We start from the raw sequence: 55,803 nt of genomic DNA, 5'->3' as shown, positions 1-55,803 counted from the left end.
CGCTCTTCACGACGATGAGGTCTCGCTGGTTGATGGCCTGGAAGACGAGCCGCCCGATGCCCGGCAGGTAGAACACGTTCTCGATGACGATGGTGCCGGCGATCAGGAAGGAGAACTGCAGGCCGACGATGGTGAGCACCGGGATCAGCGCGTTGCGCAGGGCATGGCGCCGAAGGGCCTGCCCTTCGGAGAGGCCCTTGGCGCGGGCGGTGCGGACGTAGTCCTCCCCGAGCGTGTCCAGCAGCGAGGAGCGCATGACGCGCGCCAGGATCGAGGCCTGCGGCAGGGCGAGCGCCACGGCCGGCAGGATCAGGCCGCGCAGCGCAGGCCAGGGCCCGTTGCCCCAGCCCGGGAAGCCGCCGGCCGGGAGCCAGCGCAGGGTGATGGCGAAGAGGATCACCAACAGCATCGCGAACCAGAAATTCGGCACGGCGATGCCGACCTGGGTCACGCCCATGATGGAGAGGTCCGTCATCGAGTTGCGGCGCGCGGCGGCCAGGGCACCGACGGGGATGGCCACGAGGATGGTGAGCGACAGCGCCAGGAGGGCGAGCGGCAGGGAGACCTGCAGGCGCTCGCCGACCAGCTCGGAGACGGGGGTCGAGTAGGTGTAGCTGGTGCCGAGGTCGCCCCGGACCAGCCCGCCGACCCAGGCGACGTAGCGTTCCGGCGCGGGCTTATCGAGGCCCAGCTTCGTGCGCAGCGCGGCCAGCGTGTCGGGCTGCGCCTGCGTGCCCAGCATCACCTGCGCGGGATCGCCCGGCAGCACCTCCATGGCCGTGAACACGACCGCGCTCGCCACCACCAGCGTGGCGACGAGCGAGGCGAAGCGGCGCAGGACGAAGGACAGCATCAGGGCTGCCCGGCCGTTGGCACGCGGCGCGCGGCCCTCGCAGGGTCGGCCGCCAAACTCTCCGCCGTCCTGGCCGGGCTCGGCCCGGCCATCCACGACTTTGCTTGGACCACCCCGAAGTCGTGGGTGCCCGGGCCAAGCCCGGGCATGACGCGCGGAAGGATGGAGGCCTTCACCCGAGCACGGTCAGCGGCTGCAGCGCAGGCCGGCAACGCAGCTCACTCGTCCCAGCTGGCCTGGGTGACGTCGTTGACCGGGATCGGCATGTTCTCCCACAGGCCCTTGAGCTTGGCGTTCCACACGCCGAACTTCGGAAGCACGTAGAGCCAGACGTTGACGGCGTCCTCGGCCAGCATCTGCTGGGCCTTCCCGTAGAGCTCGATGCGCTTGGCGGTGTCGGTCGTGGCGGCGATCTCGGCGTAGAGCGCCTTGTAGGCCGGGCTCTTGTAGTCGAAGTAATAGTCGTCCCGCGCATAGATATCGAGGTCGAGAGGCTCGACATGCGAGATGATCGTCATGTCGAAGTTCTTGCCCTTGAACACGTCCGAGAGCCACTGGGCCCATTCCATGGGAACGATCTCGGCCTCCAGCCCCACCTTCTTGAGCTGCGAGGCGATGATCTCACCCGACTTGCGCGCGTATTCCGGCGGCGGCAGCACGAGACGCAACTTCGTGCCCGGCGCGACGCCCGCCTCCTTCAGGAGCGCCTGGGCCTTGGCGACGTCGAACGGATACTTGCCCGTGAGATCGACATAGCCTGCATCCTGCGGCGGAAAATGTGATCCGATGGGCTTGGCGAGCCCGTACATCGCCCCGTCGATGACGGACTTGCGGTCGACGGCCATCGACACTGCCCGGCGCACACGCACATCGTCCCACGGCTTGCGGCCATTGTTCATGGCGAGGATCGTCTCGCCTTCCGTGTTGCCGACCACGACCTTGAAACGCGGGTCGGCGCGGAACTGGTCCAGCTGTTCCGCGGCGGGAAAGTTCGGATAGGCGTCGATGTCGCCGGCCATCAGTGCCGCGAAGGCCGCGGAGGCATCGCCGATGATCTTGATGCTGACCTTGTCGAGCTTGGATGCCGGCCCCCAGTAGCCCGGATTGCGGACGAGATCGACGCTCGCGCCCTTCGACCACTTCTCGAACTTGAAGGGTCCCGTGCCCACCGGCTTCGTCTTGGCGTCCCCCACCGCGCCGGGCGTGAGCATGGCCGCGGCGGGTTGGCCCATGTTGAAGAGGAAGAGCCCCGTCGGACGCTTCAGGGTCACCTTCACGGTCGCAGGGTCGACGATCTCGACCGTGTCGATCGGCTCGAACAGAGGCTTCTGCGGATTGGTGCTGTCGGCCGCGCGGGCCCGATCCAGATTGAACTTCACCGTTTCGGCGGTGAAGGCCGACCCGTCGTGAAACTGCACGCCCTTGCGCAGCGCGAACGTATAGACCTTCCCGTCCGGCGAGATCGTCCAGCTCTCGGCGAGCGAAGGCTTCGGCTGGCCCGCGCCATCGATGCGGGTCAGGCTTTCGATGACGTTGGCGTAGACCACGCCGCCGATGGCAGCCGCTGCGCCCGCCGTCGGGTCCAGGTGCGGAGGCTCGAGCGGAATGGCCAACGTCAGGTCTTTCCTGGGGGCGGCCTGCGCCACGCCCATCAGGCCCGCCGTTGCAAGCGTGAGCGCGAGAAACACCCTGCGCGAAAAAGACATCCCAGATCCTCCCACAACGATCCCTGCGCATCGTAGACGCAAGCCGGGCCGTCTTGAAAGGGGACCATCGGTGAGAGCGCATGCGATCTGCGTCCCGGGCCTTGCCGAGCGGCACCGGTCCGGCCAGAGTGGCGCGCCTGAGTGGCGCACCTCAAGGCCAAGATCGACGCCAGCAAGACCGACGCCCGACCAGGGAGGATCCCGATGTTCACCGACAAGCCCGACGCTCCGCAGCCGGCCTATGCCGACGTCCACCCTGTTCCCAACGAGCAGCTCGATCCGCGCGCCAAGAAGCTCTTCAACGGCACCGCGAAGCTCGACCGGCTCTACACGGGCTGCCGCTGGGCCGAGGGCCCGGCCTATTTCCCCGCCGGCCGCTACCTCGTGTGGTCCGACATCCCCAACAACCGGATGATGCGCTACGACGAGACCGACGGCTCGGTCTCAGTGTTCCGGACGCCCGCCAACAACACCAACGGGCACACCGTGGACCGCCAGGGCCGGCTGGTGTCCTGCGAGCACCTGACGCGGCGCGTGACGCGCACGGAGTTCGACGGCACGATCACCGTCATCGCCGACCGGTACCAGGGCAAGCGGCTGAACTCGCCCAACGATGTCGTGGTGAAGTCCGACGGCTCGATCTGGTTCACCGACCCGGCCTACGGCATCGATTCCGACTACGAGGGCGAGCGGGCCGAAAGCGAGATCGGCGCCTGCCACGTCTACCGCGTCGACGGCCAGACGGGCGAGATCACCATCGCCTGCAACGACTTCGTGCGCCCGAACGGCATTGCCTTCTCGCCCGACGAATCGAAGCTCTACGTCGCCGACACCGGCGCCACCCACGTCGAGAACGGCCCGCGGCACATCCGCGTCTTCACCGTCGGCGCCGATGGCCGCTCGCTCTCCGGCGGCGAAGTCTTCGCGACCTGCACCAAGGGACTGTTCGACGGCTTCCGCTTCGACGAGGACGGCCGCCTGTGGACCTCGGCCGCGGACGGCGTGCACGTCTACCACCCGGACGGGACGCTCATCGCCAAGGTGCACGTGCCGGAGGTGGTCGCCAACGTCTGCTTCGGCGGCCGCCACCGCACGCGTCTCTACATCTGCGGGACGACGTCGATGTACGCCTACAGCGTGCTGGTGCGCGGGGCGAAGACGTTCTGAGAGGGTCTATCGCTCTCTCAGCCGTCCTGGCCGGGCTTGGCCCGGCCATCCACGACTGTGCCGGGGACGGATCGTCTGGCACAGGCAAAGTCGTGGGTGCCCGGGCCAAGCCCGGGCAGGACGCGCCGAGAGAGCGAGGCGAGGCAACAAGGTGCCGCGAAGTCCTCACCCCAGCATCTTCAGCGCCTTGGTGAAGAAGTCGCGGGTGCCGAAGTTGCCGGACTTGAGGGCCAGCGCCATCGGCTCGCCGCCGGCCGTGAGCGTCCACGGCACGCCCGGGTCGATCTCCGGTCCGATCTCCAGTGCGGCGGCGCCGAGTGCGCCCACGACGGCACCTGACGTCTCGCCACCGGCCACCACGAGCCGCTTCACGCCGGCTGCCGCGAGGCCCTTGGCGACCTCGCCCAGAAGGCGCTCGATCATGGCCCCGGCCTCGTCACGGCCGAAGCGCTCCTGGACGGCGCGCACGGCCTCGGGCTCGGCGGTCGAATAGACCAGGATCGGCGCCGCGCCGAGCTTGGGGCGGGCCCAGGCCAGCACGTCCGCGGCCGTCATGCGGCCGGCGGCGATCGCCACCGGATCGAGGGCGAAGGCCGGAACGCCCTTCTCCTGTGCGTCCTGCACCTGGCCTCGCGTGGCGGCCGAGCAGCTGCCCGCCAGGATGGCGGAATGTCCGGCGGGAGCGCCGAAGCTGCGGGCTTCGCCCGCGTCCCCGAGAAGCCCCGCGCGGCGGAAGTTCGCCGGCAGCCCCAGCGCGATGCCCGAGCCGCCGGTGAGCAGCGGCTGGCCGGCGAAGGCCTCGCCGAGGATGCGCAGGTGATCGTCCGAGATGGCGTCGCCGATGCCGATCGCCGGCCCATCCTTGGCCAGCGCCTCGAAGGCGCCGCGGACGGCAGCGGCGCCCTTGTTGACGGTCGAGGTCGGCGCCAGGCCGACGGGCAGCCTGGTCTGGCGCTGCAGGACGCGCACGAGGTTGGCGTCGCGCATGGGCGTCAGCGGATGGTCCTTCATCGGGCTGTCGGAGAGCAGCTGCTGCCCGACGAACAGGTGCCCCTGGTAGACCGAGCGCCCGTTCGCCGGGAAGGCCGGGCAGGCCACCGTCCAGGGCGCCTTCAGCCGCGCCACGAGCGCCTCGGTGACGGGGCCGATGTTGCCCTCGTCCGTGCTGTCGAAGGTGGAGCAGTACTTGAAGAGGATCTGGCGCGCGCCCGCGCCCAGCAGCGCCTCGCAGGAGGCGAGCGACCACGCCACCGCCTCGGCGGCCGGGTTGGTGCGAGACTTCAGCGAGACGACGACCGCGTCGGCATCGGGCAGAGCCGAAGCGGAGGCCGGCACGCCGACCGTCTGCACGACCCGCATGCCTTCGCGCGCCAGCATCAGCGACACGTCCGTCGCGCCTGTCAGATCGTCCGCGATCACGCCCAGCAGCATGGCGACCTCCTCTTCGTGTGAGGTCCTTCCATACGACAGGACGGCGCGCTTACCAACGCGCGCCGAACGTCTCGCGCAGGTCGGCGATCTGGTTCTCGTCGAGGGGCGGCAGGACGGCGCCGCGGGTGAGGAAGACGAGCTTGGCCGTCTCTTCCGCCTCCTCGAGCGCGGCGGCCGCGGCCGAGACGGTCTCGTGCCAGAAGGTCGGGCCGATGCGCCCGAGCATCACGCCGCGTCCGGCGCGCACGTGGGGCGCGACGAGCCCTGTCACGTCGGGGTGGCCGGGCCGCATGTACGGAATGAGCGGAATGCGGCCCGCCTTCATCACGTGGTAGGGCGTGAGCGGCGGAATGATGTTGGCGGGATCCACGCCGGGCGTCAGCGACAGGGCGACGAGGTGGGTCGAATGCGTGTGCACGATGCCGCCCACGGCCGGGTCGGCGTCGTAGATGGCGCGATGAAGGCGGATGGTCTTCGACGCCCGGTCGCCGGAGATCTGCTCGCCGTCCGCGCCCATCTTCGAAAGCCGCGCCGGATCGAGACGACCGAGGCACGCATCCGTCGGAGTGATCAGCCAGCCGTCCGGCAGCCTGGCCGAGATGTTTCCGGCCGAGCCCACCGTGTATCCACGGTCGAACAGGCTCTGTCCGACGCGGCAGATCTCTTCGCGGAGGGAGGCTTCGGTGGTCATTGCGGTTGGGCCATGCTGCGTCCTTCGACACGGCCGCTGCGCGGCCTGCTCAGGATGAGGGATAGTATGGGCTCAAGCAAAAATGGTCCTCATCCTGAGCAGCCCGCGAAGCGGGCGTGTCGAAGGACGCGCCATTTCCAAGCCCCTCAGAACGTCAGCCAGGCGTGCTCGGGGGCCATGGTGAACTTCCACAGCTTCACCGGGCCGGCCATGACGTTGAGGTAGTACAGGTCGAAGCCGTGCGGCGCGCCGACGGGGTGGTAGCCCTTGGGCACCAGCACGACGTCGCGGTCGGAGACGGCCATCGTCTCGTCGAGGGAGCGGTCGTCGGTGTAGACGCGCTGCACCGCGAAGCCGGAGCCCCGCTTGAGGCGGTGGTAGTAGGTCTCCTCGAGATAGGTCTCGCGCGGCGGGTCGTTCTCGTCGTGCTTGTGGGGCGGGTAGCTCGACCAGTGGCCGCCGGGCGTGATCACCTCGACGACGAGCAGGCTCTCGGCGTGGGGCGAGGTGTCCGGCAGGATGTTGCGCACGTAGCGGGTGTTGGTGCCCTTGCCGCGGGTCTCCTCGGTGCACTCGGAGGGCGCGATCAGGCGGGGCGGCAGGCCGCCCTTGGCCGGCGCCGCGCAGACCGCGAGTTCGACCGGCGTCTGGGCGACGACGCTCCAGCGCATCCCCGGCGGCACGTAGACCGACGACGGGTTGCCCTCGAACGGCGACATGCGCTCGCCCACCTCGCCGAAATCGTGTCGGTCGGCGCGGATGCGGGCCTTCCCCGACACGAGGACGAGGCACACCTCGACCTGGCCCGTGTCGCGCGACAGCTGCTGGCCCGGTTCGAGGGTGAAGACTTCGAAGCCGACATAGGTCCAGCCTGCGGACTGCGGCGTGATGCGGTGGATCTGGCCGTCTGCGTCGGGCGGCGTCGGCCGCACCAGGAGCTTGGACATGGCTGGCGTTCCGGTCTCTGGCAGGTCCTGTCTCTGAAGGACCCGCGCAGCGTGGCTGCACGGGCGCTCGGGCACAAGGGGTCAGGCGAGGCCGGCGGCGGCCAGGGCCTGGCGCAGGTGCGCGACGCCTTTCTTCGCGTAGGGGAGCGAGGGCGCCTTCTTGGGATCCTGCTCGGCCTCGACCACGACCCAGCCGGAATAGCCCGGCAGTGCCTTGAACACCGCGGTGTAGTCGACGCAGCCGTCGCCAGGCACGGTATAAACGCCGAGCTCGTCGCCCATGCCCAGGATCGAATCCAGGAAGCTCCAGTCGCCGGCGTCGGACTTCGCCTTGATCGCCGGGCGCACGTCCTTGCAGTGGACATGGCTGATGCGGGAGCGGTAGCGCGTCGCCAGCGCGGCCGGGTCGGCGCCGCCCCAGGTGGCGTGGCCGGTGTCCAGCAGCAGGTGCACGGACGGCCCGGTGGCGGCCATGAAGGCGTCGATGTCGGCCTCGCTCTGCACCACCGTGCCCATGTGGTGGTGGTAGACCACGCGCACGCCCTCGGCGAGCGTGGCGTCGGCCACCTGCGTCATCCGCCGGCCGAACTCGGCCCATTCCGCGTCCTTGAGGTGGGGGCGCTTCGACAGCGGCATGGCGCGGTTGCCGTGAATGGCGTTGGACGTCTCGGCGATGATGAAGACGTTCACCCCCATGGCCTTCAGCAGGTCGAGATGGGCGCGCATCGCCTTGATCTCGTCTTCCGCCGAGCGCGTCAGCAGCTCGCAGGAGTACCAGCCGCCGACGAGCGCCATGCCGTAGGGGGCCAGCGCCGCCTTGAGGGCGTTGGGCTCGCGCGGGAACTTGTTGCCGAGCTCCATGCCGACGAAGCCCGCTTCCTTCGCTTCCGCGAGGCAGGTCTCGAGCGGCGTGTCGCCGCCGATTTCGAGGAGGTCGTCGTTCGACCAGCCGATGGGGTTGGCGCCGATGCGGATGGGCATGGTGGGTGTCTCCGAAATCCTGTCGCGGCCGGTCTTACGCCCGGCCGCCGTCGATGGCTATGGCGAAGGCGACGTCAGTCGCCGACGGACTGCTTGCCGAGCGCGGCCTCGTATTTGCGGCGTGCTTCCAGCACCGCGGGACGCTGCGAGACCTCCGGCACGGCGACATCCCACCAGTGCCCGCCGGCGTCCGTCGACTTCAGCGGATCGGTGTCGATCACGATCACCGTGGTGCGGGCCGACGCGCGGCTCTCGGCCAGGGCCTGCTCGAGTTCGGCGATGCCCGCGACCTTGCAGGCGTCGGCGCCCATGGCGCCGGCATGCGCGGCGAAGTCGATCTCGGGCATCACCTCGTGGCGCGTATGCTCGAAGAGATTGTTGAAGCTTTCGCCGCCGGTGGCGCGCTGCAGCCGGTTGATGCAGCCGAAGCCGCGGTTGTCGAGCACGACGATGGTGAGCTTCAGGCCCAGCATCACCGCCGTGACGATCTCGGAGTTCATCATGAGGTAGGAGCCGTCGCCCACCATCACGATCACCTCGCGCGAGGGATCCGCCATCTTCACGCCGAGGCCGCCGGCGATCTCGTAGCCCATGGTCGAGTAGCCGTATTCCAGGTGGTAGCCGCCCGCGGCTCCCGCCTGCCAGAGCTTGTGGAGCTCGCCCGGCAGGCCGCCTGCGGCGCACACCACCACGTCGCGCTCGCCGCCGGTGCGCTGCACGGCGCCGATGACCTGCGCGTCGGAGGGACGCTCCGCATTGGTGGGCGCCGTGTAGCGCGACGCCACCGGAGCCCAGGCCGCCTTTTCCTCGTGCGCCCTGTCCGTCCAGGCCGCCGGGGCCTTCCAGTGGCCGAGCGCGGCATCCAGCGCCTCCAGCCCTGCTCGCGCGTCGGCGAGCAGCGGATGCGCCCGGTGCTTGCCGGCGTCGAAGAGCTGCGTGTTCAGGCCGATGATCTGGCGGCCCGGATTGCCGAAGAGCGCCCAGGAGCCGGTCGTGAAGTCGGCGAGCCGCGTGCCCACGGCCAGCACCACGTCCGCCTCGGAGGCGAGCGCGTTGGAGGCGCCCGTGCCAGTCACGCCCACCGCGCCCATGTTCAGCGGATGACCGTCCACCAGCGTGGACTTGCCCGCCTGGGTTTCCATGACGGGAATTCCGTGGGCCTCGGCGAAGGTCTTCAGGCGGGCCTCCGCCTCCGAGTAGAGGACGCCGCCGCCGGCCACGATCACCGGCCGCTCGGCCCCCTTCAGCAGGGCCGCGGCCTGCGCGAGCTCGGCGTCGTCCGGCCTCTGGCGGCGCGGCGCCCACACGCGCTCGGCGAAGAAGCTCTCGGGATAGTCGAAGGCCTCGGTCTGGACGTCCTGGCAGAGCGCCAGCGTCACGGGTCCGCACTCGGCCGGGTCGGTCAGCACCTGCATGGCGCGGGCGAAGGCCGGGATGAGCTGCTCGGCGCGCGTGATGCGGTCGAAGTAGCGCGACACGGGCTTGAAGCAGTCGTTGGCCGAGATCGTGCCGTCGCCGAAATCCTCGATCTGCTGCAGCACGGGGTCGGGCCGGCGGCCGGCGAAGACGTCGCCGGGCAGGAACAGCACCGGCAGCCGGTTCACGTGGGCCATGGCCGCCGCCGTGATCATGTTGGTGGCGCCCGGCCCGATGGAGGTGGTGACGGCCATCATCCGGCGCCGCCGGCTCGCCTTGGCGAAGGCGACGGCCGCATGGGCCATGGCCTGCTCGTTCTGGGAGCGGAAGGTGGGCAGCACGTCCTGCGCGGCCTGCAACGCCTCACCGAGGCCGGCCACGTTGCCGTGGCCGAAGATCGCCCAGGCACCGGCGAACAGCGGCACGGGCCGCCCGTCGACGAGCGTCTTCTGGGCCGCCAGCGCGCGAACCAGCGCCTGGGCCATGGTGAGGCGGATGGTCTTGCTCATGGCGGTCTCCTGTCCCCGGTACGGCCGCAGCGGCGGCCGGCGAATGGTGTCTGTCAGGCGTTCTGCGTCGATGCGTTCCAGGCCTCGACGAGCGCGGCGAAGCGGCGGGCCATGTCGTCGATCGCGGCCTCGTCGGACATCTGGCCGGCGAGCCAGGCCCGCGCCGCGTCCGAGAAGATGGTGCGGCCGACGGCGAAGCCTTTCACCTGCGGGCAGCCGCCCGCAAGGCGGAAGGCCGCGGTCAGCTCGGCTTCGGGCGCGTCCAGGCCGAGCAGGACGATGCCACGGCAGTAGCGGTCGTTGGCCTCGATGCTGCGGGCGATCGCCGACCAGGCGGCGGCGCTGGGCTGCGCCTCGAGTTTCCACCAGTCGGGCCGGATGCCGAGCGCGTAGACGTGGTCGACGACGCGGGCCGTGGTGTCGTCCCCCAGCGCCCCGTGCTTGGAGGCGATGATCTCGACGAGCAGTTCGCGCCCGACGGTGCGGCACGCATCGAACACGCGCAGGAGCTCGCGGTCCTGGCGCAGCCGCAGGTCCTGCGGGTCGTCGGGATGGTAGAAGCACAGCGCCTTGACGGTGTGGCGCACCGGCCATTCCGCGATGTGCGCGCCGAGCGAGGCCATCTGGTCGAAATCCAGCGGGCGGGAGCCGGGCTTCTCCACCGGGCGGCCGATCCAGAAGTCGTGGTCGGCGGCGCGGAACAGGGCCTCGCGGCCATAGGTGCCGTCGAGCAGCATGCCGAAGCCCGGGCGGCCGTCCGCCACCCGCGCGGCGGCCTTCACGGCGAGCACCTTGAACGCCGGGATCCGGTCGCGCGGGGCGCCGACCTGGTCGGCCATCTCCTCGATCTGGGCGCGGTGGTCGATGGCGAGAGCGACCAGCCGGTCGGCCTGCGGGCGCCGCGTGGTCGCCCAGTGGACATGGTTCAGGGCCTCGTCGCGGCGCAGCTGCCGATGCGGCGAGCCGGTGCGCAGGAACTGCTGCAGCTCGTCCCAGGTCGGGCTTTCGGGCGAGCAGAGGAGCCGGGACACGGCGAAAGCGCCGCAGGCATTGGCGAAGGCGCAGCACGTCTCGATCGGCTCGTCGCGGAGCCAGCCGCGCAGGAAGCCGGACAGGAAGGCGTCGCCCGCGCCCAGCACGTTGTAGACCTCGACCGGGAAGCCCGGGCCGCGGATGCCCTTCTCGATGTCGTCGGGGATCTCGCCGGGGAACACGACGCAGCCCATCGGCCCGCGCTTGCACACGATGGTGGCCGGCGTCAGCGCCCGGATCGCCCGGATGGCCTCGAGCGTGACCTCGGATCCGCCGGCGATGTGCAGCTCTTCCTCGGTGCCGACCACGAGGTCGCAGCCGGGCAGGATCTCGCGCAGATGCGCGGTCACCGCCTCCGAGCGCAGGTAGCGCTCCTCGCCGGCGCCGTGGCCCGCCAGGCCCCAGAGGTTCGGCCGGTAATCGACGTCGAACACCACCTTGCGGCCGTGCTTGCGGGCGAGCGCCATGGCCTTGCGCTGCGCCGCGTTGCTGTTGGCGCGCGAGAAGTGGGTGCCGGTGACGACGATGGCCTTGGCGGACGCGACGAGCGCCTCGTCGATGTCGCTTTCGTCGAGGGCGGCGTCGGCGCAGTCGGTGCGGTAGAAGATGAGCGGGAACTGCTTCTCGTCGCGCACGCCGAGAATCACGAGCGCGGTGAGCCGCTGCGGATCGGTGTGGACGCCCGAGGTCTCGACCCCCTCGCGCGCCAGCTGCTCGCGGATGAAGCGGCCCATGTGCTCGTCGCCGACGCGGGTGATGAGGCCGGAGCGCAGGCCGAGCCGCGCCGTGCCGATGGCGATGTTGGCGGGGCAGCCGCCCACCGCCTTCACGAAGTTCGCCATGTCCTCGAGCCGGCCGCCCACCTGCTGGCCGTAGAGATCGACGGAGGAGCGGCCGATGGTGACGACGTCGAGCGCCGTATCGGTGGAAGACATGGCCGGTCCTCGTTCAAGGAAGGGGGCGGGCGATTGCGTGCGCGCCGACGCCGTGGCACGGGTGGTCTGCCACGAGATGGATGAAACAAAAAATCCATTCGCAGGTCAATTCGGAACATGTATTCTTCGCGCGCCGAAGAACGAAGGCCGGCCCATGAGGTGCCCGAGGGGTGCTCTCGGGTCCTGCCCGTCAGGAGGATTTCCATGCTGCGTGTCGGACTTCTGGGCGCCGGTCGGATCGGGAAGATCCACGGCGGCAACGTGGCGGCGCATGCCGGCGCGACCCTCGTCGCCGTCGCGGATGCCGTTCCCGCCGCCGCCGAGTCGCTTGCGGCCGCCACGGGGGCGAAGGTCGCCTCGATCGACGCCATCATCGCCGACAAGGCGATCGACGCGGTCGTGATCTGCACGCCGACGGACATGCACGCCGACCAGATCGAGGCGGCGGCCAAGGCCGGCAAGGCGGTGTTCTGCGAGAAGCCGGTGGACCTGTCGTCCGACCGCATCCGCGCCTGCCTCGCCGTCGTGAAGGCCGCCGGCACGCCGCTGATGATCGGGTTCAACCGGCGCTTCGATCCCAACTTCGCGACGCTTCAGAAGCGCCTGGCGGCGGGCGATGCCGGCAACATCGAGATCGTCACCGTGATCTCGCGCGATCCCGGCCCGCCCCCGGTCGACTACGTGAAGCGCTCGGGCGGCCTGTTCCGCGACATGATGATCCACGACCTGGACATGGCCCGCTTCCTTCTCGGCGAGGAGCCGGTCGAGGTCCACGCGGTCGGCTCGTCGCTGGTCGATCCGGCCATCGGACAGGCCGGCGACGTCGACACCGCGGCGGTGATGCTGAAGACGGCCAGCGGCAAGATCGCCCAGATCTCGAACTCGCGCCGCGCCACCTACGGCTACGACCAGCGCATCGAGGTGCACGGCTCCAAGGGCATGCTGCGCGCCGGCAACGTTCACGAGACCACGGTCGAACTGGCCACGGCCGGCGGCTTCACGGCCGCTCCGGTGCAGAACTTCTTCCTGGAACGCTACGCGGCCGCCTACCGGGCCGAGCTCGACGCCTTCGTGACGGCGGTCAACAAGGGCACCGCCCCCAACCCGTCGGGCGAGGACGGCCTGAAGGCCCAGATGCTGGCCGACGCGGCCACGCAGTCGGCCCAGACGGGCCAGACGGTGAAGGTCGGCTGAGGGAGCAACGGCGCTCCCCCTCCGTCGTCATGCCCGGGCTTGGCCCGGGCACCCACGACTTGACTTCGACAGCCTGAAGTCGTGGATGGCCGGGCCAAGCCCGGCCAAGACGCGGAGAGAGTTGTGTCTCGAAAGGCTCAGGCGCCCACCGAGTCCGACACGCACTTCTTGGTGAAGCTCGCCTTGGCGGCGCCGGCGAGCTTCTTGTCCGCCGCTTGCTTGTCGCAGGACGCCTTGGCGTCGGTCTCGCACTTCTTCATGAAGCTGGTCTGGGCAGCGCCCGCGAGCTTCTTCTCGGTCGCGCTGGCCTTGCAGCTGGCAGCGGGAGCCTGCGCCATGGACGGCGCGGCGGCGACGCAGCACAGCAGTGCGGCGGCAATCAAAGTCCTCATGTCCCGTCTCCTTCCCTCGCTCGGGGCGAATCGCCCCTCCTCCCCATTGTGCGACACGGCTTGGTCGCGTGCGCAGGGGAGCACGGTTAAAATATCTCAACCGTAGGGAGAGGCACCACGAATTGTCCGCCCCAGGCGCGGATGGGCGCCATCTGGCGGGCGATCTCGTCCCGCAGGTTCCACGGCAGGATCAGGACATAGTCCGGCCGGGTCTCGAGGATGCGGGACGGAGCATGCACCGGGATGCGCGTCCCGGGCAGCAGGCGGCCCTGCTTGTGGGGGCTGAGGTCCACCGTGTAGGGCAGCATCTCGGGCCCGACCCCGCAGTAGTTCAGCAGCGTGTTGCCCTTGGCGGGCGCTCCGTAGCCGACGACGGACTTTCCCTCGCGCCGCGCCCGGACGAAGAAGTCGAGCAGGCCATACTTCACGCCGACGACCTTCGCGCCGAAGGCATCGTAGGTCTCCAGCCGATCCAGGCCAGCGTCCCGTTCGCGGCGCCGGATGGCCTCGACGCGCGCCGACGGGGCGGCGGCGGCGGCCGCGTGACGGGCGAAGACGCGCAGCGACCCGCCGTGGGTCGGCCACTCCTCGACGTCGACCACCGTGAGCCCGTGGCGGGCCAGCAGCGCCTGCACGACCGCCAGCGACAGGTAGGAGAAGTGCTCGTGGTAGATCGTGTCGAACTGCACCTGCTCGATGAGATTGAGCAGGTGCGGAAACTCGAAGGTCACGGTGCCGGTAGGCTTCAGCAGGACCGCGAACCCGGCCACGAAGTCGTTGATGTCCGGCACGTGGGCCAGCACGTTGTTGGCCGCCATCAGGTCGGCCGCGTGCCCCTCGGCCCGCAGGCGCTCGGCCGTTTCCCGGCCGAAGAACACCGCCTGCGTGGGCACCCCGGCGGCGCGGGCCACTTCGGCCACGTTGGCGGCCGGCTCCACGCCGAGGACCGGGATCCCCGCCTCGACGAACCAGCGCAGGAGGTAGCCGTCGTTGGAGGCGATCTCGACCACCTTGGACTGCGGACCGAGCCCGAGCAGCTCGGTCATGGCCGCGCAGTAGCGCTTCGCGTGGGCGAGCCAGCTTTCCGAGTAGGACGAGAAATAGGTGTAGTCGCCGAAGAGCGCCTCAGGGCTCTCGAAGTCGACGAGCTGCACCAGGTGGCAGGCCTCGCACACGAACGCGTGCAGCGGGAAGGTCGGCTCCATCCGGTCCGCCGCCTCGGCGCGGATCATGGAATTGGCCACCGGCGACGAGCCCAGGTCGACGACGCTGCGCGTCAGCGGCGCGCGGCAGGAGCGGCACAGAGCAGCCATGGTCACCACACCTTCCAGGGCGCGCGCCCGTCCGCCCAGAGCTGGTCGAGATAGGTGCGGTCGCGCAGCGTATCCATGGGATGCCAGAAGCCGGGGTGGCGGAAGGCGGTGAGCTGGCCGTCGGCGGCCAGGCCCTCGAGCGGCTCGCGCTCGAAGATCGTGTCGTCGTCGCGGATGCGGCCGACCACCGAGCGGTCGAGGACGAAGAAGCCGCCGTTGATCCAGCCCGCCTCGCCGTCCGGCTTCTCCTTGAAGGCACGGACGCGGTCGCCCTGCATGTCCAGGGCGCCGAAACGGCCGGGCGGCTGCACCGCCGTGACCGTCGCCTGAAGACCATGGCCAGTATGATGATCGAGCAACCGTGAAACGTCGACGTTGGCGACACCGTCTCCATAGGTCAGGCAGAACGGTCCATCGTCGAGATGATTTGCGATACGCTTCACCCGTCCGCCGGTCATCGTATCGGCACCCGTATCCACCAGGGTGACGCGCCACGGCTCGGTCGAGTTCGAGTGGAATTTAACGTTCTTTGCCGAAAGATCGAACGTCACGTCCGAATTATGAAGGATATAATTGGCAAAGTATTCCTTGATCATATAGCCCTTGTAGCCGAGGCAGACGATGAACTCGGTCAGGCCATGGGCAGCGTAGATTTTCATGATGTGCCACAGGATGGGTCTTCCGCCGATCTCCACCATCGGCTTGGGCCTTACTGTGGTCTCCTCGGACAATCTTGTGCCGAGGCCCCCGGCGAGGATCACGACCTTGGGCTTGGCCATGGGAACTACTCCTTCTTGCCTCACAGGGGTGGCCCCGTTCGAGGATCGCAGCGGCTGTCAAGATAGTTCCGGGTCTATGAAGGCGAAGTTTCAACAATGATCTTTCTTCTTCAGGCTCTGGCCGAATCCGCGGTTCGCACGCACAGTGTGTGTCGCTTGGAACTTTGCCGCTGTTGTTGCGTTGATGGCGTGGCGTAGAGGTGCGCGTATGTCGGATAACCATGAGTCCGTACACACCGACCTCAACGGCGATGACCTCGCCGCTGAGGTAAAGTCCGATGTTGCCGTCGTCCCGAAGGACGAGGGCAAGGCGATGGTCGCTTTCCATCTCGAGGACGGCTCGGGATCCCTGTCCTGCCTGCTGACGCAGGAGCAGGCGGCGGCCCTGTCCAACGCCCTCATCATCGCGGCCGACCAGGCCCGCTTCCTCGATGCCAGCCGTCCGCGACGCCGCGGGCTCGGTGCGATGGCCAAGTTCTCGTCCGCTCGCGGCTGAGAGTCGCTCAGCCGCCGTAGGGCGTTTGCCCCGTTCGAAGCCACCTCTCCATCGTCATGGTCGAGCCAGGCCTTCCGTCGTGAGCACGCGTGGCTCTCGACGCTCGAGCCCGTTTCCCGCCCCTGCAGGGAGGGAGCGCCCTTCGCCCCGAATCGAAACAGATGTGAGACAGCGGGTCCGCGCCCGAGGTCCGGTCCGGGCGCGTGGTCTCAGCGGGTGACGGCCTTGTAGATGGCGTCGGCCACGATATCGGGCATGCAGGCCTGGTGGACGGGCTGACCGCCGGCATCCGACACCGGGACGGGGCTCTTGCGGCGCTCGTTGTCGAGGTGCTGGGTGGCGGCGTAGCGCCTCAGCAGGTTGATGCGCGACCGGTCCGAGACTTCCCCGATCTTGCCGACGATGCGCCAGTACAGGGGTTCGTGACCCACATTGGGCACGAAGGGCGGATCGATGAGGATCAGGTCGATCGAACGGTCCCGCAGCCATTCCGCAGCGTTCTCGATGATCCGGCCGAAGACTTCCGGGTCGGCCCCCGCCAGCGCGTCGAGGGTGCCGACCTGCCACAGCACCAGGTGGGGACTGACGCGGGCCACCTCGTCCCGCATGGCCTCGAAGCCGCGCGCCGCGGGCACCGCGCCCCTTCCCTCGTCCACCAGGTCGATCGGAACCCCGGGAAGCCGTCGCTCGAGCGCCTGGATCAGGCGGCCGCGCTTGCGCTCGGACAGGGACGGGCCACCGATCTTGGGACCGATTACCAGGATGCGCAGCGGCTCGTTGCCGCGGTCGACCAGCTTTTCCGTGCGGGGCAGGTTGCTGGAAAGCTTCAGATAGACTTCGGGGACGCGACAGCCCTGTGCACGGGCCGGCAGGGCGGCCGTGCAGCTTGCCAGCAGGACCGCGGCCGCCAGGCGGCTCAGGCCTGCGCGATATCGGCCGATGCCGAGGGCGCGCGAGAGGCGCGCGACGACGCGGTCGATGAACTTCCCCGATACCATTCAAGCACCCAGGCCAGCGCAAGCTGGACGACTATGCCTCCCGGAATGATGAGCAAGTCAAGAGCGGGATGTCCCAGTTCGCTGATGCGAACCGGCGTTGCGGCCATCGAGAGCACCGTTCCCACGCAGAACACGGGCAGCGAATGCCGGCCCAGCAGGATCAGCGGACGGCCGGCTCCGGTGCGGCGCAGCAGGCGCTCGACGGGCAGCCGCGACATGATGCAGGCCAGCGCGAGCACGTGCAGCAGGCGCGGCAGGCTGAGGTTCGTCTTGTCGAAGTCCCACAGGAAGCGGGGCACCGGCGACAGATCGACGATCCAGCCCATGCGCCACCACACGAGCGCCAGCAGCACATAGGCGACGCTCGCCGCCAGGAGCAGATTGCCGACGGGGATCCGGCGCCCGGCGCCGAGCACCGACCCGATGCACAGGCCGGTCATGAACAGGAGCTGCCAGGCGAAGGGATTGAAGTACCACGCCTCGGTCGTCGGATAGGCCGGCAGGGTGAACTCGAGGAGCTGCGCCCCCGTGTAGACCAGGCCCGAGACGGCCAGCGCCAGCCAGGGCGACACGCGCAACAGGCTCATCATCGCCGGCGCCATGAGCAGCAGCACCACGTAGAGCGGCAGGATGTTGAGGTAGGCCGGCTGCAGGCCCAGCGTGGCCACCCCGAGCGTGGCCGAGAGCGGGTTGCCCATGATCTGGTCGAACTGCGTGGCCTCGAGCAGGCGCGTGTCCTCGGTCACGAGCACGGCGTAGGCGACGATTGCCCCGCAGATCGCGATTAGGGTCAGGTGGGCCATGTAGAGGGTCCAGACCCTCAGCCCGATCCGCATGACGGTGCGCGCCGGCCGGGACGAAAAGCCCCGGAAATAGGCGAAGGCGGCCGCGATCCCGGCCAGCAGCACGAAGAGCTCCGCGGCATCCGAGAAGCCGAAGTTCTTGTGCGTGTAGGCCTCGAAGAGATTGCCCGGAATGTGGTTGATGAAGATCGTGACGATGGCGAAGCCGCGCCAGAAATCGATGCTCAGCACGCGCGCGCCGTCCCCACCGGGGGCGGCCTGCTGCTTCTGGTCATCGGGCCGGACTGCCAGCACGCCGGAGCTCCATTAAAACGACCGCCTCCGGGGGAGCTCTTCCTGCTCGCCGCCGCGGAACCGGTGCTGTCGATCGGGGTCGTGCCGGGTCTTCTCATCCCGGACACGCCCGGATGTTGCACTGCACAGGGTTAACAAATCCTCCAAACGGGGTCTCAGTTCAATGCCCCAACCCGCTTTTTCGATCACCGTTGCGCGATCATTCATGCTACGTTCAGACGCAGTGGTCGACGCTACGGGGTCGGTCGGGGGATTGCAGAATGCAGGGTACCACCTCCTCACGGGGTCTTGCCCCGGGGATTCGGTCGTGTCTGGCGGTTGTCGCCGGCTTTCTCGCCCTGTTCGTGCTCCAAAGCCCAGCCCAAGCCGTCGAGAAGACCTTCGCCTGCGACTCGCTGCGCGTCCTCAAGCAGGGTCGGCAGCTTCCCGCGGTCGCCGAAGCCCTGCTGCGCCGCCGCTCCCTCACCGTCCTGGCCATCGGATCGTCCTCGACGGAGGGCGTCGGTGCGAGCGGCCCGGATGCCGCCTATCCCCGCCGCCTCGAGGCGACGCTCGCGGCGCGCTGGCCGAGGGCGGAGATCACCGTCGTCAATGCCGGCATCGGCGGCGAAACGGCACCGAGGACCCTGCAGCGGCTCGAGGCCGCCCTCCAGGAACGCCGGTACGACCTCGTGGTGTGGCAACTCGGGACCAATGACGCCCTGCGCGGCGAAACGGCCGACGCGTTCAGGGCGAATCTCGATCAAGGCATCCAGGCCATCCGTGCCAGCCGTTCCGACCTGGTGCTGGTCGACCCGCAGTACTTCCCGGGGATCAAGAACCCCGAGGCCTACGAAGCCCTGGTCACCACCATCGGCCGCGTGGCCGCCGAGGACAACATCCCGGTCTTCTCGCGCTACGCGATGATGAAGGGATGGGCGGAGCGAAGCCCGGACGACCTCCTTGCCGGTCTCTCGCCCGACCAGTTCCACATGAACGACACGGGTTACGATTGCCTCGGCAAGGGCCTCGCCCTGCACATTTCCTCGATGGCGCGGCAGGGTCCCGCCATGGCGGCGACCCGCTAGCAGGTCCGAAACGTCCACTCTCGAGGGCTGCCGCACAGGGGCGAATTTCGCCTCTGTTCAAACGCGTGCGCTGGACGCCGGGCCGCGACGCCGCCGAAACCCCAATCCTTTCAGCACTTTACATCTCTTCTAATCTGCATGTTTGTTGTTGACGCAATAGATCAACAATGATGTAGAGGACCGGTCGCACCGGTTGCGGCCCTTCATCGTTCTCATCCAGGAGCACGTCCGTCCTTCCCCGGGACGGGCAACGGGAATCCATGTCCTCGATCAAGTCCCCCCTCTCCTTCCGCACCGCTTCGGCGGCCGTCTGCCTCGGTGCGATCTTCGCCGGCCAGGAGGCCGCAGCCCAGCAGGCCGCTCCCGAGCCGGACTCCCTCCCCTCCCTCACGGTCGAGGCGCCGGCCGTGCAACGAAAGAAGAAGCCGGGCAAGCCGCGGCCGGCGGCCCGCAGCACCACGCCGGCGGCGCAGTCCCCCACCCAGGCCAACGCATGGCAGCCCGGCCCGGGCGGGGTCGGCGGCACGGGTGGCGCGACGGCCGGCGCCGACCCCTACGCGGATCCCGCCGCTCCCTACAAGGTGGACCGCTCGGCCTCGACCAAGCTGACCCAGCCGCTCCTGGACACGCCCCGCACGATCACCGCGATCCCGAAGGAGGTGATCGAGGACAAGGGCGCCACGTCGCTGCGCGAACTCGTGCGCACCACCCCCGGCGTGACCCTGGGCACCGGCGAAGGCGGCAACGCCTTCGGCGACCGCGTGTTCATTCGCGGCTTCGACGCCCGCAACGACATGTACGTGAACGGCGTGCGGGAATCCGGCGTGACCACGCGCGAGACCTTCATGACCGAGCAGGTCGAGATCGTGAAGGGACCCGCCGGAACGCTGTACGGGCGCGGCACGGCCGGCGGCGCGGTCAACATCGTGACCAAGCAGGCCGCGCCCGACCGCTCCTTCCGCGAGGTCACCACGACCTTCGGCACCGATGCGACGAAGCGGCTCACGGCCGACGTGAACCAGGTGATCAACCCCGACCTGTCGGTGCGCTTCAACGGCCTGCTGCAGGCCGGTGACGTGGCCGGACGCGACCAGGTCTACGACAACCGGTGGGGCGGTTCCTTCGCCGCGCTGTGGCGGCCACGGCAGGACGTGAAGCTGTCGCTCGACTACTACCACGTCTCCATGGACCAGATGCCCGACTGGGGCATCCCGTTCGATCCCCGCACGCGACGGCCGTTCACGGAGTCCGGACTGCGGCGGAGCAATTTCTACGGGGTCACCGCGCGCGATTTCCAGAAGAACTCCCAGGACCTCGTCACGCAGACGAGCCAGTGGGAGATCTCGCCCTTCCTCACCGTCACCAACAAGCTTCGCTACGGCTACACGGTCACCGACTACGTCGCCTCCAAGCCGGGCACGCCCAACCTCAGCAACCCCAATCCGGCGCTGTGGACGGTGGCCGCAACCCCGGCCAGCCGCTACCAGGTGAACCGCACGGTGGCCAACCAGACGGACGCCACCTGGCGCTTCGACACGGGCCCCCTGAGCCACACCGCCGTCTTCGGGGTGGAGGCGCAGCGGGAGGACGTCTCGCAGGACGGCTATTCCGGCCTGACGGTCGAATGCAATCCCACCTGCACGACGGGCATCACGACCAATCTGTGGGCGCCGACCACCGCCTCCATCGCGACCGTCGGGGCGCCGGTCCGCAACAACCAGCCGGCCAAGACGAAGGTCGACACGCTGAGCCTCTTCGCGCTCGACACGATCAGCTGGCAGGACAGGCTGATCCTCAACGTCGGCACGCGGATCGACAACTACTCCATCACGCGCACGCCGTTCGGCGCCGCCTCGGTGTCGCGTGACGACCTCATGCCGAACTGGAGCGCGGGGCTCACCTACAAGCCCGTGCCGCAAGCGAGCCTCTACGTCGCCTACGCGACGTCGAGCAACCCGGTCGGGTCCGAGCTCGACGGCAACGGCGACGCCTATGGCGGCCTCGTCGCCGCCAACGCGGTGTTCAGCCCCGAGCGCAACACGGCCATGGAGGCCGGCGCCAAGTGGGAGGTGCTCGACCGGCATCTCACCCTGAACGTGGCAGCCTTCCGCACCACCAAGGACAATGCCCGCGAAACCGTGGGCACGGTCCTGCAGGACACCGCCGCCTACGAGATCCGCGGCGTCGAGGTCGGCTTCGCCGGCAACATCACCGACCGGTGGAGCGTCTTCGGCGGTGCCGTCGTGATGCAGTCGGAGGTCACGGCGAGCGCTCTCGCCTCCTCGCTCGGTCGCCCGCTCGCCAACATCGCCCACCGCTCCGCCAACCTCCTCACCAAGTACAAGGTCACCGACGATTTCACCGTCGGCGCCCAGGTCACCTGGACGGGCGAGATCCTGGGCGGCTCGCTGGCCGCGGTCTCCTACGGGGCAGGCACCGTCAACGTCGGCGGCGTCAGCGTGGCGACGCCCACGGGCTACAACAAGCTGCCCGGCGGAACCCGTTTCGACGTGATGGCGGAATACGCGTTCAACAAGAGCTTCACCGCGAAGGTGCAGGTGCTGAACGTGTTCAACGAGACGCTCTACGACGCGTTCTACAGGTCGGGCACCCCCTACGTGTACATCGCGCCGGGCCGCGTCGGCCTCCTCTCCCTCCAGGCCAAGTTCTGACGGCCGCGCGCGGGCGGAGCCCTCGTCTCCGCCCGCCGCCCACACGGGACCAGCACATGCTCATCTGCATCCCCGACGTCCTCGACGCCGCCGCAGTCGCCCGGTGCCGCACGGTCATGGCGCGCGCGCCATGGCAGGACGGGCGCGCGACGGCGGGCGCCCAGTCGAGCGCCGTCAAGAACAACCTCCAGATCCCGGCCGAGGCGCCGGAATCAGCCGAGCTCGGCGAGCTCATCCTGGGCGCGCTCGGCCGCAATGCGCTGTTCATCTCGGCGGCGCTGCCCAAGACGATCCTGCCGCCGATGTTCAACCGCTACGGGCCGGGCCAGACCTTCGGCGTCCACGTGGACAATGCCCTGCGCGTTGTCCCTCGCACCGGCGAGCGGCTGCGCACCGACCTGTCCATGACGCTCTTCCTCACCGATCCCGACGACTACGACGGAGGCGAACTCGTGATCGAAACGGCCTACGGCGCCCAGGAGGTGAAGCTGCCAGCCGGCCACATGGTGCTCTACCCCTCGACCAGCCTGCACCAGGTCCGGCCGGTCACCCGGGGAGAACGGGTCTCGTCGTTCTTCTGGCTGCAGAGCCTCGTGCGGGACGAGGGCGCGCGCACCATGCTCTTCGACCTCGACCAGACGATCCAGGAGCTGCAGGCCGAGCATGGCCCCCTGTTCCCGGCCGCCGTGCGCCTGGCCGGCCTGTACCACAACCTGATCCGCCGCTGGGCGGAGGTGTGAGAACCGCCATGCCCCATTCTCCATGCCGGCTTCGCGCCGTTGCGCTCGGCCTCCTGGCCTTTGCGTCCGCACCCCTCTCCCCGGCGTTGGCGGCCACCGCCGCGCCGGGTGGGACCGACCTGTCGCCCTGGTCGATGTTCATGGGCGCCGACATCGTGGTGAAGGCGATCATGGTCGGGCTCGCCGCCGCCTCCGTGCTGACCTGGACGATCGTGCTCGCCAAGTCGGTCGAGATCGGCCGGGCACGGCGACGGCTGGCGGCCGATCTGGCCAACCTGTCGGCGCAGCGTTCGCTGGCCGGTGCAGCGCAGGCGCGCCGACCGGGCAGCGCGGTGGGAAGCCTCGTCGACGGGGCGGTCGAGGAACTGCGGCTCTCGCCCCCAGGTGCGGACCGCGGCGCGACGCAGGAGCGGGTGGCCTCGCGCCTGCGGCGCGGCGAAGCGGCGCTGGCGCGCCGGCTGGGGCGCGGCATCGCTCCGCTCGCCACCATCGGCTCGATCGGGCCGTTCGTCGGCCTGCTCGGCACCGTGTGGGGCATCATGAACAGCTTCGTCGGCATCGCGAAGACGCAGACGACCAGCCTGGCGGTGGTGGCGCCCGGCATCGCGGAGGCTCTGCTGGCCACGGCGATCGGCCTCGTGGCGGCGATCCCCGCCGTCGTCGCCTACAACCATTTCGGCCGCTCGATCGCCGCCTACCGGGCCCTGCTGGGCGATGCGGCGGCCACCGTCGAACGGATCGTCTCGCGGGATCTCGAGCGCTCCGTGCGCACGGGGCCGGTGGCGCTGGCGGCGGAGTGACGCCATGGCGATGACCCTGCGCGACCGCGGCGACGACGACGGCTTCGACGAGGTCGGCGAGATCAACGTCACGCCCTTCATCGACGTGATCCTCGTGCTCCTCATCATCTTCATGGTGGCGGCACCGCTCTCGACGGTCGACACCGCGATCGACCTGCCGGTCTCCAATGCCAGGCCGGAACCCCGGCCCAGCAAGCCCGTCGTGGTGACGCTGAAGGCCGACCGCACCGTCCTCGTCGGCGAAGACGCGGTCGATGCCTCCCGCTTCACCGCTGCGATCGACATGCAGACCCGGGCCGACCTCGACCAGCGCATCTTCCTGCGCGCCGACCGCAGCGTGAGCTACGAGGACGTGACGCGCATCCTCAATCTCCTGCGCGGCGCCGGGTACCTGAAGGTGGCGCTCGTCGGGCTCGAGGGGGGCAGCACGCCCGCCGGAGCGCGGACCCCATGACGACGCGGACCGACAGGCTGCGCTGGGCAGCCGCCGGCCTCGGCGCGGTGGGCCTCCACGCCGCGCTGCTTGTGCCGCTGCTGGCCCGGCCGGCCGCCACCGACGTCTCGATGGAGGACCTCGGCGCGATGATGTCGGTCGAGCTCGCGGACCTGCCGACGGCGCCGGACGAAGGCGACGTCGCGGCCCAGGATGCGGCGCCCGCCCCGGCCGCGACGCCGGTCAACGAGGTGGACGAGATGCTCTCCAACAAGGCGGAACGGGACCTGCCCGTCGCGGACGCCGCGCCCGTGACGCCCCCGCCGGACCTGCGCGTGGCGCAGCAGGAGACGCGCAAGACGCAGGAGGACGACCAGCGCAAGCTGACGACGGAGGCCCAGGAGGCCCAGCCCGAGGAGGCCTCCGTGCCGGCCGCGCCCTCCACCGCCGCGGCGCCGGCGCCGGCCGCCCCGTCGGACGTCATCGCGGCAGCGGCCGAAGGCAGCACGGACAAGGCGAGCCAGGCTGTCGACAGCTGGCAGCGCAGCGTCCTCGCCCATCTCGGCCGCCACAAGCGCTACCCCGCCGAGGCCCGCTCGCGCGGCGCCGAGGGCGAGGTCCGCCTCACCTTCACCGTGGACCGGGCGGGCCGGATCGCGACGGCCGCGATCCTGCGCCCCTCGGGGAACCCGGCCCTCGACCGGGAGGCCCTCGACATGCTGGCCCGCGCGCAGCCATTGCCGCCCCTGCCCGTGCTGGCCACGCCCGACCAGGGCCGCCTCGTCGTTCCCATCCGGTACAAGCTGAAATGATCCAGCCCAAGCTCGACCGGATCCCCGCCGGCATCGGCTCGCTCGCCGACTTCGAGGCCCTGGCGCACGATCGCTTGGACCCTGGCGCCTTCGCCTACCTCATGGGTGGCGCGGGCGACGGGATCACGCGGGACCGCAACCGTCAAAGCCTCGACGGGCTCGAGCTCGTGCCCCGCGTCCTGCGCTCCCTCGCCGGGGGGAGCACGGCCTGCACGCTGTTCGGCTCGCACCTGCCCCACCCGGTCCTGATGGCGCCGGTGGGCTTCCTCACTGTGCTGCACGAGGCCGGCGAGGCGGGCGCGGCGCAGGCGGCGGACGCCACCGACACGCCGATGGTGCTGTCGACCCTGTCCTCGACGCCGCTGGAGGAGGTCGCCGCCGCGGCCCCCGGGCCGAAGTGGTTCCAGCTCTACGTGCAAGCGGACCGAGGACTGACCCGCGCCCTGGTGCAACGAGCGGAAGCGGCCGGCTACCGGGCCATCGTGATCACGGCCGACGCGCCGATCTCCGGCGTTCGTGACGCCGAGCGGCGGGCCGGCTTCCGGCTCCCCCCGACCGTGACCGCGGCGAACCTTCCCGGCGGACGGGCCCTGGTGGCCGGCCAGGCCGATCGCGTGGAGGACCCGCTGGGCGACATCCTGCGTGAGGCACCCACCTGGGAGGACGTCCGCAGCGTCTGTGCGATGACACGGCTGCCCGTGCTGGTGAAGGGCATCCTGGCCCCAGGCGACGCGGAGACGGCGATCCAGTCGGGCGCGGCTGGGGTGGTCGTCTCGAATCACGGCGGGCGAACCCTCGACACCGCCATCCCGTCGATCCGTGCGCTGCCCCGGGTGGCCGAGGCCGTCGCGGGGCGGGTGCCCGTGCTGATGGACGGCGGGATCCTGCGTGGAACGGACGTGCTCAAGGCCCTCGCGCTCGGGGCCACGGCCGTCCTGGTGGGGCGGGCCTGGGCGACGGCCTTCGCCGCGGCCGGGCCGCTCGGCGCGGCCTGGGCGCTGAAGGTCCTCGTCGAGGAGTTCGCCGTGGCCATGGCGCTCACCGGCTGCAGGACGCTCGCCGACATTCGCCCGGACCTCCTGGAGACCCCTCGGCCATGAGCGCGTCCCGACCCCGCTTTGCTCAAGCCCGCCGGTCTCGCTATGAAGACGGGATGTGGCTCAACCAACGCACCGTCGACGCGATCCGCATCATGACCGCGTTGGCGGTGGCGCACCCGCGCCTGACCAAAGCCGCGCTCCTGTCGGAGCGGACCGGCATCACGCCACTCAACGTCCAGAAGACCGCCAACATCCTGGTGCAGGCGGGGCTCATCGACGCCGTGCGCGGCCCGCAGGGCGGCCTGCGCCTGCCCCGGGAGCCGGCGCTGCTCTCCGTGGGCGAGATCGCCCGCGCCTTCGAACCGGAGGACTGTCCGGTGAATTTCCTGTCGGTCACGCCGGCGGAAGCCAGGATCTCGAACCTGATGTTCCGCGCCCACCGTGAGTTCTTCCGACCGCTGGAGAGCACCACGCTGGCGGACCTGGCGGGCGCGGGCTGACGAGGCATTCAGCGTGCTTCGACAAGCTCAGCATGAGGCTTCGACACGCGGCCTCCGGCCGCTGCTCAGGATGAGGGATATTGTAGCATTTTGAAAATCTTACAAAGGTCCTCGTCCTGAGCAGGCCTCGCAGCGGCCGTGTCGAAGGACGCACAACCGAGGTGAGCCATGCCCGCGCTCCACTCCATTCTCGAGACCGCGCTCTATGTCGACGATCTCGACCGCGCGCGGGCCTTCTACGAAGACGTGATGGGCCTGAAGGCGATGTTCGCCGACCAGCGCCTGTGCGCCATGGACGTGGCCGGGCGCAGTGTGCTGCTGCTGTTCAGGCGGGGCGGCTCGACCCAGACGGCCGTGCTGCCGGGTGGCACGATTCCGCCGCACGACGGCAGCGGGCCCGTGCACATGGCGTTCGCGGCGGCGGAGGAGGACCTGCCCACCTGGGAGCGGCATCTCGCTGTCCACAACATTGCCGTGGAGGGTCGCGTGCGGTGGCCGGGCGGGTCGACCAGCCTGTATTTCCGCGATCCGGACGGGCACGCGCTGGAGATCGCCACCCCCGGTTTGTGGCCGACCTATTGACGAAAGCCCCCGTTCCCGGGCCTCTTTCGTGTCACAAGCGTCACGCGCGCGTCATGAAACTGTTGTGACCCGCGCCGTAACGCTGTCATGATCGCGCCCGGTCCGAACCGCTCCACCGTGGAGCGAGAGCGGACGGGCCGAGGGGGGACGGGTACAAGCGTGTCGCGCATCGACGTCGAGCATCTGGACAAGCGTTTCGACGACAAGCCCGTCGTCAAGGACATCTCGTTCTCCGTTCCGCATGGCGAACTCTGCGTGCTCCTGGGCCCGTCGGGCTGTGGCAAGTCGACGACGCTTCGCCTCATCGCCGGTCTCGAGGATCCCAGCGGCGGGCGCATCCTCATCGGCGGGCAGGACGTGACCTGGCTTCCGGCCAAGGACCGGAAGATCGCCATGGTGTTCCAGTCCTACGCGCTGTTTCCCCATCTCGACGTCTCCGACAACATTCTCTTCGGCCTGCAGGTGCGCGGCGTTCCCAAGGCGGAGCAGCAGCAGCGCCTGCAGAGCGTGGCCGGGATCACCGGTCTCAAGGACTATCTGGCGCGCAAGCCCGGGCAGCTCTCCGGCGGCCAGCGCCAGCGCGTGGCCCTTGCCCGTGCCATCGTCAGCGAGCAGCCGGTCTGCCTGATGGACGAGCCGCTCTCCAACCTCGACGCCAAGCTGCGCAACGAGATGCGGCTCGAGATCCGCGGGCTGCAGCAGCGGCTCAACATGACCATGGTCTACGTCACGCACGACCAGATCGAGGCCATGACCATGGCCGACCAGGTGATCCTGATGAACAACGGCGTGATCGAGCAGGCGGGTGCGCCGGCCGATCTCTACGAGCGCCCGGCGAGCCTCTTCGCCGCGCGCTTCATCGGCGCGCCGCCGATGAACCTGTTCCACGACCGGATCCCCGGCCAGGTGCTGGGCGTGCGGGCCGAGCACCTCGTCCCGGCGGGCCCGACGGGCAACGGCTCCGACATGGTCGTGGCCAGCGTCGAGTATCTCGGCGCCGACGCCATGCTCAGCGTGCGCGCCGTGCAGGGCGAGCAGAAGGATGCGGTGTTCGTGCGCGTGCCGGGCTCGCGCCGCGCCCAGGCGGGGGAGCGCCTGGCGCTCACCTGGGACCCCGCGCACGAGCACCATTTCGATGCCGCCACGGGCCGCCGCCTCGAAGGCAGCGGCGCGCGCGCGGAAGTACTGACGCAAAAGCACTGACCAAGACGTCCTGAGGGAGAAAGGCAAAAAGCCATGACGAACATCACACGCCGCACTGCCATGGGCGCCGCCGCGGGCCTCGCGCTCGCCGCCGGCCTCACCGCCTCGACCGCGGTCAGCGCGCAGCAGGCCATGGAACTGCGCTTCTACTATCCGATCGCGGTCTCCGGCCCGATCACCAAGATCATCGACGGCTATGCGGCCGACTTCGAGAAGCTCAACCCCGGCGTGAAGATCAAGCCGATCTACGCGGGCGACTACGTCCAGACGATCGGCAAGGCGCTGACCGCCATGAAGGGCGGCGACACGCCCGAGATGGCGATCCTGCTCGCCGCCGACATCATCACGCTGACCGACGAGAACGCCGTCGTCGCCATCGACGACCTCATCAAGTCCGACGCCGACAAGGCGTGGCTGGGCGGCTTCTACCCGGGCTTCATGGAGAACGCGAAGCTCGGCGGAAAGACCTACGCCATCCCCTTCCAGCGCTCCACGCCGGTCCTCTACTGGAACAAGGACATGTTCAAGGAGGCGGGCCTCGACCCCGAGAAGGGTCCCGCCAACTGGCAGGAGATGATGGACTTCGCCAAGAAGTTGACCAAGAAGGACGCTTCGGGCAACGTCACGCAGTGGGGCGTCCAGGTTCCCACCGACGGCAACACCTCCTGGCTCTTCACCGGCCTGACCACCGCGAACGGCGTTCGCCTGGTCGATCCGGAAGGCAAGAAGACCAATTTCGCCGACCCGAAGGTCGTCGAGTCGCTGCAGTACCTGATCGACCTCTCCAAGGCCGGCGTCCAGCCTCCGGGCCTGACCTCCTGGGGCACCACGCCCAAGGACTTCCTGGAGAAGAAGCTCGCCATGATGTGGACCACGACGGGCAACCTCACCAACATCAAGGGCAACGCCACCTTCCCCTTCGGCGTGGCCATGCTGCCTGCCAAGGCGAACTTCGGCGCGCCGACCGGCGGCGGCAACTTCTACATCTTCAAGAACATCCCGGCCGAGAAGCAGAAGATGGCGCTCGAGTTCGTGAAGTTCATGACGACGCCGGAGCGCGCCGCCGAATGGTCGATCGCCACCGGCTACGTCGCCACCTCGCAGGCCGCCTACGACACCAAGGTGATGAAGGACTACATCGCCTCCTTCCCGCAGGCCGCCGTGGCGCGTGACCAGCTCAAGTACGCCGTGTCCGAGATCACGGTGCACGAGGGCCAGCGCGTCATGAAGGTCTTCAACGACAGCCTGCAGGCCGCCATCACCGGCTCCAAGCCGGCCAAGACGGCCATGGAAGACGCCCAGCGCGATGCCGAGCGCATCCTGAAGGACTATCGCTGAGCACAAGTCTTGCGACCCCCGCCGCGGCGGGGGTCGTTCTTCTCGTGGGTATTTGAGCCGTGCAACCGATCAGCCCTCCCAAGGTCCTCATCCTGAGCAGGCCGCAAAGCGGCCGTGTCGAAGGACGCACACCTATGCCGCTGCACCGTGGTGCGTCCTTCGACACGCCTGCTCCGCAGGCTGCTCAGGATGAGGACCTTGGAGGAAGCTCCCGGCAACGAGCGGGAGTACGTTTGTGACCCACCAGCCCGCCGCCGACAGCACCGCCTTCGCCGCTTCCGCGGCCGGTCCCGCGCGGCAGAGCCCGTGGCAGCGCTGGTCGGGGTCGGTCGAGGCGTGGCTGCTGCTGCTGCCGTCCGTGGTCCTGCTGGCGACCTTCACGCACATCCCGATCGTCGCGACGCTGATCGACAGCTTCTACTCGACGCCCCGGCCGAACAGGCCGTCGCGCTTCGTGGGGCTGCGCAACTACGAGGACATGGTCGCCGACCCGCTGTTCTGGAAGGTGATGTGGAACAACGCGGTCTACGCGGTGGGGACGATCCCCCTGTCGATCGCGCTGGCGCTCGCCATGGCGCTCTTCGTCAACGACCGCATCCCCGGACGCGGCTTCCTGCGCATGGCCTATTTCACGCCGACCGTGCTGCCCATGATCGCGGTCGCCAACATCTGGCTGTTCTTCTACACGCCCGACTACGGCCTGCTCGACCAGGTGCTGCGGCTGTTCGGCGTCGGCGCGACCAACTGGCTCGGCATGCAGGAGACCGCGCTGGGCGCCATCATCACCGTCGCGGTGTGGAAGGAAGCCGGGTTCTTCATGATCTTCTATCTGGCGGCGCTGCAGCAAATCCCTCCGGACCTGCGCGAGGCCGCGGCGATCGAGGGCGCGTCGCGCTGGACCTTCTTCCGCCGGGTCACCTGGCCGCTGCTGGCGCCGGTGACGCTGTTCGTGCTCGTGAACGCGATCATCAACGCGTTCCGCACGGTGGACCACATCCTCGTCATGACCCATGGCGGGCCGGACAACGCCACCAACGTGCTGCTGCTGATGATCTACGAGACCGGCTTCAAGTTCTGGGACCAGGGCGCCGCCACCGCGCTGACCATCGTGCTGCTGGCCGTGCTGTCGGGCCTCGCCCTCTTCCAGTTCGTCGTCGCCTCGCGTCGGGTGCACTACCAATGAGCGCCGCCTATCGCCCTTCGACCGGCTACCGCACGGCCACCACCATCGCCGCCTGGGTGCTGGGGATCCTGTGGCTGTCACCGCTGCTCTACGCCATCTGGACCGCCTTCCACCCGGCGGCCTATTCGACGCGCTTCGTGCTCGGCGCGCCGCTGACGCTCGAGAACTTCGTGCGCGCCTGGCACGCCGCGCCGTTCTCGCGCTACTTCTTCAACACGACGATCATCGTGATCATGATCGTGGGCGCGCAGTGCGTGCTGTGCACGCTGGCGGCCTTCGCCTTCGCCCGCTCGAAGTTCCGCGGCCGCGACATCCTGTTCTCGCTCGTGCTGCTCCAGCTCATGATCTCGCCGGACATCCTGGCCGTCGTGAACTACCGCACGATCCGCGCGCTCGGCGCCGTCGACACGCTGTTCGGCGTCGCCCTGCCCTACCTGACCTCGGCCTTCGGCATCTTCCTCCTGCGCCAGACCTTCATGACGGTTCCGCGCGACCTCGAGGACGCCGCACGCATCGAGGGCTGCGGAACGCTGGGCGTGCTCTGGCGCGTCTACGTGCCCCTCGCCCGGCCGGTGTACCTGGCCTACGGGCTCGTGCAGGTGAGCTTCCACTGGAACAACTTCCTGTGGCCGCTGATCATCACCAACTCGGTCGAGACCCGCCCGCTGACCGTGGGGCTCTCGGTGTTCTCGTCCGTCGACCAGGGCATCGACTGGTCGGTCATCACGGCGGCCACGCTGATGACCTCCGGCCCGCTGCTGGTGGGCTTCCTCGTGTTCCAGCGCCAGTTCGTCCAGAGCTTCATGCGCGCCGGCATCCGGTAGACCTTTAGCTGTCCTTCTACTTCCCCTCGGTCGTCCTGCCCGGGCATCCACGACTTTGCCTGGGCCGCTCGATGTCGTGGGTGGCCGGGCCAAGCGCGGCCAAGACGAAGGAGGGAGAATGCAAGCTGGTCGCCAGCCCCCAGGTTGGCGCTGCGTCACCGGGTTGCTTGCGGCCGCTTTCGCCTAGTGCCAAGCTTTGGATGTCGTTGAACGGCCCCATGGGCCCATTGCGCCGAACAACAGTGCCGGGCTGCGGCGGCCCCATGGCACCGGGCGTCTGGAACGACGGCACGCACCAAACAGCGCCGCGAGGAGGAGACAAGGACATGCTGGACACCACAGCCGCAGGTCGCGCGGGCGCTTTCCTGGGCCGCTTCGAGGCCGCCCTCTCCGCCGGCGACGTCGAGGCCGCCGTCGGACTGTTCGCGGAGGACTGCTACTGGCGCGATCTCGTCGCGTTCACCTGGAACTTCAAGACGCTCGAAGGCCGCGAGCAGGTCCGCGACATGCTCAAGGCGTGCCTGGCGCGGGTGAAGCCCTCGAACTGGCACGTCGCGGCGAACGAACCGGTCACCGAGGCCGGCGGCGTCATCGAGATCTGGTTCGGCTTCGAGACCGAGGTCGCCCGCGGATACGGCCTGATGCGCCTGAAGGACGGGCTCATCTGGACGCTGCTGACCACCATGGTCGAGCTGAAGGGCCACGAGGAGAAGGCGGGCTTCACCCGGCCGCTCGGCGCCAAGCACGGCGTCAACGTCGGCGCCAAGAGCTGGAAGGAGGAGCGCGAGGAGGAAGCGAGCACGCTGGGCTTCACCAAGCAGCCCTACACGGTGATCATCGGCGGCGGCCAGGGCGGCATCGCGCTCGGCGCGCGCCTGCGCCAGCTCGGCGTGCCGACCATCATCGTGGAGCGCAACGCGCGCCCCGGCGACAGCTGGCGCAACCGCTACAAGAGCCTCTGCCTGCACGATCCGGTCTGGTACGACCACCTGCCCTACATCGACTTCCCCAAAAACTGGCCGATCTTCTCGCCGAAGGACAAGATCGGCGACTGGTTGGAGATGTACACCAAGGTCATGGAGCTCAATTACTGGACGAGCACCACGGCCAAGAGCGCGCGCTGGGACGACAAGGCCAAGGAATGGACCGTCGTCGTCGAGCGCGACGGCAAGGAGATCGTGCTGAAGCCCAAGCAGCTCGTCTTCGCCACGGGCATGTCGGGCAAGGCCAACGTGCCGACCTTCAAGGGCATGGACCGCTTCAAGGGCGAGCAGCACCACTCCTCCAAGCATCCCGGGCCTGACGGCTACAAGGGCAAGAAGGTGGTCGTGGTGGGCTCGAACAACTCCGCCCACGACATCTGCGCGGCGCTCTACGAGGCCGGCGTCGACGTGACCATGGTGCAGCGCTCGTCGACGCACATCGTCAAGTCGGACACGCTGATGGAGATCGGCATCGGCGACCTCTACTCCGAGCGCGCCGTACAGTCCGGCATGACCACGGCCAAGGCCGACCTGATCTTCGCGTCCCTGCCCTACAAGATCCTGCACGAGTTCCAGATCCCGGTGTACCAGAAGATCGCCGAGGTCGACGCCGACTTCTACGCGGCGCTGGAGAAGGCGGGCTTCAAGCTCGACTGGGGCGCCGACGGCTCCGGCCTGTTCATGAAGTACCTGCGCCGCGGCTCGGGCTACTACATCGACATCGGGGCGTCGCAGCTCATCATCGACGGCAAGATCAAGCTGGTGCACGGCCAGGTGACCGAGATCGTCGAGGACGGGATCATGCTCGACGGCAACCGCCACGTGCCGGCCGACGTCATCGTCTACGCCACCGGATACGGCTCGATGAACGGCTGGATCGCGGACCTGTGCGGCCAGGAGATGGCCGACAAGGTCGGCAAGGTCTGGGGGCTTGGCTCCAACACGCCGAAGGATCCCGGCCCGTGGGAGGGCGAGCAGCGCAACATGTGGAAGCCGACCCAGCAGGAGGCCCTGTGGATGCACGGCGGCAACCTGCACCAGTCGCGCCACTACTCGCAGTTCCTCGCCCTGCAGCTCAAGGCCCGGATGGAAGGCATCCCCACCCCGGTCTATGCGCTGCAGCCGAGCCATCACAAGGGCTGAGTCCGTCAGCATTTCCGTAGCCACGGCCCGCGCGGCCGTGGCAGTTTCCGCAGGGCGCGCCGCGATGGCGGGCCCTGTTTTCGTTCCTGCACCAACCGGTAGGCCTGCCCGTGACGACGATCTTCACCTGGAACATCCAATGGGGCCTCGGCACCGATGGGCGCTGCGACCTCGGCCGCATCGCCGCCGAGACCCGGGCCATGGCCGATGCCGACGTGATCTGCCTGCAGGAACTCTCCGACAACATGGCGGACCTGAAGGACAACGACGGATCCGATCAGTTCGCGGCGATGGCGGCGCTGTTCCCCGGCTACACGGCGATCCAGAGCGCGCCGGTCGACGTGCCCGGCGAGAACGGCCGCCGGCGGCGCTTCGGCAACATGGTGCTGTCGCGCCTGCCGGTCGGACAGGTGTTGAACTACATGCTGCCCTGGGAGGCCGACGCGACCCCGAACATGCCTCGCGCGCTGATCGATGCGGTCGTCACCGCGCCATTCGGCCCTTTGCGGGTGATGACCACGCATCTCGAATGGTCGTCGCACAAACTGCGTTGGGCGCAGGTGGAGGGCATCCGCGAGGCCCAGCGCCTGGCGGCCGAGCGGGCCAAGACGCCGCCGTCACCGTACTACGGTCCGTTCATTCCCTTCCCCGGAACGGCGAGCGCGGTGCTGACCGGAGACTTCAACATGAAGGCGGACAATTCCGCCAAGCTGCGCCTCGAGGAGCCGCTGCCCGAGGGCATCCCGACGCTGAAGGATTCCTGGGCCATCCGCCACGGCGACACGCCGCACCCGCCCTCCTTCTGCATCGTCGACCAGAGCCACTCGCCGCCGCACTGCTGCGACTTCATCTTCGTGACCGAGGACATCGCGCCGCGCGTGGTCGACGTGCAGTACTTCACCGAGACCAGGGCCTCGGACCACCAGCCGGTGCTGCTGACCCTGTCGGACGATTGAGGGGTCCTGCGTCCTTCGACACGGCCGCTCTCCCTCCGCTCGTCCTGCCCGGGCTTGGCCCGGGCATCCACGACTTTGCCGGGGACGTCCTCAAGTCGTGGGTGCCCGGGCCAAGCCCGGGCATGACGCGGAGAGATGGGCGTGAACCCAAAAACTCTCAACCGCGCCCGAACGGCCTCGCCAACCCCGCCGTCCCGACAAGCGCCTCCTCGATCCGGAGCACCTCGTTCCACTTGGCCATGCGCTCGGAGCGGGTGAAGGAGCCGACCTTGAACTGGCCGGCGTTCCAGCCGACGGCCATGTGGGCGATGGTGACGTCCTCCGTCTCGCCCGAACGGGCCGAGACGATGGTGCCGAAGCCCGCCGCCTTGCCGGCATCGAGCGCGGCCCTGGTTTCGGTCACCGTGCCGGCCTGGTTGGGCTTTATCAACACGGCGTTGCAGGCTTTCGTCGCGGCGGCCTGCGCCACGCGGGCGGCGTTGGTGACGAGGAAGTCGTCGCCGATGACCTGGCAGCGGTCGCCCCAGGCGGCAGTGAAACGGCGGAAACCTTCCGGATCGTCCTCGGCGACCGGATCCTCGATCGAGACGATGGGATAGGCCTCCATCCAGCGGCCGAGCATCTCCAGCATGCCGTCGGTGTCGAGATCGCGGCCGTCGAGGGCGAGCCGATAGCGGCCCTCGCGGCCGAACTCGGAGGCCGCGATGTCCAGGGAAATGGCCACCTCGTCGCCGGGTGTGAAGCCCGCCGCCTCGATGGAGCGGACCAGCGTGTCCAGCGCGTCCTCGTTGCTGTCGAAGGCGGGCCAGAAGCCGCCCTCGTCGGCCACGCCCTGGTGCCGGCCGCGCGCCTTCATCAACGCGCCTGCCGCGCGGTAGACCTCGGCCGTACGGTCCAGCGCCTCGGCAAAGGACGACGCGGCCGGGCAGACGACCATGAAGTCCTGGATGTCCGTGCGCCGCGCGGCATGGGCGCCGCCGCCGAAGATCTGGATCTCCGGCACCGGCAGGCTCACCGGGCCGTCTGCGGCGAGATGGCGCCACAGGGGAACGCCCCGCGCGGCGGCCGCGGCATGCAGCGCCGCCATGGACACGGCCGTGGTAGCATTGCCCCCGAGGCGCGCGCGGTTCGGTGTCCCGTCGAGCGCCACGAGGAGCGCGTCGAGACCGGCCTGGTCGAGGACATCGCGGCCGCGCAAGGCTGGCGCGATGAGCGCGTCCACGTTGGCCACCGCCTTGCGGACGTCGAGGCCGCCGAAAGCCGCGCCGCCATCGCGCAGGTCCACCGCCTCCCCGGTGCCGGTGGAGGCTCCCGCCGGCGCGATGGCGCGGCCGACGGCGCCGCCCTCCAGGACGATCTCCGCCTCGACGGTGGGACGCCCGCGCGAGTCCCAGACGCGGCGGCCCTTCAGGGAGACGATGGTGGTCGAAGTCATGGCGGGGCTCCTTGGGGTAGAGTTCCTTGGCGTTTCCGGCCGGCGATTTCGCCGTGCTGGTCAGCTTCACCAGTTCGCTGTCCCATCTCCACCGTCATGGCCGGGCTTGGCCCGGCCACCCACGACTTCGGGATGGCCCCGACAAAGTCGTGGGTGCCCGGGCCGAGCCCGGGCAGGACGCGCGGAGGGAAGAGCGCGTGAACGTCTGGCAGCGCGGCGGTGTCTGGTATCGCACGCATTCAGGTAACGCCCAGCCTCTCCGCCCAGGCGCCTCGCACGTCGGCAAGCCGTGCAGGCGGCTCTGCGATGAGCGGCAGCGCCGTCGCCCGCACCAGGTCCCGGTCTTCCTCGCGGGTGATGTATTCGACCGGCGACTTGCCGTCGACGCGCGCGAGGAAAAGCCCCGGCAGCAGCGCCGCGGCACGGGCCTCGACGGCGCCGGGAGCTTCCCATGAGACGCCGGCGCGGTAGGCGGCGGACAGCGCGTCGAAGCAGGCGAGGAAGGCGCCCGTCGCGGGGCGGTTCCAGAGGCCTTTCAGCAGCAGGTGGTTGAGGCAGAAGGCAAGATCGAAGGCCGGGTCGCCGTACCAGGCGCACTCGGCGTCGAGCAGGACCGGACCGGCCGGGCCCACCAGGATGTTCTTGGGCGACACGTCGCCGTGCACGAGGGCGATCTTGGTCGCCAGCGTCCGGCGGGAGAGGGCCATGAGTTGGTCCGCCACGGCCGGGTGGCGAGAGGCGGTCGCCTCGAGATAGGGCTCGAGCCGAATGGGGTGGAAGATGCCATCCGTATCGAAGCGCCGCGCAATCTCCTCCCGCCCCGCGGTCGCCGCGTGGATGGCAGCCACCGTCCTGCCCACGGCCGCGGCAAAGGCCGGGTCCGCATGGCCGTCGCGCAGTTGCGCCTTCCACACCGGATGCGACAGGGGATCCAGGTAGTCCATGGCGAAGGACCCGCTCGCCGGGTCCTCGGCGAGGACCCGTGGCACCGCGCCCGGCACGATGCGGCCGGCCTCCTTCAGCCAGGCGACCTCGTAAGCATTGCGCTCCACCGGCGCGCGCCAGTCCGCGGCGACCTTCAACTTGGCCAGCGCGCGCTTGACGGCGAAGACGCGGTCGCCGGCGGTGACCCTGACGATGTCGGAGGACACGCCGCCGGTGAGGGGCTCGATGAGGGCCGTGGCGGGATCGATGCCGAGGGCAGTCAGGAGATGGTCGAAGGCGCTCGACTCAGTCATGGCCGGCCGCTCCCTGACCCGTTCGCCGCCATCTCGCCACCGTCCTGGCCGGGCCCGGCCCGGCCATCCACGACTTCAGGACGGCCCCGGCAAAGTCGTGGGTGCCCGGGCCAAGCCCGGGCATGACGCGCGGAGAGGTGGGCGCACCATTTCAAGGCGTCACCGCCCCTCGGCGAGCCGCAGCAGCGATTGCCCGTAGGCGGTCTTCTCGAACAGCTTCGCGCGGGCCAGCAACTGCTCCCGGCCGATGAAGCCCTGCAGGTAGGCGATCTCCTCCAGGCAGGCGATCTGCATGCCCTGGCGGTGCTGGATGGTGCGCACGAACTCGGACGCTTCCAGCAGGCTGTCGTGGGTGCCCGTATCGAGCCAGGCGTAGCCGCGCGACATGCGCTCCACCTGGAGGAGCCCGCGCTCCATGTAGGCGCGGTTGACGTCGGTGATCTCCAGTTCGCCCCGGGCGGAGGGCTTCACCGCTGCGGCGATGTCGAGGACTGCATTGTCGTAGAAATAGAGCCCTGTCACGGCCCAGTTGGACTCCGGCTTCTTCGGCTTCTCGACGATGTTCATCGCCCGGCCGTCGGTGCCCAGCGTCACGACGCCGTACCGCTCGGGATCCTCCACGTGGTAGGCGAACACCGTCGCGCCTTCCGTGCGCCTGCGCGCGCGGTCGAGGAGCGCGGTCATGCCGGCCCCGAAGAAGATGTTGTCGCCCAGCACGAGCGCGACCGGGTCGGTGCCCACGAACTCCCGGCCGATCAGGAAGGCCTGGGCGAGCCCCTCGGGCCGGGGCTGGACCGCGTAGGAGAAGCTCACGCCGAACGCCTCCCCCGTGCCGAAGAGGCGGCGGTAATTGTCGAGGTATTCGGGCGACGAGATGATCAGGATCTCGCGGATGCCGGCGAGCATCAGCACCGAGACCGGATAATAGATCATCGGCTTGTCGTAGACCGGTAGCAGCTGCTTGTTGATGGCGAGCGTCGCCGGGTGGAGGCGGGTTCCGGAGCCTCCGGCAAGCACGATCCCCTTCATGGGCTGGTCCTTCCGGGAACGAGGGCTGCGACGACGTCGGCCAGCGCCGTACGCCAGTCGCGCGGTACGATGCCGTAGTCGGCCGTGATGCGGGCGGTCGAAAGCCGGGAGTTGGCGGGCCTTCGCGCCGGTGTCGGGTAGTCCGCCGTGGCGATGGCCTCGACGGGCACGCTGGGGCCGCCACGTTCGGCCGAGAGCGCCAGGGTCTCGCGCGCCAGGCCGCACCAGGTCGTTTCGCCGGCATTGGCGAAATGGAAGGTGCCGGCCGGGGCCGCGGGATCGCTGGCGAGCCTCGTCGCCACCGTGAGCAGCGCGCCGGCAAGATCGGCTGCGACCGTCGGGGTCCCGTGCTGGTCGTCGACCACCCGCAGCGCCGGCCGCTCGGCGGCAAGCCGCATCATGGTCTTCACGAAGTTCGCCCGGTGCGGGCTGACGACCCAGGCAGTGCGCACGATCGCGTGGCGCGGATTGCCGGCGCGCACGCCGCGTTCCCCCGCTTCCTTGCTGGCGCCATAGACCCCCAGCGGTGCGACGGGGTCGTCGACCTCGTAGGGCCCGGCCTTGCCGCCGTCGAAGACGTAGTCGGTCGAGACGTGCACGAGCGGGATGCGGGCCGCGGCCGTGGCGTCCGCCAGACAGGCCGGAAACGCGGCATTGATGGCCCAGGCTGCGTCCTTGTCGCTCTCGGCCTTGTCGACCGCCGTGTAGGCGGCGGCGTTGATCACGCAGGCCCAGGGCCGCGAGGCCACGGCCGCACGCACCGCCGCTTCGTCCAGGAGATCGAGCTCGGCGCGGGTCGGTGCGGCGCAACCGAGGCCGCTGCCAGCCGCGAGCCGTCGCAGCTCCAGCCCGACCTGTCCGGCCCCGCCGAGGACGAGGACGTCCATGGCCTCAGCGCGCCTGGACGAGGCCGAGGCGCTCGCCCTGGTAGCGGCCCTCGCGGATCGGCCTCCACCAGCCCTCGTTGGCGAGATACCAGGCAACCGTGTCCTCGAGCGCCTGCTCGAAGGACCTCTTCGGCGCCCAGCCGATGGCCGTCTCGACCTTCGTGCTGTCGATGGCGTAGCGCCGGTCATGTCCGGGCCGGTCGGCGACGAAGCTGACCAGCCGGTCGTGCGGCGCGCCGGCCGGGTGCAGCCGGTCCATGATGGCGCAGAGCGCGCGGACGACCTGGATGTTGGTGCGCTCCGAGCGGGCGCCGACGCAGTAGGTGTGGCCCGGCGCGCCGCGCTCCAGGATGCCGACGAGGGCGGCGGCGTGGTCCTCGACATGGATCCAGTCGCGCACGTTGAGGCCGTCGCCATAGACCGGCAGCGGCTTGCCCTCGAGCGCGTTGAGGATCATCAGCGGGATCAGCTTCTCGGGAAACTGGCGCGGCCCGTAGTTGTTGGAGCAGTTCGAGATCAGGATCGGCAGGCCCCAGGTCTCGCCGGCCGCCCTCACCAGATGGTCCGAGGCGGCCTTGGAGGCCGAATAGGGCGAACGCGGGTCGTAGCGGGTCTCCTCGGTGAAGAAGCCCTCGGCGCCGAGCGAGCCGAACACCTCGTCGGTGGAGACGTGCAGGAAGCGGAAGCGGGCGCGCGCCTCGCCGTCCAGCGTCGCGTGCCAGGCGCGCGCCGCGTCGATCATCGCCTGGGTGCCGAGCACGTTGGTGCGCACGAATGCCGCCGGACCCGTGATCGAGCGGTCGACATGGCTTTCGGCGGCGAGATGCATCACGGCGTCCGGCCGGGCTTCCGACAGGACGGCGCGCATGCGGGGCGCATCGCAGATGTCGGCCTCGACGAGGCGGTGGCGCGGGTTGCCGGCGAGCGGGGCGAGGGAGGCGGGGTTGGCAGCATAGGTCAGCGCGTCGACGGTGACGACGTCGTGCCCGTCGGCGACCAGCCGCAGGACGAGGGCGGACCCGATGAAACCGGCGCCGCCGGTGACCACGATGCGCATCGCCGTCCTCCCCGTCACGCGAAGACCTGCCCGACGTCGCGCAGGAAGGGTGTGACCCGGTCCTTGTCGGACAGTTCCGCCTCCTGCGCCGTCACCGGCCAGTCGATCCCGAGATCCGGATCGTCCCAGCGGATCCCCCGGTCGTGCTCGCGGCTGTAATAGGCACCGACCTTGTAGGCGATGGCCGTGTCGGGCTCCAGCGTGCAGAAGCCGTGGGCGAACCCGACCGGCACGTAGAGTTGCGCGCCCCCGGCGGCGTCGAGCCGCACCGCCACGTGGCGGCCGAAGGTCGGCGACGACCGGCGGAGATCCACCGCCACGTCGAGGATGGCGCCCGAAAGCACCCGGATGAGCTTGCTCTGGGCGAAGGGCGCCAGCTGGAAATGCAGGCCCCGCACCGTTCCCTTGCGGGCCGAGAAGGACTGGTTGTCCTGGACGAAGGCGTCGGCGATACCCGCTTCCGCGTAGCGGTCGGCCCGGAACGTCTCCTCGAACCAGCCGCGCGTGTCGCCGTGGCGAACGGGACGCACGAGCATGACGCCGGCAATGGGAAACGTCTCGACCTGCATCGGCACACGCACCTTCGGCCGGCCGAACGCCGGGCCGACAGCGTTTGTGTGGCGGAGGAGCCGTCCGAGGTCAACCTGTGCGCGGTGAGGACTCGGGCCGGAGGCGGCGGCTCACCCGATCCGGTCTTCCAGCCGGAAACGCACGATGCGCAGCACCTGGGCCAGCGCGGTGAGGCGCTCCTCGGCGATGCTGCCGCCGACGCGGTTCTCGAAAGCGGCCAGGATCTGCGTCTTCGTGGCGCCGCGGACCGCGACGATGAAGGGGATGCCGAAGCGCGCCTTGTAGGCGTCGTTCAGTGCGGTGAAGCGGGCGAATTCATCGGGGGTGAGACGGTCCAGGCCGGCACCCGCCTGTTCGGACGACGAGTCGGCCGTGAGTTCGCCCGCCATCGCCGCCCGGCCGGCGAGGTCGGGGTGTGCGCGCAACAGAGCGGTCTTCTCGTCGTCGCCGGCGGCCAGGATCGCCTTCTGGAAGGCATCCACGGCGGCGTCTCGGCTGGCGAAGGGCCTGGATGCCGCCGCCCGCTCGGCCACCCAGGCGGAATGCTCGGCGATGCCGCCGAAAGCATCGACGAAGCCGGCGGCGTCGAGGGCATTGATCTCGTCGAGGGTCATGTCAGTTCTGCCGCAGGAAGGCGCCGAGCGCCGCGCGCTCGGCATCGGTCATGCCCGTCTCGTTTCCGAGCGGCATGGCCTTGCCGTCGACCGCCTGGGCGAGGACCTGCTGCGCGTGACGGCGCAGGCCTTCGACCGTGTCGAGCATCACGTTCTTGGGCGGCGGATTGCCCTTGAAGGCCTCGTGGGTGGGCTTGGCGGCGTGGCACATGACGCAATGGGTCTGGACGATCTTCGTCGCCTGCGCCTCGGTGACGGCGTCTCCGCCCGCATGGCCGCGCGGCGCGGTGTAGGCGATCGTCGCCACGAGAGCGACGGCGGCCACCGGCAGGGCCCAGGCGACCTTGCGCGGCTCGTCGCCGGCATCCACCCGGTTGAGGAAGTGCCGGACCATGCCGCCGGTGAGCACGATGAGCGCCACCACCATCCAGGACTGCGGGTGGGCGTAGAGGAACGGGTAGTGGTTGGACACCATGAACAGGAGGACGGGCAGCGTCAGGTAGTTGTTGTGGAGCGAGCGCTGCTTGCCCATCTTGCCGTACTTGGCGTCCGGCACCCGGCCGGCCAGCAGGTCGGCCGTGACGATCTTCTGGTTGGGGATGATCACCCGGAAGACGTTGGCGGCCATGATCGTGCCGACCATGGCGCCGACATGGATGAAGGCGCCGCGCCCCGAGAAGACGTGGGTGAAGATCGCCGCCGCGCCGACGATCAGGACGAAGACGCAGACGGCCAGCACCGGCGTGTTCTCGCCGATCCGCGACCGGCACAGCGCGTCGTAGATGAACCAGCCCGCCGCCAGGCTGAGGAGGGAGATCAGCACGGCCTCGGGGCCGGTGATGCGCAGGACCGCCGGGTCGACCAGGAAGGCCGAGGCGTTCCAGTAGTACTGCACGCCGAGCAGCGCGAAGCCGGAGATGAAGGTGAGGTAGGCTTCCCACTTGAACCAGTGGAGGTCGTCGGGCAGCGTCGCGGGCGCCACCTGGTATTTCTCGACGTGGTAGAACCCGCCGCCATGCACCATCCAGGACGTGCCCGAGACGCCGGCGTTCATGCGCTCGCGGGCGCGCAGGCTGTAGTCCAGCCAGATGAAGTGGAAGCTCGCCCCGATCCAGGCGATGCCGACGATCAGATGGAACCAGCGCAAAGCCAGGTTCAGCCAATCCAACGCAAACGCAGTCATCCGCTCCGTGCCCCCGGCCCGCTCTTGTCCTACCGCCCGCGCTGCAGGTCAGCGAGCGCCGGATCAACCTCAACAGCAAGCTTTCCAAACTGAAGCCCCCAGCCCCTCCGCGCGTCCTGCCCGGGCTTGGCCCGGGCATCCACGACTTTGCCGGGGCCATCCTCAAGTCGTGGGTGGCCGGCCCAAGCCCGGCCATGACGGCCGAGAGAGTTGCGCAGGGCGTGGCGACGGGGCGATCGGCTTGCATCGGTCACGCCGGCGAGCCCCCTCAGTATTCGATCTTGTCGGCCTTCGCCATCCAGGCGGCGAAGGCGGCGGCGGCTTCGGGCGTCGGCTTGTGTTCCATCGCGATGGCCCGCTCCGAAGGCGCCTTCGGCATCTCGTCGTAGATGAAGGCGTCGTCGAAGCCGATCGCGGCGGCATCGTCGCGGGTGTTGCCGTAGACGATGCGCGAGATGCGGGCCCAGTAGGCGGAGGCCAGGCACATCGGGCAGGGTTCGCAACTGGTGTAGAGCGTCGCCCCGGCCAGACTGAACGAACCCACCGCCCGGCAGGCGCGGCGGATGGCCACGACCTCGGCATGGGCGGTCGGATCGTTGGACGAGGTGACCTCGTTCCAGCCCTCGGCCAGCACCTTGCCGTCCCGCACGATCACGGCACCGAACGGACCACCCAGGTTGGCGTCCATGCGCTCGCGCGAGAGCGCGGCGGCGCGGGCGAGGTGGACGAGGTCGTCATCGGCCATGGGCGGTCTTTCTCAGCGCGCGGTCGCCAGGAACTCGTCGAAGGCGGCCTGCGCCTCGGCGATGGGCAGGTGGATGCAGGGCAGGCTGCGCTCGCCTGGCGGCCGGGCGAACTCCGGATAGAGCAGATGCGACGTGCCGCCGATGCGGACCGCATCCTCCTTCGTCGTTGCGTAGACGCAGCGCTCGACATTGGCGAGATACATCGCCCCCAGGCACATGGGGCACGGCTCTCCCGAGGCGTAGACCGTGCTGCCGGCGAGGTCGGCGGAGCCGATCACCTTGCAGGCGCGCCGGATCGCCATGAGTTCGGCATGGGCCGTGGCGTCCTTGCTGGCGTAGACGCTGTTCCATCCCTCCGCGAGCGGCTTGCCGTCGCGCACGACGATGGCCCCGAACGGCTTGCCCTCTCCCGAGCGCATGTGATCGAAAGCGATGTCGACCGCCCGCTTCAGGTAGGCATGGTCGGCGCTGTCGTTGGTCATGTCCGTCCTCCGGCTCGTCGCCCCCGCCCGATCCTAACCCGCCCCGGCGGATTCGCGCGATGACCGCTCCCCAGTGCCTTGCGGCCCGCCGTCGCGTCGTCATCGACACCCTGGACCCGATCGGACGCGGCCGGCCCGGCCTCGTTCCGCAGTGCCTCCCTCCAAAGCAAGACCTGGGCCGCGACCGAGGCCGCGATGACCGCCGGATCCTTGTCGCCGATCCCGGGCAGGCCGATCGGGCAGACGAGACGGCGCTCGGCCGCCTCGCCCAGGCCGGCGTCGCGCAAGCGGGAGAGAAAGCGCGCCCTCTTCGTCCCCGAGCCGATGAGCCCGACGGGGCCCAGGTCCGGCCGCGCCAGCGCCGCGCCGACGATGGCGAGGTCGAGCGGATGCGAGTGGGTCATCACCAGGAGAGCGGTGCCGGCGGCCATCGCCGCGACACAGGCCGTGGGATCGGGATGCACCCTCGGCACGGCATTCTGCGGAATCGCGGCGGGGAAGGCCTCGGGCCGGGAGTCGATCCAGTCGACCGTCACCGGCAGCGGCGCCAGGGCCAGCACCAGCGCCCGGCCGACATGGCCGGCGCCGAAAAGGGCGACGGAAAAGGCCGCATCGCCGTGGGTTTCGAGCCACGCACCCGCCGGCAGGGCTCGTGCCGGAGCATGCTTCGCCCGGACGACCCGGCCGTCGGCGCGGATCACGGCGCTGCAGGCGAAGGCTCCCGCCTTTTCGAGCTCGGCCAGCGCGGCGAGCTCGGGAAGGTCCGATCGGTCGAACGTCTCGGTGAGCGTCACGACGACCCCGCCGCAGCACTGCCCGAGGTCCGGCCCAAGGGGCCAGTCGCGCCTTTGGGCCGGGCCCCGCCCCTGCTGCAGCATCGCCCGCGCGGCGGCGATCGCCTCCCATTCCAAGGCACCGCCGCCGATCGTTCCCCAGAAGGCCCCGTCCGGGCGCAGGACCACAGCGGCACCCGGCTCACGCGGGGCCGAGCCGCGGACCTCGGCGACCTGCACCGTGGCGGCCTGGCCGTGCTCCGCGACGGCCTGCTCCAGGCGCCGCCAGAACCGCATCATGCCGGAAAGACTCCGCCGCTGCCAGAGAGCACAACCTGAATGATATGAGTCTCTTGTATGGCTAACCTACAGTTGAGAATCCACATCAAGCGAGCCCCTGAATCGCCTGGATCGCCTTGAGAATGGCCTCCGGCGTGGCGGGGGCGTCGAGGGGGACCGGCTGACCCGGGGCCGTGCTGTGAACGGCGTCCGCCAGGGCGCAGAACACGGCGTTGGCGAGCATGACCGGCGGCTCGCCGACGGCCTTGGACCGGTAGATCGTCTCTTCCCGGTTCATCCCGTCGAAGAGCCGCACGCGGAAGTCGGCCGGGATGTCCGAGGCCACCGGGATCTTGTAGGTCGACGGCGCGTGCGTGCGCAGGCGGCCCTCGCCGTCATAGACGAGTTCCTCCGTCGTCAGCCACCCCATGCCCTGAACGAAGCCGCCCTCGATCTGGCCGATGTCCAGTGCCGGGTTCAGCGAGCGCCCCACGTCGTGGAGGATGTCCACGCGCGTGACCTTGTACTCGCCGGTCATGGTGTCGACGAGAACCTCGGCGCAACAGGCGCCGTAGGCGAAGTAGAAGAATGGCCGCCCCTTCACCGCGTCGCGGTCCCAGACGACCTTCGGGGTCTTGTAGAACCCCGCTGCCGACATGTGCACGCGCTCCATGTAGGCGCGCTTGGTCAGCTCGGAAAAGGCGATGCTCTCGTTGGCGGCGAAGACGCGGTCGTCGCGGAAGGCGAACTCCGCGGCGGGGACGCCGAAGATCTCGCCCGCGAGTGCGGCCAGCCGGTCCTTGATCTGCCGTGCGGCGATCTGCGCGGCCATGCCGTTGAGGTCGGAGCCGGACGAGGCCGCCGTCGGCGCTGTGTTCGGCACCTTGTCGGTCGTGGTGGCGGTGATCCGCACCCGGTCCATGCCGATCCCGAACTCCTCGGCGACCACCTGGGCGACCTTCTGGTAGAGCCCCTGCCCCATCTCCGTGCCACCGTGGTTCAACTGCACGGACCCGTCCGAATAGACGTGGACCAGCGCGCCGGCCTGGTTCAGCTGGGTGAGGGTGAAGGAGATGCCGAACTTCACCGGCGTCAGCGCGAGGCCCTTCTTCAGGATGGGGGAGGACGCGTTGAACGCCGCCACGGCCTGCCGGCGGGCGCGATAGTCGCTGCTGGCCTCCAGCTCGGCCACGAGCCGGCGGCCGACTTCGTGATCCTCGACGACCATGCCGTAGGGCGTGACGTCGCGGTCCGGGCCGTAGAAGTTGGCCATCCGGACGTCCAGCGGGTCGAGGCCGAGATGCCAGGCGACGGCATCGACGATGCGCTCCATCGCCAGCATCCCCTGCGGCCCGCCGAAGCCACGGAAGGCCGTGTTGGACACCGTGTTCGTCTTGATCCGCCGCGAGCCGATGACGAGTTCCGGCAGGAAGTAGCTGGAATCGGCATGGAACATCGTGCGGTCGACGACGCCCTGGCTGAGGTCGGCGGAGCAGCCGCAGCGCGCCAGGAAGGCCATCTCGGCCGCTGCGATCCGGCCCTCGCCGTCGAAGCCCACGGCCCAGTCGACACGGAAGTCGTGCCGCTTGCCCGTCAGCGCCATGTCGTCGTCGCGGTCGAGCCGCAGCTTGCAGGGCTTGCCCGTGCGCACGGCCGCGAGCGCGGCCATGGCCGCCCATTGGGTGGCCTGGCTTTCCTTGCCGCCGAAGCCACCGCCCATGCGGCGGACTTCCGCCGTCACCAGCGCGTCGGGCAGGCCGAGGACCCGCGCGCAGACGTGCTGGATCTCGGTGGGGTGCTGCGTGGAGGAATGGACGTGGACCGAGCCGTCCTCGCCGGGGATCGCGAGCGCGATCTGGCCCTCCAGGTAGAAGTGCTCCTGGCCGCCAATCCGGAACTGCCCGTTCAGGCGATGGGGCGCGCGCGCGATCGTCGCCGCCGCATCGCCGCGGACGAAGACGTAGTCCGGCAGCACGGTCTCGCCGCGCGCCTCGCCGTCCTCGACCGTCACGCTCGGTGTCTCGGCCTCGACCGTGATCTTGCCGAGGCGCGCGGCCCGGCGCGCGGTGTCCCGGTCGCGGGCGACCACGGCGAAGACCGGCTGCCCGTGGAAGATCACCTCGCGCTCGGCGAAGAGCGGTTCGTCACCCTTGGTGGGCGCAATGTCATTCTTGCCGGGCACGTCGGCGGCCGTCAGCACGGCCACGACGCCCGGCATGGCCTTCACGCCAGCCAGGTCCACGCCCGCCAGGCGCCCCCGGGCGACCGGCGCGCCACCGATGGCGACGTGCAGCGTCCCTTCCGGCTCCGGCAGGTCGTCGATGTAGAGGGCCGCGCCCTGGACGTGCTTTGCGGCCGAGTCATGCGGCAGCGGCTGGCGAACGTGGCGCAGCGGCGGTTCGTCGAGGGGAGCGGCGCTCACGGGCGATCTCCGATCCGGTCATTCTGCTGCATGGAGCGTCTCCCGCTGTCCGGCGACGCGGGTCGCCGTCGAGGGCGCGCCGGCGATCTCCGCCAGGGCCTTCATCACCAGGTTCTTCGCCACCTGCATGCGGTAGGCGGCCGAGGCCCGATGGTCGTCCATCGGCTTGAAATCCGCCTCCACGGCATCGCCGGCCCGGCGCCAGGCCGCGCCGTCGGTCACGTCGACGCCCATCACGGCCAGTTCGACGCTGGCCGCGCGCTTGGGCGTACCGGCCATGCCGCCGAACGCGAAGCGGGCCGAGACGATCCTGTCGTTCTGCACGGCGACCCGGCAGGCCATCATCACGGACGAGATGTCCTCGTCGATCCGCTTCGACACCTTGAAGGCGCGGACATGATCGCCGGGCGCGGGCTTCCTGACGCGCAGCGCCCGGACGAACTCGCCGGGCTCGCGGTCCTGCTTGCGGTAGGCGATGAAGAAGTCCTCGAGCGGGACGCTCCGCATCCGATCGCCCTTGCGCAGCTCGACCGTGGCGCCCAGGGCGATGAGGGCCGGCGGCAGATCGCCGATGGGTGACCCGTTGGCGATGTTGCCTCCCACCGTGCCGGAGGCCCGGACCTGCGCCGAGCCGAAACGCCGCATGAGCTCCCCGAGATCGGGATCGAGCGCGGCCAGGTGCGGCGCCGCCACCGCATGGGTCACGCCGGCGCCGAAGATGATCTCGTCGCCCTGCTCGGTGATCGTGTCGAACCCGGCCACGCGACCGAGCCCGATGATCCTGTCGAGAGGCATCATGGCCTTGGTGATCCACAGGCCCACGTCCGTGGCGCCGGCGACCAGCGTCGCGTCCGGGTGCCGGGCATAGAGCGCGGCCAGTGCATCCTCCGTCGCGGGCGCGGCGAAATAGCGGTCCTCGCCGCCGCACAGGAGGTCGCCGCCGTCGCGCAGCGCACGCAGCGAAGCCTCGGTCGCCTGACGTCGCCCGGCGATGGCATCGGCGGCCGGGCCGCCGCAGACCTCGAGCGCAGCGTCGATGATCGGCCGGTAGCCGGTGCAGCGGCACAGGTTGCCCGCCAGCGCGTCGCAAACGGCCTCCCGGCTCACCGGCCGCTCACCCTCGTGGTACAGCGTGGCGAGGCTCATCACGATGCCCGGCGTACAGAACCCGCACTGCGACCCGTGGTGGCGCACCATGGCCTCCTGGACCGGGTGCAAAGCCCCGTCCACGGCGAGATCCTCGACCGTGAGGATCTCGCAGCCGTCGGCCTGGCCGACGAGGAAGATGCAGGCGTTGACCGGCTCGTAGACCAGCCGATCGTCCCGCAGGCGGCCCACCATCACCGTGCAGGCACCGCAATCGCCTTCCGCGCACCCTTCCTTGGTGCCGCAGGAGCGCTCGGTCAGGCGCAGCCAGTCGAGCAGCGTGGCGCGCGGCGCGACGTCGCGCACCTCCACCACCTGGCCGCGGCGCAGAAATCGGATCGCATTCCGGGGCTCCGCCATCCTCTAGCTCCCGCGATAGGTCGAGAAGGCCCAGGGCGAGACGAGCAGCGGCACGTGGTAGTGCGCGTTCTCGGCCATGGCGAAGCGGATCGGCACCACGTCGATGAAGGGCGGGTCGGCCAGGGCGACGCCCGCCGCACGGAAATACTCCGCCACGTGGAACGCGAGCTCGTAGGGACCGGGCGCCGACTGTGGCCCTTCGAGCAGCGGCCCGTCGATGCGGCCGTCCGCATTCGTTCGCCGATCCGCGAGGATGGCGCCGTCGCTGAGGCGGGTGAGAACGAGCCGGAGACCGGAGGCGGGACGGCCGGAGGCCGTGTCGAGGACGTGCGTGGTCAGTTTCATGGCCTGCATACTGCCAAATCGCATGCGAGGGCCAAAGCGGAGAGTTTGGGGCGGCCGTGGTCAAGGCTTGGGCAGTCCCGGATTGGGCATGTCGCGGACTGGCACGAAAAGGCCGTCAGTCTGCCGCCCCGATAAGCCGCGCGGCCCGAACGTCCTTGAGGCCGATCATGAGGACCAGAGGGTCGAGAGGGGACTCACGGAAGCCCAGGCCCCGATAGAACGCCTTGGCCCTGTCATCGAGTGCATGCACCAGGACCAAGGCAATGCCGATGTCCTGCGAAGCCTGCAGGATCCGGGACATTGCGTCCTGGACGAGGGCTTTTCCAAGACCCCTGCCCTGCTGGTCCTGGTCGACCGCGAGCCGTGCCAGCACAACGGCGGGGATCGGATCGGGCATGTTTCGTCTCAAGCGGGATGGAGCGGAGACGAGGTCGATGCCTCCGGTGGCGAGCGCGTAGTACCCGACCACCTTCGTCTCGAGGCATACGACGTAGGTTCGCGACGCACCTGTCGTCTGGTTGGCCCTCGCCCGCTGCAACAACCAACGGTTGAGGCTACCCTCGCCACTGTCAAACGCCTCGAGCCGATGATGTTCCGAGAGCGGCTCGGGTCGCGACATTTGTGGCGGGGTCAGGGCTCCCATGGGGGCTTCATGCCCATCAGCTTGCGCAGTTCGGGCGCAGGCGCGGGTGGCTCGTCGAGCATCCGCAGAAGCTGATCGAAAGTCTCGGCGTCCGTCCTGAAGAGGACGCGATCCAGCAAGGCCTGCTGGGCTGCCTCGCGCGCAGCGTTCAGCATGAACTCCGAGCGGTTCTGCCCGGTGGACGCAGCTGCCTGGTCGATGAGTTGCCGATCCCGTTCGCTGACCCTGAGATTGATCAGGCCGCGGACAGTCCCATCGCGTTGCGTCTTAGATTGCGCCATGGCGACCTCCGGTGTGGAGGATAGCGCTATGTAAAGACGTCGTAAAGACAGACTGCCCGGCTCATGCCGCCCCGTGCTTCTCCACCAAGTCGCCGGGCAGGGCGATTCCGTCGCGGCGCGCGGCCTCGCGCAGGGCCAGGCGGCGGGCGCCGGAGAGGCGGGCGCCGTCCTGGCCCTCGATGGCGGCGGCGAGCGTGGTCATGCGCTCGGTGAAGCCCGCGCCCGAGGCAAAGGCGGCGGGATCGATGGCGAGGATGAGCTGCCCGGTGCGCGGCGGGCCGCCCTTGTCGTCGAGGAAGGACGACGCTTCGAAAGCGAAGTGGCTGCCGACGAGGGCCGCGGCCAGCACCTCGACCATGAAGGCGAGTGCCGCGCCCTTGGCGTCGCCCATGGCGATCATGGTGCCGGCGAGCGCCGCTCCGGCGTCGGTGGTGGGCTTGCCGTCGGGATCGAGCGCCCAGCCCTGCGGGATCGCCTCGCCCTTCTGCTTGGCGGCGACGATGTTGCCGCGGGCGACCTTGGAGAGGGCGAGGTCCACGACCACCGGCGCGCGACCGGCGAGCGGGGCCGCGAAAGCGATCGGGTTCGTCCCGAAGACGGCTTTCCGCCCGCCCCAGGGTGCGATGGCCTCCGGCGTGTTGGCGAAGAGAAGCGCCACGAGCCCCGTCTCGGCGAGACGCTCGACGTGCAGGCCCGCCGCGCCGCAATGGTTCGATCGCGTGACCGGAGCGGCCGCGATGCCCTGCGCGGCGGCGACGGCCGGAAGCTCGGCGATCGCCAGATCGATGGCGGGATAGGCGAAGCCGTCGGCTGCGTCGATGGCGAGGACGCCCGGGCGGGGCCGCGTGGCCACGGGGGTCGCTTGCCCGTCGATCTTGCCGGCCTTGAGCATGGCGAGGTAGGTCGGGACGCGGGAGAGCCCGTGCCCTTTCAGGCCGTCGGCTTCGGCGCCGACCAGCGCGCGGGCCACCGAGCGGGCATTGTCCGGCGTGGCGCCGCCGCCCTCGAAGATGCGGGCCACCCAGGCTTCGGCACGGTCCAGCGGCGTCTTTGCGGTCATGGGTTGGTCCTCGATGCCTGCGATGTCACGGTACTCAACGCCCCCATCTCCTCATCCTGAGCAGCCTGCGGAGCAGGCGTGTCGAAGGACACAGAGCGCCGGCAGCGGCTCCATCCTGCGTCCTTCGACACGGCCGCTGCGCGGCCTTCTCAGGATGAGGACCCTGGGAGAGGCTGCCTGAGAGACAGCGAGCTCCCTACTTTGTCCCGTCGAGCACGCGCAGGACGTTGTCCGCCGTGACCGACGACACCCGCACGTTCGACTCGGCCGTCACGCCGGCGATGTGAGGGGTCAGGATCAGGTTGGGGCAGCCGTCGAAGACGTGGCCGGCGTCGGCCTTCAGCGGTTCGGTGTCGAATACGTCCAGCGCGGCGCCGCCGATCTGGCCGGCCTTGAGGGCCTTGGCGAGAGCCGGCTCGTCGACGACGCCGCCGCGGGCCGCGTTGATGAGGATGGCGCCGGGCTTCATCAGGTCGAGCGCCATGCTGTCGATCATGTTGCGCGTCTCGTCGGTCAGCGGCACGTGCAGGCTGACGACGTCGGAATTGCCCATCACGGCGTCGAGGGAGGCGGGCGAGACGCCGAGGGCCTTCCACGCGGGGTGATCCTCGGCGACGAAGGGATCGTGGGCCATCACCGTCATGCCGAGCGCCCTGGCACGGATGGCGGTCTCGCGGGCGATGGCTCCGAAGCCGACGAGGCCCAGCGTCTTGCCGCTGATTTCCCGGCCGTTGATGAGGGCGTTGCGCGGCCACTGGCCGGCGCTCACCTTGCCCGTGACATAGTAGGCACCGCGCAGCAGAACCATCGCCGAGCCGATGACGTATTCGGCGACCGAGACGTCGTTGGCGCCGGTGGCGGGCAGCACGGCGATGGAGCGCGCGCGGCAGGCCTCGACGTCGATGTTGTCGAGCCCGACGCCCAGGCGTCCCACCGCCTCGAGCCGGGCGGCCGCGGCCAGAAGGGGTCCGCGGACCTGCGTGCGATTGCGGACGACGAGCGCCCGGCAGGTCGCGGCGAGGTCCTGCAGTTCGGCGGCGCGGTCGACGAGGTCGGGATCGTAGAGCGTGGCGTACCGAGCCTTCAGGGTCTCGACCGCGGCCTCGTCCATGAACTCGGTGATGACGATGTCGTAGCTGGCCATGGCCGGCCCTTTCCGTGGGTCAGTGCGTGATCGCGAGGCCGGCGATGGCCGCGACGAGAATGACGAGGGTCGTGCCGCAGACGACGGCGACATGCCGCCAGCCCACCTTCAGGATGGCCGTGACGGAGGTCCCGAGCCCCAGCGCCGCGATGGCGATGAGCAGACCCCAGCGCGAGACTTCGCCCACCGCGGTCTTGACCGGGCCCGGCACGAGACCCGTGCTGTTCAAGAGCACCAGCGCCAGGAACACGATGGCGAAGAGCGGCACCGGCACCTTGGCGTTCTGCGCGCCGCCGCCGCGACCGGCGAACCACCAGCCGACGCCGACGACGACCGGCAGCAGCAGGAACACCCGGAACAGCTTGACGATGACGGCCGAGTTGCCGGCCGTCTCGGACACGGAGTAGCCGGCGCCGACCACCTGCGCCACGTCGTGGATGGTGGCACCCAGGAGAATGCCCAGTGTGCGGTCGTCGTAGCCCAGGACCGGGCCCAGCGCCGGATAGGCGACCATGGCGACGGTCGACAGCGCGTTGACCGCGACGACCGTGAAGACGGTGTCGGCGTCCTTGTTCTGGGTCTGGGGCAGGACGGTGGCGGTCGCCAGCGCGGCCGACGCGCCGCACACCGCCGTCGCGGCACCGGAGAGTGCGCCGTAGCTGTCGTCGCAGCGCAGCAGGCGCGCGAACAGGAGACCGGACCCGATGGTCAGCGCCATGGCGGCGATCACCACGAACACCGTTCCGGCGCCCAGCGCGACGATGTCGCCCAGGGCGATCCGCAGCCCGAGCAGGGCGATGGCGACGCGCAGCAGCTTCTTGACGGCGAAGACCATGCCGAGTTCGAAGCGTGGCTGCGCGGCGAAGGCGTGCATGGCCATGCCGATGAGCAGGGCGATGACGACGGCCGGGATGGCGATCGGCCGCCCGGTGGCGAGGCCGATGAGGCGGGCCGTCAGGGGCTCGGCCAGCACCGAGGCGATGGCCACGACGGCCGACAGGGCGAGACCCGGTCCGGCCCTGCGCACGAAGGCGGAGGCCTGTGCCCGGCGCATGCCGACCACGGCATCGACGGTCGATCCGCGGCCCGGCGAGCCCTGTTCGGCCATGGGGGATGCTCCTTCGAGGACGAAGGCCGCGCCAAAGACGCGGCCCTCGGGAGATCAGGCGCTGCGATAGAGCTTGGTCATCACGAATTCGCGGTGGCCCAGGGCCTCCGCCGCCGTGAGACGGCCATTCGCCGTACGCGCGATCATGTCGATCAACGCGTCGCCAGCCTGGGAGATCGTCATCTCGCGGCGCAGAATGCCGGAAACGTCCACGTCGATGTGTTCGCCCATCGTGCGGATCGTCTTCGGATTGCCCGAGATCTTGATCACCGGGACGATCGGGTTGCCGATGACGTTGCCCTGCCCCGTGGGGAAGGTGTGGATGACGTAGCCGCCGGCCGCCATCAGGGTCACGCATTCGGCCGCGGCCGAGGACGTGTCCATGTAGTAGAGGCCCGGGCCCGACTTCGGCGTCTCGGCCGGCTCCAGGATGTCGATGAACTTCGACGTCCGGCCGATCTTCTCGAGGTTGCCGAGGGCCTTCTCCTCGATGGTGGTCAGGCCGCCGGCGATGTTGCCCTTGGTGGGCTGGCTGTCGGAGAGGTCATCGGTCTTGTGGGCCTCGATGACGTCTTCCTGGTAGGCCTTCCACATCTTGTACCAGCGCTCGCCGACCTCGGGCGTCGCCGCCCGTGCCTTGCACAGGTGCTCGGCGCCGGTGATCTCCGACGTCTCGCCGAACACGCCGTAGATGCCGCGGGGCAGCAGCTTGTCGTACATGTTGCCGACGGTGGGGCAGGACGACAGGCCGGTGGTCGTGTCCGACTCGCCGCACTTCGTGGAGACCCACAGTTCGGAGATGTCGACCTGCTCGCGGGGCAGCTCGGAGGCCCACTGCACCATCTTCTTGGCCTCGTAGGAGGCCTTGGCGATGATGGCGATGTCGCCGTGGCCCTCGATGCCGAAGCCCACGACCGGCTTGCCGGTCTTGGCGATGCCCTCGACCACGCGGCTGGTCCAGCCGTCCTCGATGCCGATCACCACCACCGCAGCCACGTTCGGGTTCGAGCCCGTGCCGATCAGCGTGCGGAAGTGAAGGTCGAGGTCCGCGCCGAACTGCAGGCGCCCGTAGGCGTGCGGCAGGGCCATCGTGCCCTTGATGGTGTTGGCGACCGCCTCGCAGGCGGCGTTCGACAGGTCGTCGAGCGGCAGGATGACGACGTGGTTGCGCACGCCGACGCGGCCGTTCTCGCGGCGCCAGCCCCAGACCTTGAGGGGGGCGGCGGACGCCGAGGCGCTCTTGCCGGCCTTGGCCGGCTTCGCGGCAGGAGCCTTGGCGGGCGCGGCCTTCACGGCGCCTGCCTTGGCCGCCTTCGCGTTCACGGACTTCGCAGCGGCCTTCACGGGGGCGGCCTTGGCCGGAGCGGCCTTCTTCGCGGACTTTGCCATGTCGGCCTCCCTCACCAGCGCTTCGTCTTGGCGTTGTGCACGTGCAGGTGCTCGCCCTTCTTCACGGCGGCCTTGGCCGAGCCGATGTCCTCGCCGTACTTGATGATCGTGTCGCCGGACTTGATGTCCTTGAGCGCAACCTTGTGACCGATCGGGATGTCCGCCTTGGCCTTGAGGTTGAAGGTGGTGTCGGTCTCGGTGATCAGGCACAGCATGTTGGTGCCGGCCTTCAGGCCTTCGACCACGACCACCCCGACCGTATCCTTCGGGCTGTGGACGAGGCAGTGCGGAATGCTCATCGCGGACCATCCTTCGCGCGCGGAGAGACCGGCCGGTGGCCGGCGGAAGCCACGCGGCCGGCCGAGCCGGAAGGTCGCGCAGCGCTGGAAAAGGGATGACGAGGAGATCTCGTCGGTCTTGTATAAGATATAAGATGGACTATCCTGTCAACGATGAGCAGCCCCCCGTCCACCGCAACCCCGCCGCCGAAACTCGGTTTCCGCCCGCTGTACCAGCAAGTGCGGGACGACTTCGTGCAGCGGCTCGTCGACGGGCGCTGGACGCCGGGGCAGGCGTTGCCGAGCGAGATGGAACTCGCGGCCGAAGTCGGGGTAAGCCAGGGCACGGTGCGCAAGGCGCTCGATGCGCTGGCGAACGAGAACCTCGTGGTGCGCCGCCAGGGTCGCGGCACCTTCGTCGCCGAGCATGACGAGGCCCGGATCCTGTTCCAGTTCTTCAAGATCGTGCCGGACAAGGGCGAGAGCGGGTTCCCCGCCAGCCGCATCCTGTCGACCGAGCGCGGCGCGGCGACCTATGCGGAAGCCGGCGTGCTCGGGCAGCCCGTCGGAAGCCCGGTGCTGCGGATCGAGCGGGTGCGATCGCTGGGCGACCGGCCGGTCATCGTGGAAACGGTGACGCTGGCCGAGACCGTCTTTCCGGGCCTTGGCGACGGCGAGATCCCCAACAACCTCTATTCCCTCTATGCGACGCGCTACGGCGTGACGGTTGCGCATGCACAGGAAAAGCTGAAGGCCATCGCGCTGACGGCCTCCGACGCCACGGCGCTCGGCGTCGCCGCCGGGCACCCGGCCCTGCTAATCGACCGACGCGCGATCTCGCTCGACGGCACCACCGCCGAATGGCGCGTCAGCCGCTGCCTCACGGACGCGCACCACTACGTGTCCGACCTGAAGTGACGACGAAACGGTGCCGCGTGCTTCGGCAGGGCCGCTGAGCGGCCTGCCCGGAGCTGGCGAGTCTTTCTCCAAACCGCCCCCACGCCCCTCATCCTGAGCCACGGCCCGCAGGGCCGTGAGTCGAAGGACGCACAAAAGGGCCGCTGCGGTCACTCTGCGTCCTTCGACTCGGCCGCTTTGCGGCCGGCTCAGGATGAGGGAGA

Annotated in this window: 53 protein-coding genes (1 of these 53 cut by a window edge); 19 read left to right on the top strand and 34 right to left on the bottom strand. The window is 69.5% G+C overall.

The annotated features are described in order from the left end of the window. Together Q0Q47_RS14220 and Q0Q47_RS14215 are read right to left on the bottom strand one after the other, a co-directional pair. On the bottom strand, positions 1–853 hold the 5' portion of the coding sequence (locus Q0Q47_RS14220; protein ID WP_293860815.1) for an ABC transporter permease. The gene continues 95 nt to the left of window position 1, outside the view; only the first 853 of its 948 coding nucleotides appear in the window; its start codon is at positions 851–853; the stop codon falls past the left edge of the window. 218 nt (positions 854–1,071) lie between these two features. Then, a complete protein-coding gene (locus Q0Q47_RS14215; RefSeq protein WP_293860812.1) occupies positions 1,072–2,559 on the bottom strand; it encodes an ABC transporter substrate-binding protein in 1,488 nt (495 codons plus the stop codon). A gap of 204 nt (positions 2,560–2,763) precedes the next feature. On the opposite strand from Q0Q47_RS14215, the gene Q0Q47_RS14210 reads away from it, so the two are divergent. Beyond that, positions 2,764–3,726, top strand: coding sequence for an SMP-30/gluconolactonase/LRE family protein (locus tag Q0Q47_RS14210; RefSeq protein WP_293860809.1), 963 nt, complete (start codon positions 2,764–2,766; stop codon positions 3,724–3,726). A gap of 165 nt (positions 3,727–3,891) precedes the next feature. Here the strand turns inward: Q0Q47_RS14210 and otnK are convergent, their stop codons facing one another. From otnK to iolC, 6 genes are all read right to left on the bottom strand, one after another. Then, positions 3,892–5,157, bottom strand: a complete 1,266-nt coding sequence (gene otnK, locus Q0Q47_RS14205; RefSeq protein ID WP_293860806.1) for a 3-oxo-tetronate kinase — start codon at positions 5,155–5,157, stop codon at positions 3,892–3,894. A gap of 49 nt (positions 5,158–5,206) precedes the next feature. Next, positions 5,207–5,848 carry an aldolase gene (locus Q0Q47_RS14200; RefSeq protein WP_293860803.1) on the bottom strand — a complete coding sequence of 214 codons (642 nt, stop codon included), beginning with the start codon at positions 5,846–5,848 and terminating at the stop codon, positions 5,207–5,209. Positions 5,849–5,994: 146 nt separating this feature from the next. Then, on the bottom strand, positions 5,995–6,795 hold the full coding sequence (iolB, locus tag Q0Q47_RS14195; protein ID WP_293860800.1) for a 5-deoxy-glucuronate isomerase: 801 nt from the start codon (positions 6,793–6,795) through the stop codon (positions 5,995–5,997). An 81-nt stretch (positions 6,796–6,876) separates the two neighbouring features. Further along, the gene (iolE, locus tag Q0Q47_RS14190; RefSeq protein ID WP_293860797.1) at positions 6,877–7,776 is read right to left on the bottom strand and encodes a myo-inosose-2 dehydratase; all 900 of its coding nucleotides are present in this window, start codon (positions 7,774–7,776) and stop codon (positions 6,877–6,879) included. A gap of 74 nt (positions 7,777–7,850) precedes the next feature. Beyond that, positions 7,851–9,701 (bottom strand): 3D-(3,5/4)-trihydroxycyclohexane-1,2-dione acylhydrolase (decyclizing), encoded by a 1,851-nt coding sequence (gene iolD, locus Q0Q47_RS14185; RefSeq protein WP_293860794.1) that lies wholly within the window; start codon positions 9,699–9,701, stop codon positions 7,851–7,853. A 53-nt stretch (positions 9,702–9,754) separates the two neighbouring features. Beyond that, positions 9,755–11,668, bottom strand: coding sequence for a 5-dehydro-2-deoxygluconokinase (iolC, locus tag Q0Q47_RS14180; RefSeq protein WP_293860791.1), 1,914 nt, complete (start codon positions 11,666–11,668; stop codon positions 9,755–9,757). A gap of 204 nt (positions 11,669–11,872) precedes the next feature. On the opposite strand from iolC, the gene iolG reads away from it, so the two are divergent. After that, positions 11,873–12,862 carry an inositol 2-dehydrogenase gene (gene iolG / locus Q0Q47_RS14175; protein WP_293860788.1) on the top strand — a complete coding sequence of 330 codons (990 nt, stop codon included), beginning with the start codon at positions 11,873–11,875 and terminating at the stop codon, positions 12,860–12,862. Between the two features lie 137 nt (positions 12,863–12,999). Here iolG and Q0Q47_RS14170 read toward each other — a convergent pair whose 3' ends face one another. From Q0Q47_RS14170 to rfbF, 3 genes are all read right to left on the bottom strand, one after another. Further along, positions 13,000–13,254: a PsiF family protein gene (locus Q0Q47_RS14170; RefSeq protein WP_293860785.1), complete on the bottom strand. Its 255-nt coding sequence runs from the start codon at positions 13,252–13,254 to the stop codon at positions 13,000–13,002. A gap of 86 nt (positions 13,255–13,340) precedes the next feature. After that, positions 13,341–14,567, bottom strand: a complete 1,227-nt coding sequence (locus tag Q0Q47_RS14165; RefSeq protein WP_293860836.1) for a class I SAM-dependent methyltransferase — start codon at positions 14,565–14,567, stop codon at positions 13,341–13,343. Between the two features lie 2 nt (positions 14,568–14,569). Further along, a complete protein-coding gene (gene rfbF / locus Q0Q47_RS14160; protein ID WP_293860782.1) occupies positions 14,570–15,346 on the bottom strand; it encodes a glucose-1-phosphate cytidylyltransferase in 777 nt (258 codons plus the stop codon). A gap of 208 nt (positions 15,347–15,554) precedes the next feature. On the opposite strand from rfbF, the gene Q0Q47_RS14155 reads away from it, so the two are divergent. Next, positions 15,555–15,842 (top strand): hypothetical protein, encoded by a 288-nt coding sequence (locus Q0Q47_RS14155; protein ID WP_293860779.1) that lies wholly within the window; start codon positions 15,555–15,557, stop codon positions 15,840–15,842. Between the two features lie 209 nt (positions 15,843–16,051). Here Q0Q47_RS14155 and Q0Q47_RS14150 read toward each other — a convergent pair whose 3' ends face one another. Then, positions 16,052–16,840, bottom strand: coding sequence for a hypothetical protein (locus Q0Q47_RS14150; protein WP_293860776.1), 789 nt, complete (start codon positions 16,838–16,840; stop codon positions 16,052–16,054). After that, positions 16,759–17,937 (bottom strand): OpgC family protein, encoded by a 1,179-nt coding sequence (locus Q0Q47_RS14145; protein WP_293860773.1) that lies wholly within the window; start codon positions 17,935–17,937, stop codon positions 16,759–16,761. The genes Q0Q47_RS14150 and Q0Q47_RS14145 overlap by 82 nt, the downstream gene beginning before the upstream one ends. A gap of 344 nt (positions 17,938–18,281) precedes the next feature. Between Q0Q47_RS14145 and Q0Q47_RS14140 the strand changes: the two genes are divergently transcribed. The 15 genes from Q0Q47_RS14140 to Q0Q47_RS14070 all read left to right on the top strand — a co-directional run bounded on the left by Q0Q47_RS14140 (position 18,282) and on the right by Q0Q47_RS14070 (position 34,213). Beyond that, complete coding sequence (locus Q0Q47_RS14140; protein WP_293860770.1) at positions 18,282–19,004, top strand: SGNH/GDSL hydrolase family protein; 723 nt, start codon at positions 18,282–18,284, stop codon at positions 19,002–19,004. Positions 19,005–19,264: 260 nt separating this feature from the next. Then, positions 19,265–21,676 (top strand): TonB-dependent siderophore receptor, encoded by a 2,412-nt coding sequence (locus tag Q0Q47_RS14135; protein WP_293860767.1) that lies wholly within the window; start codon positions 19,265–19,267, stop codon positions 21,674–21,676. 56 nt (positions 21,677–21,732) lie between these two features. Further along, on the top strand, positions 21,733–22,416 hold the full coding sequence (locus Q0Q47_RS14130; protein ID WP_293860764.1) for a Fe2+-dependent dioxygenase: 684 nt from the start codon (positions 21,733–21,735) through the stop codon (positions 22,414–22,416). An 8-nt stretch (positions 22,417–22,424) separates the two neighbouring features. Beyond that, complete coding sequence (gene exbB, locus Q0Q47_RS14125; RefSeq protein WP_293860761.1) at positions 22,425–23,216, top strand: tonB-system energizer ExbB; 792 nt, start codon at positions 22,425–22,427, stop codon at positions 23,214–23,216. Positions 23,217–23,220: 4 nt separating this feature from the next. Continuing rightward, positions 23,221–23,670 (top strand): TonB system transport protein ExbD, encoded by a 450-nt coding sequence (gene exbD / locus Q0Q47_RS14120; RefSeq protein WP_293860758.1) that lies wholly within the window; start codon positions 23,221–23,223, stop codon positions 23,668–23,670. Continuing rightward, positions 23,667–24,461: an energy transducer TonB gene (locus Q0Q47_RS14115; RefSeq protein WP_293860755.1), complete on the top strand. Its 795-nt coding sequence runs from the start codon at positions 23,667–23,669 to the stop codon at positions 24,459–24,461. Before exbD ends, Q0Q47_RS14115 begins: the two co-directional genes overlap by 4 nt. After that, positions 24,458–25,561 carry an alpha-hydroxy acid oxidase gene (locus Q0Q47_RS14110; RefSeq protein WP_293860751.1) on the top strand — a complete coding sequence of 368 codons (1,104 nt, stop codon included), beginning with the start codon at positions 24,458–24,460 and terminating at the stop codon, positions 25,559–25,561. Before Q0Q47_RS14115 ends, Q0Q47_RS14110 begins: the two co-directional genes overlap by 4 nt. 53 nt (positions 25,562–25,614) lie before the next feature. Further along, a complete protein-coding gene (locus Q0Q47_RS14105) occupies positions 25,615–26,001 on the top strand; it encodes an Rrf2 family transcriptional regulator (protein WP_293860748.1) in 387 nt (128 codons plus the stop codon). Between the two features lie 168 nt (positions 26,002–26,169). Beyond that, positions 26,170–26,583, top strand: a complete 414-nt coding sequence (locus Q0Q47_RS14100; protein WP_293860745.1) for a VOC family protein — start codon at positions 26,170–26,172, stop codon at positions 26,581–26,583. A gap of 159 nt (positions 26,584–26,742) precedes the next feature. Next, complete coding sequence (locus tag Q0Q47_RS14095) at positions 26,743–27,786, top strand: ABC transporter ATP-binding protein (RefSeq protein ID WP_293860742.1); 1,044 nt, start codon at positions 26,743–26,745, stop codon at positions 27,784–27,786. Between the two features lie 33 nt (positions 27,787–27,819). After that, positions 27,820–29,124 (top strand): ABC transporter substrate-binding protein, encoded by a 1,305-nt coding sequence (locus Q0Q47_RS14090; protein ID WP_293860739.1) that lies wholly within the window; start codon positions 27,820–27,822, stop codon positions 29,122–29,124. Positions 29,125–29,464: 340 nt separating this feature from the next. Beyond that, positions 29,465–30,307, top strand: coding sequence for a carbohydrate ABC transporter permease (locus tag Q0Q47_RS14085; RefSeq protein ID WP_293860833.1), 843 nt, complete (start codon positions 29,465–29,467; stop codon positions 30,305–30,307). After that, complete coding sequence (locus Q0Q47_RS14080) at positions 30,304–31,131, top strand: carbohydrate ABC transporter permease (RefSeq protein WP_293860736.1); 828 nt, start codon at positions 30,304–30,306, stop codon at positions 31,129–31,131. The genes Q0Q47_RS14085 and Q0Q47_RS14080 overlap by 4 nt, the downstream gene beginning before the upstream one ends. 326 nt (positions 31,132–31,457) lie before the next feature. After that, the gene (locus tag Q0Q47_RS14075; RefSeq protein WP_293860733.1) at positions 31,458–33,257 is read left to right on the top strand and encodes an NAD(P)/FAD-dependent oxidoreductase; all 1,800 of its coding nucleotides are present in this window, start codon (positions 31,458–31,460) and stop codon (positions 33,255–33,257) included. Between the two features lie 110 nt (positions 33,258–33,367). Continuing rightward, positions 33,368–34,213, top strand: a complete 846-nt coding sequence (locus Q0Q47_RS14070; protein WP_293860730.1) for an endonuclease/exonuclease/phosphatase family protein — start codon at positions 33,368–33,370, stop codon at positions 34,211–34,213. Positions 34,214–34,370: 157 nt separating this feature from the next. On the opposite strand, the gene eno is transcribed toward Q0Q47_RS14070, so the two are convergent. From eno to Q0Q47_RS13965, 21 genes are all read right to left on the bottom strand, one after another. Further along, positions 34,371–35,648: a phosphopyruvate hydratase gene (gene eno, locus Q0Q47_RS14065; RefSeq protein WP_293860727.1), complete on the bottom strand. Its 1,278-nt coding sequence runs from the start codon at positions 35,646–35,648 to the stop codon at positions 34,371–34,373. Positions 35,649–35,887: 239 nt separating this feature from the next. Beyond that, positions 35,888–36,886 (bottom strand): phosphotransferase family protein, encoded by a 999-nt coding sequence (locus tag Q0Q47_RS14060; protein WP_293860724.1) that lies wholly within the window; start codon positions 36,884–36,886, stop codon positions 35,888–35,890. Positions 36,887–37,045: 159 nt separating this feature from the next. Further along, positions 37,046–37,915, bottom strand: coding sequence for a glucose-1-phosphate thymidylyltransferase RfbA (gene rfbA / locus Q0Q47_RS14055; RefSeq protein ID WP_293860721.1), 870 nt, complete (start codon positions 37,913–37,915; stop codon positions 37,046–37,048). Further along, positions 37,912–38,802 carry a dTDP-4-dehydrorhamnose reductase gene (gene rfbD, locus Q0Q47_RS14050; protein WP_293860718.1) on the bottom strand — a complete coding sequence of 297 codons (891 nt, stop codon included), beginning with the start codon at positions 38,800–38,802 and terminating at the stop codon, positions 37,912–37,914. The genes rfbA and rfbD overlap by 4 nt, the downstream gene beginning before the upstream one ends. 4 nt (positions 38,803–38,806) lie before the next feature. After that, the gene (rfbB, locus tag Q0Q47_RS14045) at positions 38,807–39,859 is read right to left on the bottom strand and encodes a dTDP-glucose 4,6-dehydratase (protein WP_293860715.1); all 1,053 of its coding nucleotides are present in this window, start codon (positions 39,857–39,859) and stop codon (positions 38,807–38,809) included. Between the two features lie 14 nt (positions 39,860–39,873). Then, complete coding sequence (rfbC, locus tag Q0Q47_RS14040; protein WP_293860712.1) at positions 39,874–40,428, bottom strand: dTDP-4-dehydrorhamnose 3,5-epimerase; 555 nt, start codon at positions 40,426–40,428, stop codon at positions 39,874–39,876. Positions 40,429–40,539: 111 nt separating this feature from the next. Further along, entirely contained in the window at positions 40,540–41,043 is a 504-nt protein-coding gene (gene uraD, locus Q0Q47_RS14035; RefSeq protein WP_293860709.1) for a 2-oxo-4-hydroxy-4-carboxy-5-ureidoimidazoline decarboxylase, read from the bottom strand. Between the two features lies 1 nt (position 41,044). After that, positions 41,045–42,226, bottom strand: coding sequence for a urate hydroxylase PuuD (locus Q0Q47_RS14030; protein ID WP_293860706.1), 1,182 nt, complete (start codon positions 42,224–42,226; stop codon positions 41,045–41,047). 268 nt (positions 42,227–42,494) lie between these two features. Then, entirely contained in the window at positions 42,495–42,971 is a 477-nt protein-coding gene (locus Q0Q47_RS14025; RefSeq protein WP_293860703.1) for a nucleoside deaminase, read from the bottom strand. Positions 42,972–42,983: 12 nt separating this feature from the next. Continuing rightward, positions 42,984–43,454, bottom strand: a complete 471-nt coding sequence (locus tag Q0Q47_RS14020) for a nucleoside deaminase (protein ID WP_293860700.1) — start codon at positions 43,452–43,454, stop codon at positions 42,984–42,986. Continuing rightward, positions 43,451–44,527: a xanthine dehydrogenase accessory protein XdhC gene (xdhC, locus tag Q0Q47_RS14015; protein ID WP_293860697.1), complete on the bottom strand. Its 1,077-nt coding sequence runs from the start codon at positions 44,525–44,527 to the stop codon at positions 43,451–43,453. Before xdhC ends, Q0Q47_RS14020 begins: the two co-directional genes overlap by 4 nt. Positions 44,528–44,612: 85 nt before the next feature. Next, on the bottom strand, positions 44,613–46,928 hold the full coding sequence (xdhB, locus tag Q0Q47_RS14010; RefSeq protein WP_293860694.1) for a xanthine dehydrogenase molybdopterin binding subunit: 2,316 nt from the start codon (positions 46,926–46,928) through the stop codon (positions 44,613–44,615). 18 nt (positions 46,929–46,946) lie between these two features. Further along, on the bottom strand, positions 46,947–48,434 hold the full coding sequence (xdhA, locus tag Q0Q47_RS14005) for a xanthine dehydrogenase small subunit (protein WP_293860691.1): 1,488 nt from the start codon (positions 48,432–48,434) through the stop codon (positions 46,947–46,949). Positions 48,435–48,437: 3 nt separating this feature from the next. Next, a complete protein-coding gene (uraH, locus tag Q0Q47_RS14000; RefSeq protein ID WP_293860688.1) occupies positions 48,438–48,779 on the bottom strand; it encodes a hydroxyisourate hydrolase in 342 nt (113 codons plus the stop codon). Positions 48,780–48,894: 115 nt separating this feature from the next. Next, the gene (locus tag Q0Q47_RS13995; protein ID WP_293860685.1) at positions 48,895–49,422 is read right to left on the bottom strand and encodes a GNAT family N-acetyltransferase; all 528 of its coding nucleotides are present in this window, start codon (positions 49,420–49,422) and stop codon (positions 48,895–48,897) included. Continuing rightward, positions 49,410–49,703: a DUF1778 domain-containing protein gene (locus tag Q0Q47_RS13990; RefSeq protein WP_293860682.1), complete on the bottom strand. Its 294-nt coding sequence runs from the start codon at positions 49,701–49,703 to the stop codon at positions 49,410–49,412. The genes Q0Q47_RS13995 and Q0Q47_RS13990 overlap by 13 nt, the downstream gene beginning before the upstream one ends. 61 nt (positions 49,704–49,764) lie before the next feature. Next, a complete protein-coding gene (locus Q0Q47_RS13985) occupies positions 49,765–50,763 on the bottom strand; it encodes an Ldh family oxidoreductase (protein ID WP_293860679.1) in 999 nt (332 codons plus the stop codon). 196 nt (positions 50,764–50,959) lie between these two features. After that, the gene (locus tag Q0Q47_RS13980) at positions 50,960–51,907 is read right to left on the bottom strand and encodes a hydroxyacid dehydrogenase (protein ID WP_293860676.1); all 948 of its coding nucleotides are present in this window, start codon (positions 51,905–51,907) and stop codon (positions 50,960–50,962) included. 19 nt (positions 51,908–51,926) lie between these two features. Then, positions 51,927–53,015: a putative sulfate exporter family transporter gene (locus tag Q0Q47_RS13975; protein WP_293860673.1), complete on the bottom strand. Its 1,089-nt coding sequence runs from the start codon at positions 53,013–53,015 to the stop codon at positions 51,927–51,929. A gap of 54 nt (positions 53,016–53,069) precedes the next feature. Next, positions 53,070–54,404 (bottom strand): UxaA family hydrolase, encoded by a 1,335-nt coding sequence (locus Q0Q47_RS13970; protein WP_293860670.1) that lies wholly within the window; start codon positions 54,402–54,404, stop codon positions 53,070–53,072. A gap of 11 nt (positions 54,405–54,415) precedes the next feature. Further along, positions 54,416–54,703, bottom strand: a complete 288-nt coding sequence (locus Q0Q47_RS13965; protein WP_293860667.1) for a UxaA family hydrolase — start codon at positions 54,701–54,703, stop codon at positions 54,416–54,418. 153 nt (positions 54,704–54,856) lie between these two features. On the opposite strand from Q0Q47_RS13965, the gene Q0Q47_RS13960 reads away from it, so the two are divergent. Beyond that, entirely contained in the window at positions 54,857–55,600 is a 744-nt protein-coding gene (locus Q0Q47_RS13960) for a GntR family transcriptional regulator (protein WP_293860664.1), read from the top strand. Positions 55,601–55,803: the final 203 nt, after the last annotated feature.

The organism is uncultured Alsobacter sp., from assembly GCF_945952055.1.
Taxonomy (GTDB): domain Bacteria; phylum Pseudomonadota; class Alphaproteobacteria; order Rhizobiales; family Beijerinckiaceae; genus Alsobacter.
This window is presented reverse-complemented; position numbering and strand designations above follow the sequence as displayed.

Bases quoted from the DNA above. Each gene is read 5' to 3' on its own strand.
- Q0Q47_RS14215 (WP_293860812.1), bottom strand. From the start codon at position 2,559: ATGTCTTTTTCGCGCAGGGTGTTTCTCGCGCTCACGCTTGCAACGGCG.
- Q0Q47_RS14210 (WP_293860809.1), top strand. From the start codon at position 2,764: ATGTTCACCGACAAGCCCGACGCTCCGCAGCCGGCCTATGCCGACGTC.
- otnK (WP_293860806.1), bottom strand. From the start codon at position 5,157: ATGCTGCTGGGCGTGATCGCGGACGATCTGACAGGCGCGACGGACGTG.
- Q0Q47_RS14200 (WP_293860803.1), bottom strand. From the start codon at position 5,848: ATGACCACCGAAGCCTCCCTCCGCGAAGAGATCTGCCGCGTCGGACAG.
- iolB (WP_293860800.1), bottom strand. From the start codon at position 6,795: ATGTCCAAGCTCCTGGTGCGGCCGACGCCGCCCGACGCAGACGGCCAG.
- iolE (WP_293860797.1), bottom strand. From the start codon at position 7,776: ATGCCCATCCGCATCGGCGCCAACCCCATCGGCTGGTCGAACGACGAC.
- iolD (WP_293860794.1), bottom strand. From the start codon at position 9,701: ATGAGCAAGACCATCCGCCTCACCATGGCCCAGGCGCTGGTTCGCGCG.
- iolC (WP_293860791.1), bottom strand. From the start codon at position 11,668: ATGTCTTCCACCGATACGGCGCTCGACGTCGTCACCATCGGCCGCTCC.
- iolG (WP_293860788.1), top strand. From the start codon at position 11,873: ATGCTGCGTGTCGGACTTCTGGGCGCCGGTCGGATCGGGAAGATCCAC.
- Q0Q47_RS14170 (WP_293860785.1), bottom strand. From the start codon at position 13,254: ATGAGGACTTTGATTGCCGCCGCACTGCTGTGCTGCGTCGCCGCCGCG.
- Q0Q47_RS14165 (WP_293860836.1), bottom strand. From the start codon at position 14,567: ATGGCTGCTCTGTGCCGCTCCTGCCGCGCGCCGCTGACGCGCAGCGTC.
- rfbF (WP_293860782.1), bottom strand. From the start codon at position 15,346: ATGGCCAAGCCCAAGGTCGTGATCCTCGCCGGGGGCCTCGGCACAAGA.
- Q0Q47_RS14155 (WP_293860779.1), top strand. From the start codon at position 15,555: ATGTCGGATAACCATGAGTCCGTACACACCGACCTCAACGGCGATGAC.
- Q0Q47_RS14150 (WP_293860776.1), bottom strand. From the start codon at position 16,840: ATGGTATCGGGGAAGTTCATCGACCGCGTCGTCGCGCGCCTCTCGCGC.
- Q0Q47_RS14135 (WP_293860767.1), top strand. From the start codon at position 19,265: ATGTCCTCGATCAAGTCCCCCCTCTCCTTCCGCACCGCTTCGGCGGCC.
- Q0Q47_RS14130 (WP_293860764.1), top strand. From the start codon at position 21,733: ATGCTCATCTGCATCCCCGACGTCCTCGACGCCGCCGCAGTCGCCCGG.
- exbB (WP_293860761.1), top strand. From the start codon at position 22,425: ATGCCCCATTCTCCATGCCGGCTTCGCGCCGTTGCGCTCGGCCTCCTG.
- exbD (WP_293860758.1), top strand. From the start codon at position 23,221: ATGGCGATGACCCTGCGCGACCGCGGCGACGACGACGGCTTCGACGAG.
- Q0Q47_RS14115 (WP_293860755.1), top strand. From the start codon at position 23,667: ATGACGACGCGGACCGACAGGCTGCGCTGGGCAGCCGCCGGCCTCGGC.
- Q0Q47_RS14110 (WP_293860751.1), top strand. From the start codon at position 24,458: ATGATCCAGCCCAAGCTCGACCGGATCCCCGCCGGCATCGGCTCGCTC.
- Q0Q47_RS14105 (WP_293860748.1), top strand. From the start codon at position 25,615: ATGTGGCTCAACCAACGCACCGTCGACGCGATCCGCATCATGACCGCG.
- Q0Q47_RS14100 (WP_293860745.1), top strand. From the start codon at position 26,170: ATGCCCGCGCTCCACTCCATTCTCGAGACCGCGCTCTATGTCGACGAT.
- Q0Q47_RS14090 (WP_293860739.1), top strand. From the start codon at position 27,820: ATGACGAACATCACACGCCGCACTGCCATGGGCGCCGCCGCGGGCCTC.
- Q0Q47_RS14080 (WP_293860736.1), top strand. From the start codon at position 30,304: ATGAGCGCCGCCTATCGCCCTTCGACCGGCTACCGCACGGCCACCACC.
- Q0Q47_RS14075 (WP_293860733.1), top strand. From the start codon at position 31,458: ATGCTGGACACCACAGCCGCAGGTCGCGCGGGCGCTTTCCTGGGCCGC.
- eno (WP_293860727.1), bottom strand. From the start codon at position 35,648: ATGACTTCGACCACCATCGTCTCCCTGAAGGGCCGCCGCGTCTGGGAC.
- Q0Q47_RS14060 (WP_293860724.1), bottom strand. From the start codon at position 36,886: ATGACTGAGTCGAGCGCCTTCGACCATCTCCTGACTGCCCTCGGCATC.
- rfbA (WP_293860721.1), bottom strand. From the start codon at position 37,915: ATGAAGGGGATCGTGCTTGCCGGAGGCTCCGGAACCCGCCTCCACCCG.
- rfbD (WP_293860718.1), bottom strand. From the start codon at position 38,802: ATGGACGTCCTCGTCCTCGGCGGGGCCGGACAGGTCGGGCTGGAGCTG.
- rfbB (WP_293860715.1), bottom strand. From the start codon at position 39,859: ATGCGCATCGTGGTCACCGGCGGCGCCGGTTTCATCGGGTCCGCCCTC.
- rfbC (WP_293860712.1), bottom strand. From the start codon at position 40,428: ATGCAGGTCGAGACGTTTCCCATTGCCGGCGTCATGCTCGTGCGTCCC.
- uraD (WP_293860709.1), bottom strand. From the start codon at position 41,043: ATGACCCTCGACGAGATCAATGCCCTCGACGCCGCCGGCTTCGTCGAT.
- Q0Q47_RS14030 (WP_293860706.1), bottom strand. From the start codon at position 42,226: ATGACTGCGTTTGCGTTGGATTGGCTGAACCTGGCTTTGCGCTGGTTC.
- Q0Q47_RS14025 (WP_293860703.1), bottom strand. From the start codon at position 42,971: ATGGCCGATGACGACCTCGTCCACCTCGCCCGCGCCGCCGCGCTCTCG.
- Q0Q47_RS14020 (WP_293860700.1), bottom strand. From the start codon at position 43,454: ATGACCAACGACAGCGCCGACCATGCCTACCTGAAGCGGGCGGTCGAC.
- xdhC (WP_293860697.1), bottom strand. From the start codon at position 44,527: ATGATGCGGTTCTGGCGGCGCCTGGAGCAGGCCGTCGCGGAGCACGGC.
- xdhA (WP_293860691.1), bottom strand. From the start codon at position 48,434: ATGGCGGAGCCCCGGAATGCGATCCGATTTCTGCGCCGCGGCCAGGTG.
- uraH (WP_293860688.1), bottom strand. From the start codon at position 48,779: ATGAAACTGACCACGCACGTCCTCGACACGGCCTCCGGCCGTCCCGCC.
- Q0Q47_RS13995 (WP_293860685.1), bottom strand. From the start codon at position 49,422: ATGGGAGCCCTGACCCCGCCACAAATGTCGCGACCCGAGCCGCTCTCG.
- Q0Q47_RS13990 (WP_293860682.1), bottom strand. From the start codon at position 49,703: ATGGCGCAATCTAAGACGCAACGCGATGGGACTGTCCGCGGCCTGATC.
- Q0Q47_RS13985 (WP_293860679.1), bottom strand. From the start codon at position 50,763: ATGACCGCAAAGACGCCGCTGGACCGTGCCGAAGCCTGGGTGGCCCGC.
- Q0Q47_RS13980 (WP_293860676.1), bottom strand. From the start codon at position 51,907: ATGGCCAGCTACGACATCGTCATCACCGAGTTCATGGACGAGGCCGCG.
- Q0Q47_RS13975 (WP_293860673.1), bottom strand. From the start codon at position 53,015: ATGGCCGAACAGGGCTCGCCGGGCCGCGGATCGACCGTCGATGCCGTG.
- Q0Q47_RS13970 (WP_293860670.1), bottom strand. From the start codon at position 54,404: ATGGCAAAGTCCGCGAAGAAGGCCGCTCCGGCCAAGGCCGCCCCCGTG.
- Q0Q47_RS13965 (WP_293860667.1), bottom strand. From the start codon at position 54,703: ATGAGCATTCCGCACTGCCTCGTCCACAGCCCGAAGGATACGGTCGGG.
- Q0Q47_RS13960 (WP_293860664.1), top strand. From the start codon at position 54,857: ATGAGCAGCCCCCCGTCCACCGCAACCCCGCCGCCGAAACTCGGTTTC.